Annotated in this window: 60 protein-coding genes and 1 pseudogene (2 of these 61 cut by a window edge); 36 read left to right on the top strand and 25 right to left on the bottom strand. The window is 68.5% G+C overall.

The window, feature by feature from the left end; genetic code table 11:
- Together hppD and ACFXMV_RS10460 are read left to right on the top strand one after the other, a co-directional pair.
- Positions 1-625 carry the 3' portion of a 4-hydroxyphenylpyruvate dioxygenase gene (gene hppD, locus ACFXMV_RS10465; protein ID WP_378502955.1) on the top strand. The gene continues 584 nt to the left of window position 1, outside the view, so only the last 625 of its 1,209 coding nucleotides appear in the window; its start codon lies beyond the left edge, outside the window; it ends in the stop codon at positions 623-625.
- A gap of 78 nt (positions 626-703) precedes the next feature.
- A complete protein-coding gene (locus ACFXMV_RS10460) occupies positions 704-1,063 on the top strand; it encodes a hypothetical protein (protein WP_378502954.1) in 360 nt (119 codons plus the stop codon).
- 9 nt (positions 1,064-1,072) lie between these two features.
- Here the strand turns inward: ACFXMV_RS10460 and ACFXMV_RS10455 are convergent, their stop codons facing one another.
- The gene (locus tag ACFXMV_RS10455) at positions 1,073-2,611 is read right to left on the bottom strand and encodes an ATP-binding protein (protein WP_378500562.1); all 1,539 of its coding nucleotides are present in this window, start codon (positions 2,609-2,611) and stop codon (positions 1,073-1,075) included.
- A 154-nt stretch (positions 2,612-2,765) separates the two neighbouring features.
- Between ACFXMV_RS10455 and hemL the strand changes: the two genes are divergently transcribed.
- The 8 genes from hemL (at position 2,766) to ACFXMV_RS10415 (ending at position 12,047) form a co-directional block, all read left to right on the top strand.
- Complete coding sequence (hemL, locus tag ACFXMV_RS10450; RefSeq protein ID WP_378500561.1) at positions 2,766-4,112, top strand: glutamate-1-semialdehyde 2,1-aminomutase; 1,347 nt, start codon at positions 2,766-2,768, stop codon at positions 4,110-4,112.
- Between the two features lie 33 nt (positions 4,113-4,145).
- Complete coding sequence (locus ACFXMV_RS10445; protein ID WP_378500560.1) at positions 4,146-4,811, top strand: histidine phosphatase family protein; 666 nt, start codon at positions 4,146-4,148, stop codon at positions 4,809-4,811.
- Positions 4,808-5,467 carry a TlpA disulfide reductase family protein gene (locus ACFXMV_RS10440; protein ID WP_378500559.1) on the top strand — a complete coding sequence of 220 codons (660 nt, stop codon included), beginning with the start codon at positions 4,808-4,810 and terminating at the stop codon, positions 5,465-5,467. The genes ACFXMV_RS10445 and ACFXMV_RS10440 overlap by 4 nt, the downstream gene beginning before the upstream one ends.
- Positions 5,468-5,502: 35 nt before the next feature.
- Positions 5,503-6,336 carry a cytochrome c biogenesis CcdA family protein gene (locus tag ACFXMV_RS10435; RefSeq protein WP_378500558.1) on the top strand — a complete coding sequence of 278 codons (834 nt, stop codon included), beginning with the start codon at positions 5,503-5,505 and terminating at the stop codon, positions 6,334-6,336.
- Entirely contained in the window at positions 6,333-8,021 is a 1,689-nt protein-coding gene (locus ACFXMV_RS10430) for a cytochrome c biogenesis protein ResB (protein ID WP_378500557.1), read from the top strand. Before ACFXMV_RS10435 ends, ACFXMV_RS10430 begins: the two co-directional genes overlap by 4 nt.
- 16 nt (positions 8,022-8,037) lie before the next feature.
- On the top strand, positions 8,038-9,024 hold the full coding sequence (ccsB, locus tag ACFXMV_RS10425; protein WP_378502953.1) for a c-type cytochrome biogenesis protein CcsB: 987 nt from the start codon (positions 8,038-8,040) through the stop codon (positions 9,022-9,024).
- A gap of 28 nt (positions 9,025-9,052) precedes the next feature.
- Positions 9,053-10,252, top strand: a complete 1,200-nt coding sequence (locus tag ACFXMV_RS10420; protein WP_378501543.1) for a MinD/ParA family protein — start codon at positions 9,053-9,055, stop codon at positions 10,250-10,252.
- A 148-nt stretch (positions 10,253-10,400) separates the two neighbouring features.
- The gene (locus ACFXMV_RS10415; protein WP_378501541.1) at positions 10,401-12,047 is read left to right on the top strand and encodes an NTF2-like N-terminal transpeptidase domain-containing protein; all 1,647 of its coding nucleotides are present in this window, start codon (positions 10,401-10,403) and stop codon (positions 12,045-12,047) included.
- A gap of 60 nt (positions 12,048-12,107) precedes the next feature.
- Here the strand turns inward: ACFXMV_RS10415 and ACFXMV_RS10410 are convergent, their stop codons facing one another.
- The 3 genes from ACFXMV_RS10410 to ACFXMV_RS10400 all read right to left on the bottom strand — a co-directional run bounded on the left by ACFXMV_RS10410 (position 12,108) and on the right by ACFXMV_RS10400 (position 14,140).
- Positions 12,108-12,320 (bottom strand): hypothetical protein, encoded by a 213-nt coding sequence (locus ACFXMV_RS10410; RefSeq protein WP_378501542.1) that lies wholly within the window; start codon positions 12,318-12,320, stop codon positions 12,108-12,110.
- A 135-nt stretch (positions 12,321-12,455) separates the two neighbouring features.
- A complete protein-coding gene (locus ACFXMV_RS10405) occupies positions 12,456-13,661 on the bottom strand; it encodes a lipid-transfer protein (protein WP_378501324.1) in 1,206 nt (401 codons plus the stop codon).
- On the bottom strand, positions 13,658-14,140 hold the full coding sequence (locus tag ACFXMV_RS10400; RefSeq protein ID WP_378501323.1) for a Zn-ribbon domain-containing OB-fold protein: 483 nt from the start codon (positions 14,138-14,140) through the stop codon (positions 13,658-13,660). The genes ACFXMV_RS10405 and ACFXMV_RS10400 overlap by 4 nt, the downstream gene beginning before the upstream one ends.
- 142 nt (positions 14,141-14,282) lie before the next feature.
- On the opposite strand from ACFXMV_RS10400, the gene ligD reads away from it, so the two are divergent.
- Positions 14,283-15,257, top strand: coding sequence for a non-homologous end-joining DNA ligase (ligD, locus tag ACFXMV_RS10395; RefSeq protein WP_378501322.1), 975 nt, complete (start codon positions 14,283-14,285; stop codon positions 15,255-15,257).
- A 70-nt stretch (positions 15,258-15,327) separates the two neighbouring features.
- Here the strand turns inward: ligD and ACFXMV_RS10390 are convergent, their stop codons facing one another.
- Positions 15,328-15,540, bottom strand: coding sequence for a BldC family transcriptional regulator (locus tag ACFXMV_RS10390; protein ID WP_378501321.1), 213 nt, complete (start codon positions 15,538-15,540; stop codon positions 15,328-15,330).
- 162 nt (positions 15,541-15,702) lie between these two features.
- Here ACFXMV_RS10390 and ACFXMV_RS10385 point away from each other — a divergent pair, with 162 nt between their 5' ends.
- Entirely contained in the window at positions 15,703-16,041 is a 339-nt protein-coding gene (locus tag ACFXMV_RS10385; protein ID WP_378501320.1) for a DUF4229 domain-containing protein, read from the top strand.
- Between the two features lie 8 nt (positions 16,042-16,049).
- The gene (locus ACFXMV_RS10380; RefSeq protein ID WP_378501319.1) at positions 16,050-17,135 is read left to right on the top strand and encodes a PLP-dependent cysteine synthase family protein; all 1,086 of its coding nucleotides are present in this window, start codon (positions 16,050-16,052) and stop codon (positions 17,133-17,135) included.
- A gap of 88 nt (positions 17,136-17,223) precedes the next feature.
- Here the strand turns inward: ACFXMV_RS10380 and ACFXMV_RS10375 are convergent, their stop codons facing one another.
- A complete protein-coding gene (locus ACFXMV_RS10375; RefSeq protein ID WP_378501712.1) occupies positions 17,224-19,113 on the bottom strand; it encodes an ABC transporter ATP-binding protein in 1,890 nt (629 codons plus the stop codon).
- 131 nt (positions 19,114-19,244) lie between these two features.
- On the bottom strand, positions 19,245-19,718 hold the full coding sequence (locus tag ACFXMV_RS10370; protein ID WP_378501711.1) for a cupin domain-containing protein: 474 nt from the start codon (positions 19,716-19,718) through the stop codon (positions 19,245-19,247).
- Between the two features lie 319 nt (positions 19,719-20,037).
- On the opposite strand from ACFXMV_RS10370, the gene ACFXMV_RS10365 reads away from it, so the two are divergent.
- Both ACFXMV_RS10365 and ACFXMV_RS10360 read left to right on the top strand, forming a co-directional pair.
- The gene (locus tag ACFXMV_RS10365) at positions 20,038-20,412 is read left to right on the top strand and encodes a hypothetical protein (RefSeq protein ID WP_378502952.1); all 375 of its coding nucleotides are present in this window, start codon (positions 20,038-20,040) and stop codon (positions 20,410-20,412) included.
- An 87-nt stretch (positions 20,413-20,499) separates the two neighbouring features.
- On the top strand, positions 20,500-20,976 hold the full coding sequence (locus ACFXMV_RS10360) for a hypothetical protein (RefSeq protein ID WP_378502951.1): 477 nt from the start codon (positions 20,500-20,502) through the stop codon (positions 20,974-20,976).
- 24 nt (positions 20,977-21,000) lie between these two features.
- Here the strand turns inward: ACFXMV_RS10360 and ACFXMV_RS10355 are convergent, their stop codons facing one another.
- Positions 21,001-21,303: a hypothetical protein gene (locus ACFXMV_RS10355; RefSeq protein ID WP_378499445.1), complete on the bottom strand. Its 303-nt coding sequence runs from the start codon at positions 21,301-21,303 to the stop codon at positions 21,001-21,003.
- Positions 21,304-21,308: 5 nt separating this feature from the next.
- On the opposite strand from ACFXMV_RS10355, the gene ACFXMV_RS10350 reads away from it, so the two are divergent.
- Together ACFXMV_RS10350 and ACFXMV_RS10345 are read left to right on the top strand one after the other, a co-directional pair.
- Positions 21,309-21,524, top strand: coding sequence for a helix-turn-helix domain-containing protein (locus ACFXMV_RS10350; protein WP_378499462.1), 216 nt, complete (start codon positions 21,309-21,311; stop codon positions 21,522-21,524).
- 5 nt (positions 21,525-21,529) lie between these two features.
- The gene (locus tag ACFXMV_RS10345; protein ID WP_378499446.1) at positions 21,530-21,778 is read left to right on the top strand and encodes a hypothetical protein; all 249 of its coding nucleotides are present in this window, start codon (positions 21,530-21,532) and stop codon (positions 21,776-21,778) included.
- A 27-nt stretch (positions 21,779-21,805) separates the two neighbouring features.
- Here ACFXMV_RS10345 and ACFXMV_RS10340 read toward each other — a convergent pair whose 3' ends face one another.
- Both ACFXMV_RS10340 and ACFXMV_RS10335 read right to left on the bottom strand, forming a co-directional pair.
- The gene (locus ACFXMV_RS10340; RefSeq protein WP_378499447.1) at positions 21,806-22,111 is read right to left on the bottom strand and encodes a hypothetical protein; all 306 of its coding nucleotides are present in this window, start codon (positions 22,109-22,111) and stop codon (positions 21,806-21,808) included.
- Positions 22,112-22,188: 77 nt separating this feature from the next.
- A complete protein-coding gene (locus ACFXMV_RS10335; protein ID WP_378499448.1) occupies positions 22,189-22,734 on the bottom strand; it encodes a GNAT family N-acetyltransferase in 546 nt (181 codons plus the stop codon).
- 67 nt (positions 22,735-22,801) lie between these two features.
- Here ACFXMV_RS10335 and ACFXMV_RS10330 point away from each other — a divergent pair, with 67 nt between their 5' ends.
- Together ACFXMV_RS10330 and ACFXMV_RS10325 are read left to right on the top strand one after the other, a co-directional pair.
- Positions 22,802-23,185: a phage holin family protein gene (locus tag ACFXMV_RS10330; protein ID WP_378499449.1), complete on the top strand. Its 384-nt coding sequence runs from the start codon at positions 22,802-22,804 to the stop codon at positions 23,183-23,185.
- A gap of 69 nt (positions 23,186-23,254) precedes the next feature.
- Positions 23,255-23,719 carry a hypothetical protein gene (locus ACFXMV_RS10325; protein ID WP_378499450.1) on the top strand — a complete coding sequence of 155 codons (465 nt, stop codon included), beginning with the start codon at positions 23,255-23,257 and terminating at the stop codon, positions 23,717-23,719.
- Between the two features lie 15 nt (positions 23,720-23,734).
- On the opposite strand, the gene ACFXMV_RS10320 is transcribed toward ACFXMV_RS10325, so the two are convergent.
- The 3 genes from ACFXMV_RS10320 to ACFXMV_RS10310 form a co-directional block, all read right to left on the bottom strand.
- A complete protein-coding gene (locus ACFXMV_RS10320; RefSeq protein WP_378499451.1) occupies positions 23,735-24,604 on the bottom strand; it encodes a 1,4-dihydroxy-2-naphthoate polyprenyltransferase in 870 nt (289 codons plus the stop codon).
- A 103-nt stretch (positions 24,605-24,707) separates the two neighbouring features.
- The gene (menE, locus tag ACFXMV_RS10315; RefSeq protein WP_378499463.1) at positions 24,708-25,847 is read right to left on the bottom strand and encodes an o-succinylbenzoate--CoA ligase; all 1,140 of its coding nucleotides are present in this window, start codon (positions 25,845-25,847) and stop codon (positions 24,708-24,710) included.
- Positions 25,848-25,885: 38 nt separating this feature from the next.
- On the bottom strand, positions 25,886-26,128 hold the full coding sequence (locus ACFXMV_RS10310) for a hypothetical protein (protein WP_378499452.1): 243 nt from the start codon (positions 26,126-26,128) through the stop codon (positions 25,886-25,888).
- 87 nt (positions 26,129-26,215) lie between these two features.
- Here ACFXMV_RS10310 and ACFXMV_RS10305 point away from each other — a divergent pair, with 87 nt between their 5' ends.
- On the top strand, positions 26,216-26,566 hold the full coding sequence (locus ACFXMV_RS10305) for a DoxX family protein (RefSeq protein WP_378499453.1): 351 nt from the start codon (positions 26,216-26,218) through the stop codon (positions 26,564-26,566).
- A gap of 21 nt (positions 26,567-26,587) precedes the next feature.
- On the opposite strand, the gene ACFXMV_RS10300 is transcribed toward ACFXMV_RS10305, so the two are convergent.
- Positions 26,588-27,556 (bottom strand): hypothetical protein, encoded by a 969-nt coding sequence (locus ACFXMV_RS10300; RefSeq protein ID WP_378499454.1) that lies wholly within the window; start codon positions 27,554-27,556, stop codon positions 26,588-26,590.
- A gap of 324 nt (positions 27,557-27,880) precedes the next feature.
- Here ACFXMV_RS10300 and ACFXMV_RS10295 point away from each other — a divergent pair, with 324 nt between their 5' ends.
- Together ACFXMV_RS10295 and ACFXMV_RS10290 are read left to right on the top strand one after the other, a co-directional pair.
- Complete coding sequence (locus ACFXMV_RS10295) at positions 27,881-29,083, top strand: DUF222 domain-containing protein (RefSeq protein WP_378502950.1); 1,203 nt, start codon at positions 27,881-27,883, stop codon at positions 29,081-29,083.
- Complete coding sequence (locus tag ACFXMV_RS10290; RefSeq protein WP_378502949.1) at positions 29,080-29,442, top strand: HNH endonuclease; 363 nt, start codon at positions 29,080-29,082, stop codon at positions 29,440-29,442. Before ACFXMV_RS10295 ends, ACFXMV_RS10290 begins: the two co-directional genes overlap by 4 nt.
- A gap of 302 nt (positions 29,443-29,744) precedes the next feature.
- On the opposite strand, the gene ACFXMV_RS10285 is transcribed toward ACFXMV_RS10290, so the two are convergent.
- Positions 29,745-30,425, bottom strand: a complete 681-nt coding sequence (locus ACFXMV_RS10285; RefSeq protein ID WP_378499457.1) for an SGNH/GDSL hydrolase family protein — start codon at positions 30,423-30,425, stop codon at positions 29,745-29,747.
- Between the two features lie 407 nt (positions 30,426-30,832).
- Between ACFXMV_RS10285 and ACFXMV_RS10280 the strand changes: the two genes are divergently transcribed.
- A complete protein-coding gene (locus tag ACFXMV_RS10280; protein WP_378499458.1) occupies positions 30,833-31,438 on the top strand; it encodes a TetR/AcrR family transcriptional regulator in 606 nt (201 codons plus the stop codon).
- A 158-nt stretch (positions 31,439-31,596) separates the two neighbouring features.
- On the opposite strand, the pseudogene ACFXMV_RS10275 reads toward ACFXMV_RS10280, so the two are convergent.
- The 4 genes and pseudogenes from ACFXMV_RS10275 to ACFXMV_RS10260 all read right to left on the bottom strand — a co-directional run.
- A pseudogene (locus ACFXMV_RS10275) lies at positions 31,597-31,881 on the bottom strand (DUF3349 domain-containing protein); the annotation flags it as partial.
- Positions 31,882-31,893: 12 nt separating this feature from the next.
- Positions 31,894-32,190, bottom strand: coding sequence for a DUF3349 domain-containing protein (locus ACFXMV_RS10270; RefSeq protein ID WP_378499459.1), 297 nt, complete (start codon positions 32,188-32,190; stop codon positions 31,894-31,896).
- 57 nt (positions 32,191-32,247) lie between these two features.
- Entirely contained in the window at positions 32,248-32,520 is a 273-nt protein-coding gene (locus ACFXMV_RS10265) for a hypothetical protein (RefSeq protein WP_378499460.1), read from the bottom strand.
- Positions 32,521-32,533: 13 nt separating this feature from the next.
- Positions 32,534-33,760, bottom strand: coding sequence for an anion permease (locus ACFXMV_RS10260; RefSeq protein ID WP_378502948.1), 1,227 nt, complete (start codon positions 33,758-33,760; stop codon positions 32,534-32,536).
- A gap of 407 nt (positions 33,761-34,167) precedes the next feature.
- Between ACFXMV_RS10260 and ACFXMV_RS10255 the strand changes: the two genes are divergently transcribed.
- From ACFXMV_RS10255 to ACFXMV_RS10235, 5 genes are all read left to right on the top strand, one after another.
- Positions 34,168-35,547 carry an ABC transporter substrate-binding protein gene (locus tag ACFXMV_RS10255; RefSeq protein WP_378501184.1) on the top strand — a complete coding sequence of 460 codons (1,380 nt, stop codon included), beginning with the start codon at positions 34,168-34,170 and terminating at the stop codon, positions 35,545-35,547.
- 97 nt (positions 35,548-35,644) lie between these two features.
- Complete coding sequence (locus tag ACFXMV_RS10250; protein WP_378501182.1) at positions 35,645-38,002, top strand: ABC transporter permease; 2,358 nt, start codon at positions 35,645-35,647, stop codon at positions 38,000-38,002.
- Positions 37,989-38,738 (top strand): ABC transporter ATP-binding protein, encoded by a 750-nt coding sequence (locus tag ACFXMV_RS10245; protein WP_378502947.1) that lies wholly within the window; start codon positions 37,989-37,991, stop codon positions 38,736-38,738. The genes ACFXMV_RS10250 and ACFXMV_RS10245 overlap by 14 nt, the downstream gene beginning before the upstream one ends.
- Complete coding sequence (locus tag ACFXMV_RS10240; RefSeq protein ID WP_378502946.1) at positions 38,735-39,493, top strand: ABC transporter ATP-binding protein; 759 nt, start codon at positions 38,735-38,737, stop codon at positions 39,491-39,493. The genes ACFXMV_RS10245 and ACFXMV_RS10240 overlap by 4 nt, the downstream gene beginning before the upstream one ends.
- Before the next feature lie 2 nt (positions 39,494-39,495).
- The gene (locus tag ACFXMV_RS10235) at positions 39,496-39,852 is read left to right on the top strand and encodes a hypothetical protein (protein WP_378502110.1); all 357 of its coding nucleotides are present in this window, start codon (positions 39,496-39,498) and stop codon (positions 39,850-39,852) included.
- A 58-nt stretch (positions 39,853-39,910) separates the two neighbouring features.
- Here ACFXMV_RS10235 and ACFXMV_RS10230 read toward each other — a convergent pair whose 3' ends face one another.
- The 3 genes from ACFXMV_RS10230 to ACFXMV_RS10220 are packed head-to-tail and all read right to left on the bottom strand — an operon-like array spanning position 39,911 to position 42,409.
- Complete coding sequence (locus tag ACFXMV_RS10230; RefSeq protein WP_378502963.1) at positions 39,911-41,524, bottom strand: MFS transporter; 1,614 nt, start codon at positions 41,522-41,524, stop codon at positions 39,911-39,913.
- 43 nt (positions 41,525-41,567) lie between these two features.
- On the bottom strand, positions 41,568-41,957 hold the full coding sequence (locus ACFXMV_RS10225; RefSeq protein WP_378502103.1) for a VOC family protein: 390 nt from the start codon (positions 41,955-41,957) through the stop codon (positions 41,568-41,570).
- Between the two features lie 2 nt (positions 41,958-41,959).
- Entirely contained in the window at positions 41,960-42,409 is a 450-nt protein-coding gene (locus ACFXMV_RS10220) for a hypothetical protein (protein WP_378502102.1), read from the bottom strand.
- A gap of 103 nt (positions 42,410-42,512) precedes the next feature.
- Between ACFXMV_RS10220 and ACFXMV_RS10215 the strand changes: the two genes are divergently transcribed.
- Positions 42,513-44,840 carry an arylsulfatase gene (locus tag ACFXMV_RS10215; protein WP_378502945.1) on the top strand — a complete coding sequence of 776 codons (2,328 nt, stop codon included), beginning with the start codon at positions 42,513-42,515 and terminating at the stop codon, positions 44,838-44,840.
- 7 nt (positions 44,841-44,847) lie between these two features.
- Here ACFXMV_RS10215 and ACFXMV_RS10210 read toward each other — a convergent pair whose 3' ends face one another.
- A complete protein-coding gene (locus tag ACFXMV_RS10210) occupies positions 44,848-45,459 on the bottom strand; it encodes a TetR/AcrR family transcriptional regulator (RefSeq protein WP_378502033.1) in 612 nt (203 codons plus the stop codon).
- Positions 45,460-45,569: 110 nt separating this feature from the next.
- Between ACFXMV_RS10210 and ACFXMV_RS10205 the strand changes: the two genes are divergently transcribed.
- From ACFXMV_RS10205 to ACFXMV_RS10175, 7 genes are read left to right on the top strand one after another with little or no spacing between them, the layout of a single operon-like run.
- A complete protein-coding gene (locus ACFXMV_RS10205; RefSeq protein WP_378502944.1) occupies positions 45,570-46,361 on the top strand; it encodes a 3'(2'),5'-bisphosphate nucleotidase CysQ in 792 nt (263 codons plus the stop codon).
- Positions 46,358-47,278, top strand: coding sequence for a sulfate adenylyltransferase subunit CysD (cysD, locus tag ACFXMV_RS10200; protein ID WP_378502943.1), 921 nt, complete (start codon positions 46,358-46,360; stop codon positions 47,276-47,278). Before ACFXMV_RS10205 ends, cysD begins: the two co-directional genes overlap by 4 nt.
- Positions 47,278-49,179, top strand: a complete 1,902-nt coding sequence (gene cysN / locus ACFXMV_RS10195; protein WP_378499162.1) for a sulfate adenylyltransferase subunit CysN — start codon at positions 47,278-47,280, stop codon at positions 49,177-49,179. The genes cysD and cysN overlap by 1 nt, the downstream gene beginning before the upstream one ends.
- 49 nt (positions 49,180-49,228) lie before the next feature.
- Entirely contained in the window at positions 49,229-49,588 is a 360-nt protein-coding gene (locus tag ACFXMV_RS10190; protein ID WP_378499161.1) for a nuclear transport factor 2 family protein, read from the top strand.
- Positions 49,589-49,614: 26 nt separating this feature from the next.
- Entirely contained in the window at positions 49,615-50,397 is a 783-nt protein-coding gene (locus tag ACFXMV_RS10185) for an SDR family oxidoreductase (RefSeq protein WP_378499163.1), read from the top strand.
- A 23-nt stretch (positions 50,398-50,420) separates the two neighbouring features.
- On the top strand, positions 50,421-51,566 hold the full coding sequence (locus ACFXMV_RS10180; RefSeq protein ID WP_378502942.1) for a sulfotransferase family protein: 1,146 nt from the start codon (positions 50,421-50,423) through the stop codon (positions 51,564-51,566).
- Positions 51,567-51,601: 35 nt separating this feature from the next.
- On the top strand, positions 51,602-52,663 hold the full coding sequence (locus ACFXMV_RS10175) for a DUF1214 domain-containing protein (RefSeq protein ID WP_378499159.1): 1,062 nt from the start codon (positions 51,602-51,604) through the stop codon (positions 52,661-52,663).
- 321 nt (positions 52,664-52,984) lie between these two features.
- On the opposite strand, the gene ACFXMV_RS10170 is transcribed toward ACFXMV_RS10175, so the two are convergent.
- Together ACFXMV_RS10170 and ACFXMV_RS10165 are read right to left on the bottom strand one after the other, a co-directional pair.
- Positions 52,985-53,761 carry a hypothetical protein gene (locus tag ACFXMV_RS10170; protein WP_378499158.1) on the bottom strand — a complete coding sequence of 259 codons (777 nt, stop codon included), beginning with the start codon at positions 53,759-53,761 and terminating at the stop codon, positions 52,985-52,987.
- 251 nt (positions 53,762-54,012) lie between these two features.
- A protein-coding gene (locus ACFXMV_RS10165; RefSeq protein ID WP_378499157.1) for a 1,4-dihydroxy-2-naphthoyl-CoA synthase crosses the window boundary here: on the bottom strand, positions 54,013-54,430 show its 3' end. It continues 500 nt past the right edge of the window; 418 of the gene's 918 nt are visible here — the last part of the coding sequence; the start codon falls outside the window, past its right edge — the gene reads right to left on this strand; it ends in the stop codon at positions 54,013-54,015.

The raw sequence follows: 54,430 nt of genomic DNA, 5'->3' as shown, positions 1-54,430 counted from the left end.
TGCGCCGGAGCGGCTGTTCCAGGCGCTCGACCACGCCGTCGGCAACGTCGAGATGGGCCGGATGGATCACTGGGTTCGCTTCTACAACCGCGTCATGGGCTTCACCAACATGGCCGAGTTCGTCGGCGACGACATCGCCACCGAGTACTCGGCGCTGATGTCGAAGGTTGTCGCGAACGGCAACCACCGGGTGAAGTTCCCGCTCAACGAGCCGGCGCAGGGGAAGAGGAAGTCGCAGATTGACGAGTACCTCGAGTTCTACGGCGAGCCCGGCTGCCAGCACCTGGCCCTGGCCACCGGCGACATCCTGCGCGCCGTCGACGCCCTGCGCGCGGAGGGGGTCGAGTTCCTGGACACCCCCGACGCCTACTACGACGACCCCGAGCTGCGGGCCCGGATCGGCCGGGTCCGGGTGCCTGTCGCAGAACTCAAACGTCGCGGTGTCCTGGTGGATCGGGACGAGGACGGCTACCTGCTGCAGATCTTCACCAAGCCCCTCGGCGACCGGCCGACGGTGTTCTTCGAGCTGATCGAACGGCACGGCTCGCTCGGCTTCGGGAAGGGCAACTTCCGGGCGCTGTTCGAGTCGATCGAGCGGGAGCAGGCGGCGCGCGGAAATCTGTGAGCGGATTTCAGGCCCGTGACCGGATCGGTATTCGTTGCGCTGGCGAACTTTGCGCGAGTCGTGTTCTATCGACTACTTATGAGCTCAGTCACTCGAATCGTCGCCGGAACCCTCGGAGCAATCGCCGTCGCCGCCGGTTCGGCCGCGACGGCCGCGGCAGCGCCCTCGGCGGCCTCCGCGCCGTACACCCTGCTGGTCGACGGCAGCCACACCGAGTATCAGGTCAACCCGGTCCTCACCGAGGACGACGTCCTGAACACGAACAAGGACTTCACCACGGTTCCCGGGGTCCGCGCGCACAGCATCGACGGGCGGAACTTCTCCTTCTACCGGCTCGTCGACGGCGCCCGGATCGGAATGGTCCGGATCAACGAGGTCTGCCTGCCGAGCGGTGTCTGCCACGGCGTGATCGTGGACAGCCCGAGCCCGGTCTTCTGACGCGGGACCTCACCCCGCCCAGGTCGTCGGCACGTCGCCGCCGCCCTCGGGACTGACCCGGGTGCCCACCTGGGCGAGCAGAGGCACCGGCGCGATCGGCCCGGCGAACAGCGCCTGACCGAGCCCGAACCCGGTCGCGCGGTGCAGCATCGGGGCGGGCACATGCGAGAACAGGGCGCTCAGGTCCTTGATGTCGGCGGCGCCGTTCATCCGCATCAACACCAGGTTGTCGCATTGCGAGACCACATTGGGGTGGACCTTGCCCGGCCGCTGGGTTGCGACGAACAAGTGCAGGCCGAACTTACGGCCCTCCCCGGCGATCAGCGCGCCCAGTTCGGCGGTCGCCGCCAGCAGCGGATCGTCGGTGACGGCGGGCAACACGTTGTGCGCCTCGTCGATGACGAGCAGCACGGGGTCGCGGTCCCGGCGTCCGGCCCACCGCCTGCCGAGGATCGCCAGCGCGACCGCCGTGCGCTCGTCCGGCCGCGACAGGCTCCCGACGTCGACGACGACGCAACGGGCGCCCCGCATGTCGTACTCGACCGCCGATCGCTCGTCGCCGCGCCGCCACAGGTCCCACTCGCCGATCCGGAGGTTCCCAATCCGGGCGGCAAGCCGCTCGGTGTCGTGGTGAGCGGCGGCTGCGGCCTCCAGATCGTCGACGGAGTACGGCGCAGTCAACGTCGCGGTGACCTGGCGCAGAGCGCGGAACTCGTCGAGGTCGCGGATCGGGTCCATCCGCAGCAGCAGCGCCTGGGTGTCGAGGTCGAGGTCGCTGAAGTCCAGGCACAGGGTGTGCGCGGCGCCGTAGCCTCGCGCCCGCGCCACATGCACTCCCGCTGACACCTCCCGGTGACGCGCGGCGGCCGGGGAACAGTCCTCGGGATCGCAGGACCCGAGAAACACGTGATCGGAGTTCGGGTCGAGCACCACGATCGGCAGCTCGGTCGAAGCGAGCAGGCGTTCGAGGAGACCCCCGGTGGTGTAGGTCTTTCCCGAGCCGGACTGGCCGCACATGAAGGTGTGCCGCGCGAACCCGGTCGACCGCAGACGGGCCGGGACAGTCGAGGCCTGCTGCAACACCCCGATCTCAAAGGAGGAGGCCGTCCCGGCGAGCCCCTCGGCGATTGCAGCGACCTCGTCTTCACCCGCGGGGCGGATCGGGCGCTCACCGAAGGGTTCTACCTCGCGCCGCCCGACGAAACGGGCACCATCGAACTCGCCCAGCGTGGTCGCGGTGCCGCTGAGCGCGCGCATCAGTGGCCGCGCACGGGCCGAGACGACGCCGAGCTCGGCCATTCCGTCGCGCACCGTGAAGTCGAGCGCAGGGCCCTCACGTTCGACCATGTGGACCTCGCGGACCTGGACCACGACCCTGCGATCGCCCCGGAACTCGATCACCGCAAACCCACCGACCTCGACGCCGGTCTCGACCGGGCCCATGAAGGACACTTCGCGGCCGTCGGTGGACACCGCCACCTGCGCGGTGGCGAAGCGCTGGTAAAGCTCGTGTCGGTGGTCCTGGATTGCGTCCAGCGTCGGTTCCATGCCGAACAGCCTGGCATTGCGTCTCCGGATGTCCGATCCGGTGTGACCACGGTCGCTCCGCGGGCTCCGCTCCGCTGTGACCACGGTCGCTCCGCGGGCTCCGCTCCTACACCCTGTCGTTGGCAAATTCTCGCCAACTGGGACACTGGAGGCCGTGACCGTTCCCACCAGCGCCTCTTCTCAGCCCGCCAGCACCTCCGCACAGCTCTTCGAGCGGGCGAGCGCGGTCATCCCCGGGGGCGTCAATTCCCCGGTGCGGGCGTTCCACTCGGTCGGCGGCACCCCCCGATTCATCGCCAAGGCGTCGGGCTGCACGCTCACCGACGTGGACGGCAACGACTACGTCGACCTGATCTGCTCCTGGGGACCGATGATCCTCGGGCACGCGCACCCGGCGGTCGTCGAGGCCGTGCAGAAGGCCGCGACCACCGGGCTCTCGTTCGGAGCGCCCACCGAGGGTGAGATCGAGCTCGCCGAGGCGATCGTCGACCGGGTCGCGCCCGTCGAGCAGGTCCGGCTGGTCAACTCCGGCACCGAGGCAACCATGAGCGCGGTCCGGCTGGCCCGCGGGTTCACCGGCCGCACCAAGATCATCAAGTTCTCCGGCTGCTACCACGGCCACGTGGACGCGCTGCTCGCCGACGCGGGCTCCGGCGTCGCCACCCTCGGGCTGCCCACCTCGCCCGGCGTCACCGGCGCGCAGGCCTCCGACACCATCGTGCTGCCCTACAACGACCTGGACGCGGTCGCGCAGGCCTTCGCCGCGAACCCGCAGCAGATCGCGTGCGTCATCACCGAGGCCGCCGCGGGCAACATGGGTGCCGTCGCGCCCAAGCCCGGGTTCAACGAGGGCCTGCGCCGGCTCTGCACCGCGCACGACGCGCTGCTGATCATGGACGAGGTGATGACCGGCTTCCGGGTCAGCTCGGCCGGTTGGTACGGACTCGACGGTGTCGCGGGCGACCTGATGACCTTCGGCAAGGTGATGAGCGGGGGACTGCCCGCCGCCGCGTTCGGCGGCCGTGCCGACGTGATGGGCCACCTCGCGCCCGCAGGGCCGGTGTACCAGGCGGGCACCCTGTCCGGGAACCCCGTCGCCGTCGCGGCAGGCCTGGCCAGCCTCCGCGCCGCAGATCAGAGCGTGTACGACGCCCTCGAGCGCAACTCAGCCACCCTCGGCCGGCTGCTCGGCGAGGCCCTCACCGAGGCGGGCGTTCGGCACCAGGTGCAGTTTGCAGGCACCATGGTGAGCGTGTTCTTCGCCGACCGTCCGGTCACCAACTATGCGGAGGCGAAGGCAAGCGACACCTGGCGCTTTCCCGCCTTCTTCCATGCGCTGCTCTCCCGCGGCGTCTACGCACCGCCGAGCGCCTTCGAGGCCTGGTTCGTCTCCGCGGCCCTCGACGACGCCGCGTTCGACCGCATCGCCGCCGCGTTGCCTGCCGCGGCCAAGGCGGCCGCGGCAGCGAAGGCACCCACCAACCCGCTGACCCGGGCCTAGACCCCGCACCCATAGACCACGGAGCCAATCCACGTGAGCAGCCTGCAGCAGACGCCGTCCGACCCCGCCGAGTCGCGCACCATCGTGCACGTCCTTCGCCACGGCGAGGTGCACAACCCGAAGGGGATCCTGTACGGACGGCTGCCCGGCTACCGGCTGTCGGTGACGGGTCAGGCGCAGGCCCGCACGGTCGCGTCGGTGCTCGCGGGTCACGACATCACCCATGTGGTGGCGTCGCCCCTGCAGCGCGCGCAGGAGACCGCCGCCCCGATCGCCGGTGAGCACGGACTGTCCCTGGTGACCGACGACAACCTGATCGAGGCGGGCAACGACTTCGAGGGACTCAAGGTCTCGGTCGGAGACGGCGCCCTGCGCAGGCCTCGGCACTGGTGGAAGCTGCGCGACCCGTTCACCCCGTCGTGGGGCGAGCCGTACCTGCAGATCGCGCACCGGATGCTCGCCGCCGTCAACACCGCGCGCGTCGCCGCCGTCGGGCACGAGGCCGTCTGCGTCAGCCACCAGCTCCCGGTGTGGACGCTGCGCCGGTTCCTGCAGGGCGAGCGGCTCTGGCACGACCCGCGGCACCGCCAGTGCGGGCTGGCCTCGCTGACCTCGCTGGTCTACGAGGGCGACACCCTGGTCGACATCGTCTACTCGGAGCCCGCGGGCGCATCCGATCCGAGGGTGACCGGGGCATGAGGCGCTTCGCACCCGTGCGCGCCTACGGGGTCCAGGGACCCGCTAACCGCGCACGGGTGGCCACCGTTCTACGCACTCTCGTGACGGTCCTCGCGTTCGGCGCGGTGGCCGCCTCGGCCGCCTGTTCCACCGGCACCGACGCCGTCGCGCAGGGCGGCACCTTCGACTTCGTCTCGCCCGGCGGGCAGACGGAGATCTTCTACGACCCGCCGAGCGAGCGCGGCACCATCGGCAACATCTCCGGACCCGACCTGATGATCGACGGCAAGACCACCTCGCTGTCGGACTTCGAGGGACGGCCGGTGGTCATCAACCTGTGGGGCCAGTGGTGCGGGCCGTGCCGCGGCGAGGCCGACGATCTCGAGAAGGTGTACGAGAACACCAAGGGCCTCGGCGTCGCGTTCCTCGGCATCAATGTCCGAGACCTGCAGCAGGACAAGGCCCAGGACTTCGTCACCGACAACAAGGTCGGCTATCCGTCGGTCTATGACCCGTCGATGCGCACCCTGACGGCGCTCGGTGGACGGTTCCCGACCAGTGTCATCCCGTCGACCCTGGTGCTCGACAAGGAGCATCGGGTCGCCGCGGTGTTCCTCAAGGCGTTGCTGGCCGAAGACCTCCAGCCCGTGGTGGAGAGGGTCGCGCGGGAACAGTGAGCGCAGGAACAGTGCAGACAGGAACAGTGACGAGCGTGAACGACGCGGTCTTGGCCGCCGGGATCGGCGAGAGCTTCGGCAACGCCGCGGCCTCCGGCCCGCTGCTGCTCGCCCTCGGCGCCTGCATGCTGGCGGGGCTGGTGTCCTTCGCGTCGCCGTGCGTGGTGCCGCTGGTGCCGGGCTACCTGTCCTACCTCGCCGGGATCGTCGGCGCGGACGCCCCCGCGGTGACCGCTGCCGAGGCGGGCGCGCTCAAGAGCAGGACCGACACCAGGTCGGCGGCCCGCATGCGCGTCGCGGGCGCGGCCGGGCTGTTCGTGCTCGGCTTCACGGTGGTCTTCGTGCTGGCGACCGCGTCGGTGTTCGGCCTGATCTCCACGCTCACCGTCAACCGCGAGGTGCTGCAGCGGGTCGGCGGGGTGATCACCATCGCGATGGGCCTGGTCTTCATCGGGCTGGTCCCGGCCCTGCAGCGCGACGTGCGTTTCGAGCCGCGCCGGGTGTCCGGGCTGGTCGGCGCGCCGCTGCTCGGCGCGGTGTTCGGTCTCGGGTGGACGCCGTGCCTCGGCCCGACGCTGGCCGGGGTGCTGTCGGTGGCGGCGGGCACCGAGGGTGCGACCGCCGCGCGCGGGGTGGCCCTGATCGTGGCGTACTGCATCGGGCTCGGGTTGCCGTTCGTGATCCTGGCGTTCGGGTCCGTGAGCGCGCTGCGCGGGGTGGGTTGGCTGCGCCGCAACGCGCGCACCATTCAGATTTTCGGCGGCCTGATGCTGGTGGCGGTTGGCGTCGCCCTGGTCACCGGCGCCTGGGACGTTTTTGTTGGTTGGGTACGTGACGCGTTCATCTCGGAGGTGACGTTGCCGATATGACGGTGACAGAAGACAGGCAGGCCCCGACGCCGCCGCGGCGGCAGTCCCTGGCCGGACGGGGTGTCGCCCTGGTCCGCAACACCTGGCGCGGCCTCACCTCCATGCGGACCGCGCTGGTGCTGCTGTTCCTGCTGGCGTTCGCCGCCATCCCGGGCGCGCTGTTGCCTCAGCGCAGCCTGAACGCGGGCAAGGTCGACGAGTACATCGCGAACCGGCCGACCCTCGGCCCGCTGATGGACAAGCTGGAACTGTTCGACGTGTTCGGCAGCTTCTGGTTCACGGCCGTGTACGTGCTGCTGTTCATCTCGCTGGTCGGCTGCATCACCCCGCGCTGCTGGGAGCACTACAAGGCGCTGCGCACCAAGCCGGTCGCGGCGCCGCGCAACCTGGCGCGGCTCCCGCATCACGCCGAGGCCACCGCCGACGCGGAGCCGGAGGCCGTCGCGGCCCTGGTCCGCGGGCAGCTGCGGGGCTGGCGCACGGTCACCCGCACCGGCGACGAGCTGCGCGCGGGCAAGCCAGGCGAGGTCACCGTCTCGGCGGAGAAGGGCTACCTGCGTGAGGCAGGCAACCTGCTCTTCCACCTGTCGTTGGTCGGGCTGCTCGCGGCGATCGCGCTCGGCAAGCTGTTCGGCTACGAGGGCAACGTGGTGGTGATCGCCGACGGCGGCCCCGGCTTCTGCACCACCTCGCCCGCGGTGTTCGACTCGTTCCGGGCGGGCAACACCCAGGACGGCACCGGGATGACCCCGCTGTGCGTGAAGGTCAAGGACTTCACCGCCGACTACCTGGACAACGGCCAGGCGGAGATGTTCACCTCGAACATCGAGTACCAGGCAGGCGACGACCTGACGAAGAACGTCTGGCGCGAGGACCGGCTGCAGGTGAACCATCCGCTGCGGGTCGCGGGCGACCGGGTGTACCTGCAGGGCCACGGCTACGCGCCGACGTTCACCGTGACATTCCCGAACGGGGAGACCCGCACCGAGACTCTGCAGTGGCGTCCCGACGACGCGACCACCTTCCTCTCCAGCGGGGCGATGCGCTTCGACCCGCCGGGCGGGATGTATCCCGATCCCGCGGAGCGCCGCAAGAACCAGATCGGTATCGAGGGGCTGTTCGCGCCTACCGCGCTGTTCCACGGCAATCTGCTGGCGTCGAGCTACCCGGCGATGACCGACCCGGCCGTCGCGATCGACATCTACAAGGGCGATACCGGACTCGACACCGGCAACCCGCAGTCGCTGTTCTCGCTGAGCAAGGAACTCGTCAACCAGGGCCGGATGACCAAGCAGGACCGGGTCAATCTGCGTCCGGGCGAGAGCGCGACCCTGCCGGACGGCACCAAGGTGCAGTTCGACGGGGCCAAGGAGTTCGTCAACCTCCAGGTCTCGCACGACCCGGCCCAGCAGTGGGTGCTGGTGTTCGCGCTGTCGATGATGGCGGGCCTGCTGGTCTCGCTGCTGATCAAGCGGCGCCGGGTCTGGGTGCGGGTGTACCCGGCCGAACAGGATGCCGACACGGTGTCGGATACATTGGATCCGCGTCGACGACGTACCGTAGTAGAGCTGGGTGGGCTCGCCCGCACCGACCAGGCGGGTTGGGGCGACGAGTTCGACCGGCTCAGCAGCCGGCTGCTCGCGGACCTCGGCAGCGAAATGACCACCTCGAAGAACCGCGCCTGAGGCGCAGGAGAGAACCATGCCGATCAACGAGACCATTGCCCAGTACAGCGACTGGGCCTTCGAGTCTGCGTTCGCGATCTACGTCCTGGCGTTCGTGCTGCTGATCGCCCAGTATGCGACCGCGCGGGCGAACGAGGTCCAGGCCCGGGAGGCGCGCGAGCTGGTTGCCGCCGGCGGGGGTGCCGTCGCGACCGCGACGCCGTCCGTGCCGGGCAAGGTGATCGAGGCGCCGCGCAAGCCGTGGTCCGAGCGGCTCGGCAACATGGCGTTCGCGCTGCTGATCGTCGGCGTCGGACTGCAGATCGCCTCGATCGTGCTGCGCGGCTTCGCGACAGACCGGTTCCCGCTCGGCAACATGTACGAGTTCGTCACGATGGCCACGGCCGCGGCGATGCTCATCGGGTTGGTGCTGCTGCGCAAGCAGTCCTACCGCTCGCTGTGGGTATTCGTGCTCGTCGTGGTGATCCCGCTGATGTTCATGGCCGCGACCGTCCTTTACGCCGACGCCGCGCCCGTCGTGCCCGCGCTGCGGTCGTTCTGGCTGCCGATCCACGTCACCATCGTGGCCACCGGCAGCGGCATCTTCCTGGTCTCCGGTGTCGCGAGCCTGCTGTTCCTGCTGCGCATCCGGCAGCCGAAGGGCGAGGAGACCAGCGGCTTCTGGGGCAAGGTGGCCGAGCGGCTGCCCGACGCGCAGACCCTGGACCGGCTGGCCTACAAGACCACCATCATCGCCTTCCCGCTGTTCGGCGCCGGTGTGATCCTCGGCGCGATCTGGGCGGAAGCGGCGTGGGGCCGGTTCTGGGGCTGGGACCCCAAGGAGACGGTGTCCTTCATCGCCTGGGTCATCTACGCCGCGTACCTGCACGCGCGGGCGACCTCCGGCTGGCGCGACACCAGGGCCGCCTGGATCAACATCGCCGGTTTCGTCGCGATGCTGTTCAACCTGTTCATCATCAACATGGTGGTCTCCGGGCTGCACTCGTACGCCGGACTGAACTGAACTTGCGGTAGGAACTAGACCGCGCGGCCTGCTATTGTGCAGCGCGGACTCGGCGGGTTGCGCGGGTTCGGGGGAAGAAAGCATCACACACAGGGGGAGTGCCGCCGTGGCGGAGAACAACGTCGGTCAGTGGGAGTCCGTGAGCCCAGAGGCGGAGCCGTCCCTGCCCGCGGCGGTGGAGCCGTCCAGCGCCCAGGCCGCGCAGCCAGGGCCGAAGGGCAAGGCGCCATTTGCGCAGCCCGAATCCAAGCCCGCAGCCCAGGCGCCCGAGCGGCATCACGTCGTCTCGGCGCGGGACCTGTCCACGTCGCTGCTGCTCAAGCAGGTCAAGCCCGCCCCGACCTCGGGGTGGCGCAAGGCGCTCTACCAGCTCTCCGGCCGGTACATCAACGTCGGGAACAGCGCCAAGGAGCAGCGCAGGCTCGAGCTGACCAAACAGGTCAACCAGCCGCTCCAGGGCTGCTACAAGATCGCGCTGCTCAGCCTGAAGGGCGGCGTCGGCAAGACCACGACCACCGCGACGCTCGGCTCGACGTTCTCCTCGCTGCGCGGTGACCGGGTCATCGCGGTGGACGCGAACCCCGACCGCGGCACGCTGAGCCAGAAGATCCCGCTCGAGACGCCCGCGACCGTGCGCAACCTGCTGCGCGACGCCGACAGCATCGAGAAGTACAGCGATGTCCGCGGCTACACCTCGCAGAGCGGGCACCGCCTCGAGGTGCTCGCGTCGGACAGCGACCCCGCCGTCTCCGAGGCCTTCAGCGCCGAGGACTATTCGACCACCATCGAGATGCTCGAGAAGTTCTACTCGATCGTGCTGACCGACTGCGGCACCGGACTGATGCACTCGGCGATGCAGACCATCCTCGCGGAGGCCGACTCGCTGGTCGTGGTCAGCTCGGGGTCCGTCGACGGCGCCCGCAGCGCGTCGGCGACCCTGGACTGGCTCGACGCGCACGGTTACGCGGATCTGGTGAGCAAGTCGGTGGCCGTGGTCAATGCGGTGCGCCCGCGCTCGGGCAAGGTCGACCTCGCGAAGGTGGTCGAGCATTTCGAGCAGCGTTGCCGCGCGGTGCGCCTGATCCCGTTCGACCCGCACCTGGAGGAGGGCGCCGAGATCGACCTCGACCGGCTCCGCCCGAAGACCAGGAACGCTCTGCTCGAGCTCGCGGCGGCGGTCGCCTCGGACTTCCCGATGTCGAGCTTCGCGATGCAGGATCGGCTCTGACGCAAGAGATTTGATCTTGATCGGGCCGGTGGGCGGCGGGATCCGGACCTAAGGGTCAGGCTCAGCGTTCGCCCAATGTCACCCAACTGTGGCGGACTTGTGACCCGGTGTTCGCTGAGATAACGGGATGCGGGCGCATGATCGGAACATGCGCGCGGTCCGACACAAGCTACGGATGTGGAACGGCATTGCGCTGGCGACGGCGCTCTCGCTTGCGGTCGGGGTGGTGGGCGGATTCTTCGACAGTCCGAAGACCGACCCGGAATCGGTGGTCGAGCGCTTCGCCGCCGCGCTCACCGAGGGCGATGTGAGCGAGGCGGCCGAGCTGACCTCGTACCCGAACGCGGCCAAGGCGGCCATCGATCAGGCCTTCGACGGTCTGGACGCGGAGCGGGCGACGTTCGAGGTCAATCAGTTCATCCCGCTCGGGGACGACGCCGGGATCTTCAACGCGACCGCGGACTGGACCTTCGGGAACGGCAAGAACTGGCAGTACAACATCAACGGCCGTGTCCGGAAGCTCAGCGTCGGGTGGCGGGTGTCGTGGCAACCGCAGATCCTCGCGCCGGGGCTGGGGGGCGGGCGGACCCTCCGGTACGACCGCACCGATGCCGCGCCGCCGCGCGTGTTCGACATCGCCGGGAACCTGATGATGACCGAGCAGCGGATCAACACGGTCACCCTGGACCCGGGCGCCATGCCCGATCCCGTCTTCAGCACGAACAGGCTGGCCAAGGTCATCGAGCCCGTCGCGCCGCTGATCACCGGGGCGACGATGATGCAGGAACTGGCCGCGGCGCCAGGCCAGCGGATGACGGCGGTGAGCCTGCGTGACGACGACTTCGCGGTACTCGAGGACGACCTGCGGGCCATCCCCGGGGTCGTGATCGTCCAGACGCCCAAACTGATCTCCCACGACCGCCGGATCGCGGGTCCGCTCGCCGACGCGATGCGCGACGTGTGGCAGTTGAACCGGGACGCGACCGCGGGCTGGGCGGTGAACGCGGTGGCGCCCGACGGCTCCGTCGTCAAGCAGACCGGCTACCAGGGCCCGCCCGGACCGGACATCCGCTCCGCGCTCGACCCGCGGGTGCAGATGGCGGCCATGGAAGCGGCCGTCACCGTCGGCACCCCAGCCGCGGTCGTCGCGATCCAGCCGTCCACCGGCGCGGTGCTGGCGGCGGCACAGAATAACCAGGCCTCCGAGCAGGGACCGATCGCGTTCACCGGGCTGTACCCGGCGGGGTCGGCGTTGGCCGCGGTGGACGTCGCCGCCAACGCCCAGCACACCGACCAGCTCACCGCTGCGCGGCAACTGGGACTGGCGATGGACTACCAGATCCCCGGCCTCGACCAGCGGACGGACGACCTGGCCGGGGGACCGGACAGCGTGGCGCGCCTGACCGGGTCCCGAAACGATGAGGGGCCGCGGGTGAGCCCGTTCGGCATGGCCCTCGTGGCCGCCTCGGTGGCGCGCGGGTCGACGGCGGTCCCGGTCATCGCGGGCGGACAACCCGCCACCACCGACACCTCGGCGGGGCCGCTGCCGCAGCCGGTCACCGACCAGCTGCGGGGCATCATGCGCGACACGGTGGTGCGCGGGGAGGCGTCACTGTTGAACGGGTATCCCGACCTGATCGGGATGGCGGGTGCGCACGAGGACGATCGTTGGTTCTTCGGGTCAAGGGGAGACCTCGCGTTCGCGGTCTTCGTGCAGGACGCGGACGGGGCGGACCGCGCCGTCAAGATGGCCGACCGGATGCTCCGGGAACTGGCCAAGCCGCAGACCCCCTGAACCGCAGACCCCCTGAACCGCAGACCCTCTGAGCCGCGGACCCCCTGAACGATCCGCCGATCAGTCCTTCGGTTCGGCCGGTCCGGTCTCGGGGTTCTCGCCCGTTGCGGGCCGGGTCCGCCGGTTCATCCGCCACATGAATTCCGGGTCATCGTCCGGACCGAGCACGCGGCCCGAGCGTGCTGTGGGCGGCGCGGAGGTGTCGGGGCCGAAGGCCTTCCACAACAGCACCGCCAATATCACCAGCGCTATCAGCGTCACCAGATAGATCACGACGCACCTCCTTGATTCGAGGGTAGCCGCGCCGCGGCGCGACGGCACCATCGCTGAACGCACGAACGGGCGGTTATCGGGCTGGCCTCTCGGCCGACGCTCCGATAACCGCCCGTTCGTGACATGCGGGTGGGGTCAGGCCGACACGATCACCGAGGAGCCGTGGCCGAACAGGCCCTGGTTCGCGGTGATGCCGATGCGGGCACCCTCCACCTGACGGCCCTCGGCCTGTCCGCGAAGCTGCCAGGTGAGCTCGCAGACCTGGGCCAACGCCTGGGCGGGCACGGCCTCGCCGAAGCAGGCCAGGCCGCCGGACGGGTTGACCGGGATCCGGCCGCCGATCGTGGTCTCGCCCGCGCGCAGCAGGTGTTCGGCCTCGCCCCGCTTGCACAGCGCCAGGTCCTCGATCCAGTCCAGCTCGACCGAGGTCGCCAGGTCGTAGACCTCGGCGACGTCGACGTCCTCCGGCGAGATGCCCGCCTCCTCGTACGCCGCGTGGCCGATCGACTCCTTGAAGGTCAGCTCGGGCGCGGCCACGGCGGACGCCGAGTCGGTGGAGAAGTTCGGCATGTCCATGATGGTCTGCGGGAACGTCGGGGTGACGGTCGAGATCGCCTTGATCCGAACGGGTTCGGCGATGCCCATCTTGCGGGCGTACTCCATCGAGGTGAGGATGATCGCCGCGCCGCCGTCGGAGGTCGCGCAGATGTCGAGAAGGTGCAGCGGGTTGGACACCACGGGGGAGGCCAGCACGTTCTCCACCGTCACCTCCTTGCGGTACCGCGCATTCGGGTTGGTCAGGCCGTGCTTGGCGTTCTTGACCTTGACCGCTGCGAAGTCCTCGGGCGTCGCGCCGTACAGGTCGATGCGGCGGCGCGCGTTGAGCGCGAAGTACGCCGGGTTGGTCATGCCCATCAGGCGGAAGCGCAGCCAGTCCGGGTCGTCCCAGCGCTCGCCCGCGACCGGGGCGAGGAAGCCCTTCGGGGTGGTGTCGGCGCCGACGACCAGTGCGACATCGGACAGTCCGGCGAGGATCCGGGCGCGGGCGGTGTCGAGCGCCTGCGCGCCGGTCGCGCACGCGGCGTACGACGTCGCGACGCGGGCACCGTTCCAGCCGAGGGCCTGCGCGAAGGTGGCACCTGCGACGTAGCCGCCGTAACCCTGACGCACGGTCTCGCCGCCGACGATGAGGTCGACGTCCTTCCAGTCGATGCCGGAATCGGCCAGGGCGGCGCGGGCGGCCGCGACGCCGTACTTGACGAAGGAGTGGCCCCACTTGCCCCAGGGGTGCATGCCCACGCCGAGGATGGCGACGTCGTTGTTGGTTCCTGCGGCGCTCATGCCTGTGCTCCGTTCGCGTTCGTGTCGGTGGTGGTCGGCTTCCAGCGCCAGATGGTGCGCACGCCGGTCTCGTCGGTGTAGAGCGGCTCGACGACGAGTTCGACTTCGTTGCCCACCTTCAGGTCGTCGACGCCGTAGCCGTCGGCGACCTGGCCGAGCACGACGAGGCCCTCCGGCAGCTCGACCGCGGCAAGCGCGAACGGCACGTACGGGTCGGTGGCCGGGATGTAGGGCGCGGGCGGCTGGTACTGGGCGTCGGTGTACGACCACACCTTGCCGTGGCGGGAGAGTTCGACGTCCGCGAACTCCTCGCCGGAGCAGGCCGGGTTCTTGCAGAAGGTGATCTCCCGAGGGAACGAGATCGTGCCGCACGACTGGCACGAGGTGCCGATCAGGGCGGGTGCCGGGCCGGTGGTGAACCAGCCCTCTACCGCTGGTGTGACGCTGTCGCCGGCGGCCTGTGTGGCGGTGTCGCTCATGCAAACCTCATCTGCTGTCGAGCCTGATCGGACGGTCGGGACTGAACCCCGAAATAGAACGTGTTGCAGTATCGCACGGGAATCGCGTTGTCGAGGCCGAGATCCCGCCCAGCGGGCACTCGGTCCGGATACGTTGTGAACCATGGCCGCCGACAAGGGCAGGAGTCCAGCCGTCGAGATCGAGGTCGACGGCCGGGTGGTGCGCGTTTCGAACCCGGATCGCGTCTATTTTCCCGCAACCGGCGCGACCAAACTCGACCTCCTCGAGTACTACCTGTCCGTCGGCGACGGCATTGTCCGGGCACTTTTCGAGCGGCCGTGCATGCTGCACCGGTTCCCCGAGGGACTGGCGGGGGAGAAGGTGCACCAGAAGCGGATCCCGCGCGGTGCGCCGGACTGGTTGGAGACGGTCCGGCTGCATTTCCCGCGCTACGACAGGTACGCGGACGAGCTGTGTGTGACCGAACTGGCCGCCGTCGCCTGGGCGGTGCAGATGAGCACGATCGAGTTCCATCCCTGGAACAGTCGACGCGGGCGCACCGAGATGCCCGATGAGTGGCGGATCGACCTGGATCCGATGCCGGAGTGCGACTTCGGCCGGGTGCGTCGCGTTGCGGCCGTCGCGCACGAGGTTCTCGACGAGATCGGTGCGACCGGGTGGCCGAAGACGTCGGGCGGACGCGGCCTGCACGTGTACGTCCGGATCAAGCCGGAGCACGATTTCGCGGACGTCCGATTGGCGGCGCTCGCGTTCGCGAGGGAGGTCGAGCGGCGCGCGCCGAAGGAGGTGACGACCACCTGGTGGCGCAAGGATCGGGACCCGGCCGCGCTGTTCGTCGATTACAACCAGAATGCCCGGGACCACACGATGGCGGCGGCGTACTCGGTGCGCGGAGTTCCGGACGCGCGGGTGTCGGCGCCGCTGCGGTGGGACGAGGTCGGCGATGCGAGGCCCGCGGACTTCACGATCGGAACGATGCCCGCCAGGTTCGCGGACCTGGGCGATCTACATGAGGGGATCGACCAGTCGGCCTTCGACATCTCGCCGCTGCTCGAATGGGCCGAGCGCGATGCGCGCGACGGCGTCGCGGTGCCGCCCGAGCCCGAGCGGGCCTGACCGCTGCGCGCACGCTCGGTCGCCGGGCGGTGGAGGTCAGCGGACGGTGGAGGTCAGCGGACGGTGGAGGTCAGCGGACGGTGGCCTCGGTGGTCAGCGACTGCAGCAGCTCCATCACCTCGGACTCGCGGAAGCGGCGGTGACCGCCCGGGGTGCGCACCGAGCCGAGACGTCCGGCATGGGCCCATCGGGTGACCGTCTTCGGGTCGACGTGGAACAGGGCCGCAACCTGACCGGGGGTCAGCAGCGATTCCTGGGCGGCGCGGAACGGCGGGGCGCTCATCGAGGATCCTCCACGGGCTTGGCGATACGGACGGTGCGGACATCCTGGCACCCGGTGCCCCGGGTACACGAACGATCCCAATTTGGTAAAGCGGAGGTAATTCGCAAATCGGATAAGTCCGGCACCCGAGTCCGGTGGTCGAGGGGTCGGTAACCTGGGAGGGTGACTGATTCCTCGCAGAACCCCGCACCCTCGAACGCCAAACGCTCGCTGGTTCGGGATCTCGGTCTGTACACCGCGGCCCGGCTGGGCCTCGTCGTGCTGATCGCCGCGATCATCCTCGGCGTCAGCCAGTTGGTGAACGTGGACGTGCCGCTGCTGGTGGCGCTGATCTTCGCGGTGATCATCGCGCTGCCGCTCTCGCTCGTGCTGTTCGGCAAGCTGCGCTCCCGGGTCAACGAGGAGATCTCCGCGGTCGACGCCAAGCGCCGCGCGGACCGCGACGATCTGCGTGCCAAGCTGCGCGGCGACGGATCCGGTGACGCCGACGGCCGACGGTGACCGCCCCGATGGGCGTCGTGGACCACAGCGCGCCCAGGGACTGGGTGGACAACGCCGTCCGGCTGATCGATGCCGACTCCCAGCGCAGCGCGGACACCCACCTGCTGCGCTATCCCCTGCCCGGGGAGTGGAACATCCAGCTCTACCTCAAGGATGAGTCCACCCACATCACGGGAAGCCTCAAGCACCGGCTGGCGCGGTCGCTGTTCCTCTACGCCATCTGCAACGGTTGGGTGACCGAGGGCACCACGGTGATCGAGGCGTCGTCCGGGTCCACCGCCGTCAGCGAGGCCTACTTCGCGAAGCTGCTGGGCCTGGACTTCGTTGCCGTGATGCCGCGCAGCACCAGCCCCGCGAAGGTCGCGCTCATCGAGGCGCAGGGCGGCAGTTGTCATTTCATCGACCGCCCGGGGGAGATCTACGCCGAGGCGAGTCGGCTGGCGTCCCAGTGCAACGGCCACTACATGGACCAGTTCACCCACGCCGAACGGGCGACCGACTGGCGCGGGAACAACAACATCGCCGAGTCGATCTTCGAGCAGATGACCCTCGAGCAACACCCCATCCCGGACTGGGTGGTGGTCGGTGCGGGTACCGGCGGCACCAGCGCCACCATCGGCCGGTACATCCGGTACCGCAGGCACGCCACCCGGTTGCTCGTGGTCGACCCCGAGAACTCGGCCTTCATCGGCGGCTACGAGTCCGGTTCCGCGGCCTTCGAGACGGGGATGCCGTCGAGGATCGAGGGCATCGGCCGTCCCCGCGTCGAGCCGTCGTTCGTCGGGCAGGTCGTGGACCGGATGGTGCCGGTGCCGGACGCCGGATCGATCGCCGCCGCCCGTCACGTGAGCGAGGTGCTCGGTCGCCGGGTGGGCGGATCCACCGGGACCAATGTGTGGGGCGCGTTCGGCGTGATCGCGGAGATGCTCGCCGCCGGCCGCACGGGCAGCGTCGTCACCCTGCTCTGCGACGGCGGGGAACGGTACGCGGGAACGTACTTCGACGACGAGTGGGTGCGCGGCGAGGGGATCGACCTGGCCGAGTCGACAGCGGCGTTGGAGGCCTTCGCGGCCACCGGGCGCTGGTCGGCGTAGGGCCGCCTCACCCGCTGATCAACCCCACCCTGTGCGCCCGGCGTCGGGCAGGCCGCGATCGTCGACCGCGGCCTGCCCGAGGGCCTCATCAGTTGGCGGCGACCTTCGCGTCGGCGTCGGTGTCCGCGAACTGGGTGCGGTACAGCTCCTCGTACCGTCCGCCGCGGGCGAGCAGCTCGCCGTGCGTGCCGCGCTCGACGACCCGGCCGTCCTCGACGACCAGGATCAGGTCCGCGGCCCGAATGGTGGACAGCCGGTGCGCGATCACGACCGACGTCCGCCCGACCAATGCCTCGCCGAGCGCTGCCTGCACCGCCGCCTCCGAGGTGGAGTCCAGGTGCGCGGTGGCCTCGTCGAGGATCACCACCCGTGGGTGCGCGAGCAGCAGCCGGGCGATGGTCAGCCGCTGCCGCTCGCCGCCGGAGAGCCGGTAGCCGCGTTCGCCGACCACGGTGTCCAAGCCGTCGGGCAGCGACGCGATCAGTTCGGTCAGCCGGGCCCGGCCGAGCACCTCCCACAACTGTTCCTCGGTCGCCTCGGGCCGGGCGAGCAGCAGGTTCGCGCGGATCGACTCGTGGAACAGGTGGCCGTCCTGCGTGACCATCCCGACCGCCCCGCGGATCGACGCGGCCGACAGGTCGCGCACGTCCACCCCCGCCAATCGGACCGCGCCGGTGTCGGCATCGTAGAGCCGGGGAACGAGCTGGGCGACGGTGGACTTGCCCGCGCCCGACGAGCCGACGAGCGCGACCATCTGGCCCGGTTCCACGCGGAAGGAGACCTCGTGCAGCACCTCGACGCCGCCGCGGTTGTCGAGCTGCGCGACCTCCTCGAGCGAGGCCAGCGACACCTTGTCCGCGGACGGGTAGGCGAAGCGGACCTTGTCGAACTCCACCGACACCGGGCCGTCCGGCACCGGCTGCGGGTTCGGCTTCTCGGCGATCAGCGGCGCGAGGTCGAGCACCTCGAAGACCCGCTCGAAGCTGACCAGCGCGCTCATCACCTCGACGCGTGCGCTGGCGAGGGCGGTCAGCGGGGCGTACAGCCTGGTCAGCAGCAAGGCAAGGGCCACAACCGAACCCGCCTCGAGCTGGCCCTTGAGTGCATAGAAGCCGCCGAGCCCGTACACCAGGGCGAGGGCGAGCGCGGAGACGAGGGTGAGCGCGGTGACGAAGGCGGACTGCACCATGGCAGTGCGCACCCCGATGTCGCGCACCCGCCGGGCGCGGTTCGCGAACTCGGCGGATTCGTCCGCAGGCCGGCCGAACAGCTTGACCAGGGTTGCGCCGGGCGCCGAGAACCGCTCGGTCATCTGGGTGCTCATCGTGGCGTTGTGGTTCGCCGCCTCGCGCTGCAGGTGCGCCATCCGCGACCCGATCCGGCGTGCGGGCAGCACGAACACCGGCAGCAACAGCAGCGAGAGCAGGGTGATCTGCCAGGAGATGCCGAGCATCACGATCAGGGTCAGCGTGAGCGTCACCAGGTTCGCGACGACGCCGGAGAGGGTGTCGCTGAATGCCCGCTGGGCGCCGATCACGTCGTTGTTGAGGCGGCTGACCAGCGCCCCGGTGCGGGTTCGGGTGAAGAAGGCGATCGGCATCTTCTGCACGTGATCGAAGACCGCGGTGCGCAGGTCGAGGATCAGGCCCTCGCCGATGCTCGAGGACAGGAAGCGGTTGTAGAGCCCGAGGCCGGCCTCGACGATGGCGATCAGCGCGATCAACACCGCGAGCCGGATCACGACGCTGGTGTCCGAGCCCTTGACGATGGCGTCGACCACGCGCCCCGCCAGTACGGGGGTGGCGACCGCGAGGACCGCCGTGACGACGCTGACCAGGAGGAACTTGGCGAGCTTGCGGTGGTGCGGCTTGGCGAAGCCGAGGATTCGGCGCAGCGTGGCCATCGAGAACGGCCGCTTCTCGTCGTGGGCGTTCATCATGCGGTACATCGAGCTCCACGCGACGGATTCCATGCTCATGGTGGACCTCTCGGGGTTGTTGGTGACCGGTGCAACGCTACGGAGGGGGTCCGACATACCCGGAATCCCCGTCCGTCTGCTCCGACCGTAAAACCTCGAGTGAACTTCAGGTCAAGCGGGCCGTGGCGCGGTCACTCGCAGCGGGCCGGGGCGTCCCGCGAGAAGGGCTCGTCGTCAGGCATCACGTAGGTCACCAGCAGCACGACCGGTTCGGTCCCGAGATTGAGTCCGACGTGGTCGCCGCCCGGGTCTTCGGTGACCCAGGATCCTGCCGGGGTGACCGAGCGGGTGCAGTCGGCAAGCACCCGGGTCAGGGTTCCCGCCGCCACCAGTCCCTGGACGTGACCGCCGTGGTGGTGCCAGCCGGTGCTGCCGCCAGGGGCGATCACGATCCGGCGAAGGGTGCCCTCCACCTCGTCGGCGACGGGTGGGTGTCCGGGCGGCGGCGGGGGGAGCAGGATCGGATTGAGTTCGAGTTCGGCGAGGGTCTCGGCGGTGACGCCCGTCGGTTGCGTCGCTTGCGCCGGGGCGCTGACGCCCACCGCGCACAGCGCGGCGAGGGCGGTTGGTACGGCCAGTCGTGCGAACGTGGTCACGGTGCTCATGTCCGGGTCCGTTCGGTTCGGAGAACCGGGGAGGCGGCGGGGCGGGTTTGCCCGCGGCACGGCTCTCGCCTGTATTGATGGTGGCGCAGTCCGACCGATTCCGCGACCGAACGGGCGGTTTGGCGATTCGTTGACTTTCCCCAGGGTGCGGCGAAGACTCTTGAGTTGGAAGAGTTCCGCAAACCGTGCGGTTATCAGCTTCCCGCGGGCCTGTCAGCTGAGTAGCCGTCATTTATCGGAAATGGCTGTCGATCCCATGTGAAATGGACGGTCGGGCAGGGATCGAGACGTCGGTGACGTTCAAGGAAGTGTTTCGATCATGTCGATCTCTGTTGTCCGAACCGCGGCGATGGCGGCCGCGACCATGGCCGCGACGGCGGCGTTGGTCGGTGTCGGTGCCGGGACCGCGGAAGCCAGGGTGAATTCCTGGGTCTACTATTCCCCGGCCCCGTACACGGTGGTATTCGGGCTCTATCACAATGCGTCGTTCGAGACCCAGTGGTGCCAACTCAGAATCTTCAATTCCATACCCGCGGAAACTGCTCAGGTGCAGAGCCGATTCGACGGCATCTCGGTGACGAAGCCGTTCCCGGCCGTTCCGGCCGACATCCCGGTGACGATGTACTGCGCGAACAACCCCAACATGGCCGGTGCTTATTTTGTGCCGGGACCGCTGACCGTCAAGTCTCTGTAGCCGACTTTCGTGCCGCTGGTGCGGCCCGGATCGGTCAGGGTGAGAAGTCCCATCGCATCTGGAACAGGTTCTAGCTACGATCCGTCCATGCGCACCCGTCGAGTTCTCGCCCTGTCTGCCGCCGGAATCGCCACCGCGATGGCCGTCGCGGTGATCGCCGCCGGCCCCGCGACCGCAGGTCCGGCTGTGTCGGCCGATCCGGCACGGGTCGACACCGAGCGGGAGGCGGTGGCACGGGCCTACATCGACGCGCTGATCTCGCACGACGCGTCTGCCGTGAAGTTCGCCCCCGGCGCGACCCGTGTCGAGGCCGGACTCAAGACCGGCCGCTCCGGTCCGCAGATGACCCGGGATCTCGAGCACGGCCCGCAGTACCGGGTGATCCGGGGCATCAGGGACCTGCGGATGTCCGAGTCCGGAGACGTGGTCACCACCACCTACCTGCTGGACGCCGGCATGGGCGGAGTGCGCCTGATGACCGTCGAGATCACCGAGACGTTCGAGGTCACGGACGGAACCATCCACGCCATCGTCGCGCACATCAAGCCCAAGTCGATTTTCTAGCCGGGTAAGCGGATAGGCGGGGATTCAGCCCCTGCTGATCAGCTGCGAGGCAAGCGCGGTGCCCGCGGCCACCGCACCGACCGACGGCCATGCGCCGATCTTCTTCGCCAGCGGATGCGAGGCGCCGAACGCGCCGAGGTAGGTGCCGAGCAGCGCGGCGCCCCGCGCGGGCCCGGAGGCCTGTACCCAACTGGCCGTGCATGCGGCGCCGACCGCTGCCAGCACGGCGCCGCCGAGCGGGCGGTTCCCGGTCTGGCGGGCGACGGCGAAGCCGCCGACGAGTCCAGCTGCGGCGAGCGCGGATACGGCGGTCTTGGGCAGTGCCATCGGTGATGCTCCTCGGGTCGGCGTCAAGTCATGCCAACGGTAGCCCCGACCCCACGGTGGGCCTGCGGGCCGTCCTCGCGCTGCGCAGGCTGCTCGAACGACTGGAAACGATCCGGGTCCAGAACGCCCGACGACAGGGCTGGTCCTGGCAGGCCATCGCCGACTCGCTCGAGGTCAGCAGGCAGGCAGTCCACCAGAAGCACGGCAGGAAGGGCAGGTAAGCGGCATGTTCGATGCGGCGCAGGCGCGGGGTGGCCAGGCGCTCGGCGTGGAGGATGCCGAGGCGCTCAAGTCGATCGGCATCGATCTCGACGCGGTGCGCGAGAGCCTGGAAGCGAGCTTCGGTGACGATGTGCTCGAGCGCGCGGGACCGGGTGAGCGGCGCGGCTGGTTCGGGCGCCTGTCGGCGGGCACGCACCTCACCACGGACGAGTTGCGCCGCCGGATCGTCGAGTTGCTCGACCAAGCCGCCTAACGTGTGATTCGAGGGCGGCTCACCTGATCAGAATGTGCCGGCCGCCTCGACCGGTTCCAGGACCTCGACGACCGGTGGACCCTGGACGCCTGCCGTCGCCGTGACCTTGGCGATCTTGTCGTTGCCGTCGAAGAACCGCTGGAATCCCTCCGCGCTGTCCCACTCGTCGATCACCACCAGCCCGCCCGAGTTCTGCGTGAACCGGTGATGTTGCGCCCCCTGTGCTTTCGCGTCCTCGGTGATCTCCGCTAGCAACGCGGCGTTGTCGGCGAGCGACTGCTTGGCCGCGGCAAGATCCGCGACGTCAAAACGTACAATGACGACCACGCTCATGATGGGCTCCTCGTGCCCCCGGTCTCTCGTCCGCGCCGGGTAGGCGGCGTGCGCGAACTCCGGCAGGGGCGCTCCCCTCAGTCAGTATCGCGTCCGGCGGGCCGCGTTGGAAGAGTCGATCCCACGATGCGCCGCATCGTGACCCGCGGCCAGGAGTCGAGGCCGTGTTCGCGCTCGCGTCGGCGGATCGCGGTCAGTCCGGGGGTCATCTCGTCCGCGGGCACGACCCGGAACCCCAGCCGCTCGTAATAGGGCGCATTCCAGGGCACTTCGGCAAACGTGGTGAGGGTCAACCAGCGACACCGCTGCCCGGCAGCCCAGCGTTCGACCTCGTCGATCAGCGTCGCCCCGATCCGTCGGCCGGCGTGCGCGGGATCGACGGACACCTGCTCGAGGTGGGCGCAGCCGTCGACCACCAGCGCGAGCGCGTAGCCGACCGGGAGGTCGCCGTCAGTCGTGGCAACCCAGGCGCGGCTCGCGCGCTGATACCCGGCCAACTCGCCAGCCGAGAGTGGTGCGTCCTCCGCGATGGTGTCCATCCCGATCGAGCGGAACGGCCGGCCCGCGGCGATCTCGATGGCGGGCAGGTGAATCAGGTCTGCGGCTGTGGCCGAACGGATCACCCGCTATTTCTAGCCGGGGTAGGGCTTCCACGACGCCTCCGACTCGCGGGTGTGCCAGCATTCACCCATGACTTTCCTGATTCGTCTGGTGATCAACGCGATCGCGATCTGGCTGGCCGCCGCGTGGGTGACCGGCATCGACATCGCCGGCTCCGACAAGGGGACGGGCTACGACATCCTGGTGATCCTCTTCATCGCGCTGGTGTTCACCGTGGTGAACGCGTTCATCAAGCCGCTGGTGCAGCTGCTGTCGCTGCCCCTGCTGATCCTCACGCTGGGACTGTTCACGCTGGTGATCAACGCCCTGATGCTCATGCTCACCTCCTGGATCACCGAGACGACGGAGTTCGGGATCTCGGTGGATGGCTTCTGGACGGCGGTGTGGGGCGCGCTGATCATCTCGATCGTGAACTTCGTGCTGACCGCCGTGGTGCCCTCGGCGAAACGCTGAGGCCGCTGAGGTCGATGGGGTATACGGCAGGCGTGTACAACGACGGTCGTCCTTCAATCGGGAGTCCCCGTGAACCTTCGACGTGTAGCAGTATCGGCCGCCGCGACGGCGGCGGTCGTGACCGTCACCGTGGGCGCGGGCGCGGGCCCGGCGGCCGCGGCGTCGGACGCAGGTAGCGCGGGTAGCGCGGGCGTTGCGGACCTCCGGATCAACGTCGGTTACGGCTGCCGCACGTCGGGCACCGGCCCCGCCGACTGGCGCACGACCGCGCACGTCTTCACGACGGTGACCAATGCAGGTTCGGCGCCTGTTCGCGGCGTCGGCACCTCGGTGTGGATTCCGCTGACGTACTCGGGGACGAACTACGCAGCCGAGATCGCGCCGGGCCAGACGGTGGTCTACGACCACGACACCCGCTCCAACGCGTTGGTCCTCAACCCGGTGGGTGCGTCGGCCTTCGGGGTCGGGCTCGACGCGAACCCGTTCGACAATCTGTACGCGGGTGTCGCGCCGTTCGTCTGCTCGGCGCTGTAGCCGAGCAGTCTCCGCTCAGCCCAGGCCGAGCGCCAACGCGGTGCTCGCGCCCCACACCAGCATCGCCAGCCCGGTCCCGGCCAGCGCCGGGATCAGGGCCAGCCCTTGCCCACCGGAGCGGACCGGGGCATTGGCCTTGACCGCCAACGGAAGTGCGAGCATCCCGACCAGCGCCCACGGGGTGCGGGCCACGAGGATCAGCGTCACCACGAACGGCACCACCAGCAGCACCAGGTGCAGCGTGCGGGTGCCCCGGTCGCCGAGTCGCACCGCGAGCGTGTTCTTGCCGGACTCGGTGTCGGTCGGGATGTCGCGCAGGTTGTTCGCCACCAGTACCGCGCTGGAGAACGACCCGACCGCGACGGCCGCGACCGCGCCTGCCCAGTCGATCCGCTCGGCCTGCACGAACTGGGTGCCGAGCACGGCGATCAGGCCGAAGAAGACGAACACCGCGACCTCACCGAACCCGCTGTAGCCGTACGGATTCCTGCCGCCGGTGTAGTACCAGGCCCCCGCGATGCACAGCGCGCCGACCAGGATCAGCCACCAGGCGGAGGTCAGCGCGAGCACCACCCCGACGACGCCTGCCAGCCCGAAACACGCGAAGGCCGCGCGCTTCACGGCGGTGGGCGAGGCCAGCTTCGATCCGACCAGCCGCAGTGGCCCGACCCGGACGTCGTCGGTGCCCCGGATCCCGTCTGAGTAGTCGTTGGCGTAGTTCACGCCGACGATGAGCGCCACCGAGACGACCAGCGCCAGCAGCGCCTTCCACCACACCGCGCCGTCGAGGGAGGCCGCCGCGCCGGTACCGACCAGCACCGGGGCGACCGCGTTCGGCAGGGTGCGCGGTCGGGCACCCTCGATCCACTGCGAGACAGAAGCCATGAAGCGATCCTTGCACCTACCCGCAATCCGCATGTGGCCCACCGCCCCCATCGACAGGTCCGCTTCCGCGGGTTCGGTGCGCCCGACCTTGGACGTATTGCCGCTATGTCGTTGCGCGGCGAGTGAACTGCGCAGCCAGCGCCCGGCGGTCCACCTTGCCTGGCCCGCGTAGCGGCAGTGCGTCGACCAGGTGCAGTTCCCGTGGCGCGGCCGTCGCGTCCAACGCGGACCCGACGTGTAGGCGCAGTTCATCGAGGGTGGGCCGGGTGCCCGCGGCGGGTACCACCGCAGCGGCGACCCGCTGACCGAGTCGCGTGTCGGGCAATCCGAACACCGCGCACTCGGCCACTGCGGGATGGGACGCCAGCGCTGCCTCCACCACCTGCGGGACGACCGTCAGCCCGCCGGTCGAGATCGCCTCGTCGAGCCGGCCGCTGATCGACAGCACGCCGTCCGACAGGAGGCCGGCGTCGTCGGTGCGGAACCAGCCCGTCTCGGCGAACGCCGGATGGTCGGGCAGTCCGCGGTAGCCCGAGGCCAGCACGGGTCCGCCCAGCAGCACGCGGGAATCCTCGATCCGCACCCGCACCCCGTCGAGCGGTACCCCGTCATACACGCAGCCGCCGCAGGTCTCGCTCATCCCGTAGGTGCGGACGACGGTGATGCCCGCCGTGCGTGCCCGCTCGAGCACCGGCGCCGGGGTGGCCGCGCCGCCGAGCAGTACCGCGTCGAGTTCGGCGAGCGCGGTGGTCGCGGCGGGGTGATCGAGCGCCTTGATCAGCTGGGTCGGCACCAGCGACGTGTAGCGGCGCGGCCCGGTCATCGCCGCGACGGCGACGGGCAGCAGAGCGGGGTCGAATCCCGTTGCGACATCGACTATCACGGGTTCGGTGCCGGCGAGCAGCCCGCGCAGCAGCACCTGGATTCCCGCGATGTGGTGTGCGGGGAGCGCCAGCAGCCACGACCCCGGACCGCCCAGTCGGGCATGTGTGGCCTCGCCGCTGGCGCGCAGGGCAGCGGCAGTCAGCATGGCGCCCTTGGGGATCCCGGTGGTTCCCGACGTCGCCACGACAAGGGCGATCGATTCGTCGATGGGTTCGCCAGGGCGCAGAGCCTCGGTCAGTCGACGGATCTCGCGGTCGTCGGCGGCGGGCACCGGGAGCAGGGCCGGGCCGTCGCCGGCTAGCGCGCCTTCGAGATGGCGGAGCGCCTCGGCGGCGCCGGCTCCGGACGGGATGGACAGGGTCTGCAGTACCCCGGTCACGGACTCTGCCCTTCGCGTCACTTGCGTTGCCCGGACGTCGCCTCGACCCGCTCGAGCATGGTCCTCAGTGAGGAGAGGTCGCGTTCGGAGAATGTCGAGAACATCTCGCGTTCCGCCTCGTTCAGTGCGGCGTCGACCTTCTGCAGTGCCGTCGCGCCCGCCTCGGTGATCTCCACGATGTGACGCCGACGATCGGCCGGGTCGCGGCGGCGTTCGGCCAGGCCCTCGCCCTCCAGGCTGTTGACCTGTGCCGCTGCCATCCCGTCACCGTAGCAGCGGCCTGATTATCCAGCGATGGATATGATTGGTGCAGGTAAATGATCGTTCGATTTTGATCATTGGAGTTGATGATGTTCGCTGCCTACGCGGTCGTGGCCGTCGTCCTCGCTCTGGCGCTGGCGGGTTCGGCCTACCTTGCGTTCACCCGCGATGAGCGCTTGGTCGGCACCCTGGCCAAACTGGGGGTGCCGGACTCCTGGCTGACCCGCCTCGCTCTGGCCAAGTTCGCGGGCGCGGTGGGATTGGTTGTCGGGCTTGCGATCCCGACGATCGGAATCGCGGCCGCGCTCGGGGTGGTCCTGTACTTCGTCGGTGCCGTCGTCATGCACCTGCGCGCGCGTGACTTCGCGATCGTGCCGCCGGTCGTGCTGTGCCTGGCCGGGGTCGCCGCGTTGGTGCTCCGCGTCGCCTCCATGTGACCAGACAGGTGCCCCGCCGGATCACTCGTCGTCGAGGAAGGGTTCTTCCAGCTCGAGTAGCGCGGCATCGTCCGGGTGCAGGTTCTCATTCGGCTGCACCGATCGGGTCAGCGACTCGTCCTGATCGAACTCGTCGGGGGTCTGGACGAATCGCAGTCCCCGTTCCAGTACCTCGATCCGCACGCGATCGTCGCCGACCGAATCCGCGAAGAACGCAGCGGCCACCGCGTCACGGACCAACGCCTCCGCAAGATCCCACTCCTGGCCGTATTCACCGACAGGAACCTCGGACTCACGCCGGATCGCCGCATCGGTGGTGCACTGCTGAAAATAGACGCCGACCAGTTCCTGGGATCGGTCCCATTGCGCGTGAAGGCCGGACGCGATGGCGTCTTCCCGTAACTGTGAACGTATGTCGAGGGCATTGGCGGCCCTCATCGGCGGGGACATACGAACCTGGGCGACGTACTCGTCGAACCCGGTGGCCGCGACGTTTGCGACCTCATCGATTATTGCCTGCCAGTTCGGACCCAGATGTTCGCGGAGGTCGGCGTCAGTGATCGTGGTCGTCTCGATGTGCTGAACCACCGTCTCGAGTGACCGATTCGGATCGTTGTACACGCCGTCCCGCTGTGCCTGACGAAGCCATTCCGTCTCCACGACCGTCGCGTCACCCGGAACCAACCCGGCTTGCGCGAAGGCCTCACTGACGGACAGTTCGGTACCGATAGCCACCTGCGGTCCCCACGCGGCTCCGTGGATTCGCAGCAACTCCGCCGCCTTCTGCACGACGTACGTCAAACGCTCCGATGTGCCGGTGAGTTCGCGCGCATCCCCATGGGTGGAGCCAGGGGCACATGCCTCGCCGGGTTGAGCGCCCGCCGCGGGATGGTTCATCTCGTCGCCGGCGGCGGAGGAAGTGTCCCTGGACCCGATCATCCACACTCCGATCGCCGCAGCGGCGAGAACGACGATTACCGATACTGCCACAAGGACTCTCGGACCCCGACCTCGTCGTGCCTGCACGCTTCGCTGTCCCTTCAACCCGGGGTTGTCCGAGGCTCGGAACCCGACCGAACGCTACCGGGCGTGGCGCAGGGAGTTGGCGGACAGTATCGGGGTCCGAGCTGGGGCGGCCCCAGCTCGGCCAGATGGCGCGGTCTGTATGCACCCATGCCCGGTGAGGCCAGCCACTGAGCGCAGCGCCCGCGGCATCGGCGGTACGTAGCGCCGTCAAAACCCCGCCACCTCGGACTGAAGAGTCGCACGTGTCAGGCCGGACTACTTGTCGGACCCCGGCGGTAGACTTCGAACATGAGTTCGACCGATGGTTTCGGGGTCGCGGGGCAGGTGCAAGGACACCTGGCCGCGATCGCCGACGCCGTCGAGGGACTGTGCGATGCGGACCTGACCGGACTCGCCGACGCCGACCTGACCGACACGATGCGCCGGTTGGAGACATCGCTGCGTCAGGCCTCGGCGGTCGGGCACAAGTTGATCGTGGAAACGGTCGAACGTTCCTTGCCGGGCAAGCTGGGCCACAAGACGGTCAACAAGCTGCTGATCGGGGTGCTGCGGATCTCCGCGGCCGACGCGTCCGCGCGGGTGACCGCGGCGAAATCGTTGGGCACCTGGCATGCCCTGTCCGGGCAGCCGCTGCCCGCGGATCTGCCCGAAACCGCCGCGGCGCAACGCGACGGCGACATCGGTCGGGATCATTGCCGGGCGGTGCGCGATGTGATCCGGAAGATCCCGCATTCGGTGCCCTCCGCTGACGTCGAGGCGGCGGAACAGATCCTGGCGGAACTCGCACGTTCGGCCACCCCCGAGGATGTTGAGAACGCAGGCCAAAATCTGCTCGCGTATCTGAATCCGGACGGCAACCTGACCGACGCCAAGGACCGCAGACGCCTGCGCGGGATCCGGTTCGGCCGCCAGGACAAGGACCTCATGACGCCGATCTCCGGGCATCTCGACCCGGAGACGCGGGCGTTGTTCGAGCCGATCTTGGCGAAGTGGGCGCGGCCGGGGATGAACAATCCCGACGACCCGCAGTCCCCGACCGGTGATGCCGAGCATCCCAGCGTCGACAGGGAGGCGTTGGCTGCGGCGGCGGGCCGTGACACCCGCCCCGCCGCGCAACGCAACCACGACGCGTTCAAGGAAGCGCTGCGTGCGCTTCTCGGCTCCGGGGTGCTCGGGTCCCACCGCGGGTTGCCGGTGACGGCGATCATCACCATGACCCTCGACCAGCTCGAACACGCGACGGGGGTCGCGACGACCGCGTCCGGTGGGATCCTCCCGATTCGCGACGCGCTGAAGCTGGCCGAGAAGTCGCACCCGGTGCTTGTGCTTGGGGGCACCTCCCTGCACGAAGTGCTTGGGGGATCGATCACAACGGCCGACCGCTGCACCTCGGACGGACGAAGCGCCTCGCGACCGCCGATCAGCGTCTCGCGCTCATCGCCGCGGAGGGCGGCTGCACCGGACCGGGCTGCAGCGCGCCGGCCACGATGACCGCGGGCCACCATAAGCGGGACTATTCCAAAGGCGGCAAGACCGATATCGACGAGCTCACCTTGGCCTGCGACTGCTGCCACGCGATGGTCAAGGACGGGCCCGGCGGCTGGAAGACCCGCACCGCCCCCGACGGCACCGAGTACGCCGGCCGCACCGAGTGGATCCCCCCGCCGCACATCGACCCCGAGCAGAAACCCCGCATCAACCACCGACACCACCCGAAAGAACTCCTCGACCGCGCCCGCCGAAAAGCCCACGCCCGCAGGGAAGCCGACGCACAAGCGCGCCGCGAACAAACGAAGCGGCACGACGGGCGAGGGTCGGAAGGAGTCGACGGAAACGACGAGGTGCCGTAGGTTTCAAGTCCGAAGCACGAAACCGCCAAGGTGGCAGGACCACACACGCCCGCCGCAGTCGTGCGCGAGGCCCTCATGTGCGCACAGAAACTGCCGGGGCGGATGAGTCCCCTTACGAGCCGGTCAGGATCCCCCGCGGCTACCTGGTCGTTTGTCGTGGATGGCCGGTTTGCCCACAGATCCCGGACGAGTGGGCATGGAGCAGCGCGTGCGCGTGGTGCCCCTGCGGCACGCATCGGCGGCGCTCGGGCGAGCGGTCGGGTGGCCGCCTACTCGTTTCGGCAACCCGGACCGCTCGCACCTCAGGCGCGCACCGTTCGCGCCGCGCGGTCGTGTAGCGCCCGGATCATCTCCGTGGCCAGCACTGCGTGCCCGGTCATCGCGAAATGGATCCGGTCCGCGCTCATCAGGTCCGGACGCAACCTGAGCGGGTGCTCCCACATGTCCACCAGAATCGCGTCATACCTGGCGGCGAGCGTTCGCGTGACGTCGTTGAGGTGCGTGATTCGTTCGCGCATCGGCTGCATCCGTCTGCCGACGAACACATCCGCAAGCGCCAGCGTCGAGATCTGTGCGCCACTTCGGTGTACCGCGGCGAATGCGGTCTCGAGGTTGCGGGCCATCGCGTCGGTGTCGGCGTTCGGCATCCACAGGTCGTTGGCGCCGAAGGTGATGTGCACCAGGTCCGGTCCAAAATCGAGCACGGTCTGCAGTTGCTCGTCGAGCACCTGCGCACTGGTGGCGCCCATCCGCCCGGTGTTCAGGTAGGCAGGATCCGGTTGTGTTGACTTCATCACGGCCGCAACGCGATCCGCCCATGGGGTGTTCGCATAGCCGGGGCTGGGATCGCCGATGCCTTCCGCTATCGAGTCGCCCATGACGGCGTATCGCGACCAGGGTACGTCGATCAGCAGGCTGCGAGCCTCGGTGGGGTCGAGGCACATCGGGTCCGTGGCCTCGCTCCGAATGTCGTTGTGATTCATCGTTACTTCCCCTTGGTCTCGGTGGATTGACGGCTCATCGGTGGGTTGACGGCTCTCGGTGGGTTGAAGGTTGGCGGAGGGTTGAAGGTTGGCGGAGGGTGGACGCCTTGTGAGCGCAGGGTGGCCGACCGCAGTGTCGCGATCGTGGGGAAGACGATGTTGACGACGGAGAGGCCGAGGAAGGCGACAAACGTTGCGCTGCAAGCGATCAGGAGCGGAAGTCGGGAGAAATGCGGACCCGGAGGGTGCTGCGTCTGCTCGGAGACCTCAGTCATGCTGGATTCCCTTTCGGAGCCGTCGACCGGTGCGGTGGTGACCAATCGAAAGAAGACGTACGATCGTTCGTGTAGATAGTCAACGTACGACCGTTCGTTCAATTTGGCAAGATCTCGTGGGAGGATGGACCGGTGGTGGATACGGCACAGACCTCAGACCAGCGGCTGATCAAGGGGGCGCTGGCACGCGCGTCGATCGCCCGGCACGCGGCGGATGTCGCATCGGTCGAGGGGCTGACCGGTCTGACCATCGGCAGGCTCGCCACCGATCTCGGGCTGAGCAAGAGTGGCGTCGCGACGCTGTTCGGCACCAAGGAGAACCTGCAGGTGGCCGCAGTGCAGGCCGCTCGCGAGGTGTTCATCGAGCACGTCGTCCAGCCGAGTTTGAAGGTGCCGCGTGGCCTGCCGCGGCTACGGAAACTGATCGACCGCTGGTTCGACTTCGTGTCCGCGCCGGTGTTCCCGGGAGGTTGCTTCCGAGGTGCGACGGTATCGGAGTTCGACAGCAGGCCCGGACCGGTCCGCGACGCGATCGCGGCCGATCAGCGCGACTGGCGCGACCTGCTCACCCGCGAACTCCGTCGCGCCCAGGAGCAGGGCGCTGCGCAGGGGAGGGACGCTGCAGCGCTGGCGTTCGAGATCGACGCGCTGCTCAGTTCGGTCAACACGGCGCTGCGGATGGGGGAGTCGGAGGCGGTCCCGATGGCCCGCGCGATCATCGACGGGCTGCTCGGTTAGTCGGACTCCGGCGGTGTGTCATCGTCCGCCCGCGCCCCGACGTCCCCGGCGGTCCGGTCTTCTCCTGCGGCCCGGTCTTCGCCCGCGACCTCGCCCGCGGCCTCCCGGTCGAGCGTGCGCAGGATCGCCGTGCCGTCCTGCCCGGCACCGGGCTCGTCGGCGAGCGGCCAGCCACCGGCGGCGAGGTGTGCACGCACCCGTTCCACGTCGGACTCGATCGGCATCTCGTCGGTGACCTTGGTGATGAGCACCTGGATGTCGATCTTGTCGATCGGCGGCGGGAACTGCTCGACCAGCGCGTCGGTGACCGCGTGGACTTCCTCGTCGGACAGACGCCTGCGAAGCAGCGCGATCAACGGGATGTAGTCCTGTTCGGGCACGCCATTGGGATACCCGGCGCGTAGCCATCCGAGTATCGAGGTGAGGAACGGTGGAAGGGCCACGGACGTGATCCTTTACGGCTCGTCGCCGGGATCCGCAAGCGGCCAACCGGCCGCGGCGAGCACCGACCTGACCCGGGCGATGTCGTCATCCGACGGCGCCTCGTGGGTGATGTGTTCGATCAGCTCGCCGATCTCGGTGCGGGTGACGGTCGGGTCATGGTTCTCGTCCCGCGATTCGGCGAATGCGACGGCCACGTCCTTGATCTGCTCGGCGGTCAGCTTGCGGTGCAGCAAGGCCACCAGCGGGATGCGGTCCTTCGGCGGGATGCCCTGCGGGTACCCGGCCCGCAGCCACTTCAGGACGGACATCGGGAATGACGGTTTGGATGAGGTCACGAATGTTGCCTCTCGACTCGTGGGCCGACGCTAGAAGATTTCGATGTTGAATGTGTGGCTGAGGAAACCCTGCATGACGAACAGGATCCCCGCGATGATCGCGACGACCACCACGGCGAAACACGTCGCCGCCGCAATCATGGCAAGTGGCTTACGGGTGGCGGTGGTCGTCGAGTCGGTGGTGCCGCCGGAGTCGAGTGCCCGCAGGCCCAGCGCGAAAATCGCGGGTAGACCGGCGCCGAGCAGCAGCCCGACCGCGATGACCTGCCACAGCGAATCGACGGTTTTCGAAAGAAGATCCATGTCCGCGATTTCCTCAGGCCTTCACGTTGTTGCTCGGGGTGGGCGCCGGAGCAGGCGCAGGCGCGGCGGTCGGCGGCGCGGGCGGTCCCGGAATGTGCTCGGCGGGAATCAGTCCGCCGTCCCAGTCCGCGTTGACGTTGCTCGGGTCGATCGGCTGCCTGCGCGAGCGGGCGTACATCCAGCCCGCCATCATGAGCAGGATCGCGAACACCACCAGCACGCCGGGCAGCCCACCGATCAGGTGCGCGATGGCCCAGCAGGCGGCGCCGACCAGGCCCGCCGACGGGAGGGTGATCAGCCAGGCGACCGCCATCCGGCCCGCGACACCCCAGCGCACGTCGGCGCCGCGGCGACCGACGCCGGTGCCCAGGATCGAGCCGGTGGCCACATGCGTGGTGGACAGGGGGAGCCCCAGGTGACTGGAGGTGAGGATGATCGCAGCCGAGGACGCCTCGGCGGCCATGCCCTGCGGCGCCGCGATCTCCACCAGGCCCTTGCCAAGGGTCCGGATGACGCGCCAGCCGCCGAGATAGGTGCCGAGCGCGATCGCCAGCGCACATGTCAGCTTCACCCAGAACGGCATGTCGGCGTCGGCGTTGATCGTGCCGTGCGCGACCAGGGCCAGAAAGATCACGCCCATCGTCTTCTGCGCGTCGTTGGTGCCGTGCGCCAGGGACACCAGCGACGCGGAGCCGACCTGGCCGAGCCGGAAGCCGGACTCCTTGGTCTTGTCGCGCACGCCACTGGTGATCCGGTAGATCAGCCAGGTGCCGGTGGCGGCGACGAGTCCCGCGACGACCGGCGCCAGGAGGGCCGGAATGATCACCTTGCTCAGCACGCCGGACCACTCCACGCCGTTCATTCCGAGCCCGGCGATGGCCGCACCGATGAGGCCGCCGAATAGGGCGTGCGAGGAGCTCGAGGGAATGCCGAGCAACCACGTCGCCAGGTTCCAGATGATGCCACCGACGAGTCCTGCGAACACGATGATGAGCAGCGCCTCGCCGCTCACTTCGCCCAGATTGACGATGCCCTTGGCGACGGTGGCCGCGACCTCCACTGAGAGGAACGCGCCCACCAGGTTGAGGATTGCGGAAAGCGCAACCGCGACTTTGGGTTTGAGTGCCCCGGTCGCAATCGACGTCGCCATCGCGTTGCCGGTGTCATGGAAGCCGTTGGTGAAGTCGAACCCGAGGGCTGTGACAACTACGACAAGAAGAACGATGAGTTCCGCGTTCACGGCCTTGATCCTCCGTTACGAACGCGTAAAAGTCGAGTCTGTACCCGCTGTTCGCGCGTGCTTTCCAGCACACCGCCTCGGAGCCGGTCCGGCCAGGTCCCGGTGGTTCGCGGCCATTCCGGGGCACTGCCCGCATCGAGGCGACCGGCGTGTGAATCGTCTCAGAAGCGAACGAAATGTGGCGAAGCTCACCGGCCGGTCTCACTGACCGGGACACAGCAAATTGCGGCCCGCGCGGCTGATTACCGTCCCGGCATCGAGTGACGCAGATCGCACACCCCCGGCCGGGTGGGAGGAAAGCGCGCTCGCAGTTCGACCCCACGGAATCTGCCCGGTCCCGGGTAGCCGAGAAGGAGACACCGATCGTGAAACGAAAGAACACAGCCCGCCTCGTGGCAGCGTTGGCCATGTCGGCCGCACTGGTGTCCGCGTGTGCCACCGACCGCGCCGGAGAAGCGGTCGGCGGATCGACTGGCGGAAGCGGGTCCGGCGATTCGCAGGCTGCCACGTCGGAGGGGTCGTTCGGCACCCTGGACTCGCCGTGCGGGGACGGCGACGCGAAGGGCGCGACCGATCAGGGCGTCAGCGACACCGAGATCAAGATCGGCTACGGCGACGACCGCGGCTACGCGCAGAGCCCGGGCCTGAACAAGGAGATGTCCGACGCCGTCTCCGCGATGATCGACTGGTGTAACGAGCAGGGCGGCATCAACGGCCGAAAGATCGTCGGCACCGACTACGACGCGGCGATGACGCAGGCCAACACGGTCATGCAGGAGGCGTGCGCGTCCCAGTTCATGATGGTCGGCCACGGCTTCGCGATGGACCAGACCGCTGAGCAGACCCGCGTGGCCTGCAACATGGCTGCCGTCCCCGGCTTCACGGTCTCGCCCGACGCGGCCAGCGGCCCGATGACCTACCAGGGCGTGCCCTTCCCCGTGGACTACGCCAACGGCGCCGCCTGGTTCCAGATGGCGGAGATGCATCCCGACCTGCTGAACGACTTCGATCTGGTCGGGTCGACGATGCCGACGATCATCACCTCGCTGGCGAAGACTCGTTCGATGGCCGAGGCGGCAGGCTTCAAGCTCAAGGACTGCGGCGTCACCCTGAACTACCAGGGCGAGCCCAGCTACGTCGCGTTCGCGGAGAAGTACAAGGAGTGCGGCGTCAAGGGTCTGTGGACCTCGCGCTCGCCGGTGCCGAACGAGTTCAACTTCTTCAAGGCGGTCGACCAGGTCGGTATCGACCCGATCATCTTCGGTGAGGCCACCTGGTACGGAAACTCCGCGCAGCAGTTCAACAAGGACTCCGGGATTCTCGACAACCTGAACGCCGACATGACCTTCCAGATGCTCGAGAACGCCGACAAGGTCCCGGCAGTCCAGAAGTACGTGGACCTGGTCGCGGAGCAGGGCGGCAAGACCGCGCTGCTCGGCATGCAGTCCACCTCCTCGTTCCTGCTGTGGGCGACCGCGGCCAAGGAGTGCGGTTCGGACCTGACCCGTCAGTGCATGATCGACGAGCTCTCCCAGATCCACGAGTGGGACGGCGGCGGACTGCACGCGGTCACCGACCCGGGCAAGAACATGCCGGCCAAGTGCGGCCTGATGGTCTCGCTCAAGGGCGCCGAGTACACGCAGGCGTTCCCCAGCACCTCCGGTGAGTTCGAGTGCAATGACAGCTACCTGATCAAGACGGACCCGTCGACCTGGGGCACCGAGCTCGGACCCGACCGGGTCTCGACCAAGTACCTCAACCCGAACGTGATCAAGCCCAAGGCCTAAGGCCGCTGCGCCGCGGTGGTGCGCCCACCGAGTCCCCGGACTCCACGGGCGCACCACCGCGGCACCGCCGCATCTCTCAAGACAGAGGGTTTCTCACATGGACACTTTCGTGACGTTCACGATCCTGGGCCTGGTGCTCGGTGCCGTGTACGCGATCGCAGCCTCCGGGCTGGTGCTCACCTACAACACCTCGGGGATCTTCAACTTCGCCCACGGCGCGCAGGCCATGCTCGGCGCGTTCTTCTACTGGCAGCTCCGCTACGGCTGGAACCTGCCCGCCCCGATCGCGCTGCTGTTGGCGCTCGGCGTGTTCGGCCCGCTGATGGGCCTGGCTCTGTACTTCCTGATCATGCGGGGTCTGCGGGACACCGCGGAGGTGACCAAGATCGTCGTCACCGTCTCGATCATGCTCGGGATGCTGTTCCTGTCGCAGTGGTTCTGGCACCCGGAGGACCCCCGCACCCTGCGGATGTTCTTCGGTGACGACGCCAAGTTCTCCTTCCTCGGCGCGACCGTGCACCTGCACGAGATCATCTGTCTCGTCGCGGCGATCGCCATCGCCGTCGGACTGCGCCTGCTGTTCACCCGCACCCGGATGGGCGCGACAATGCGCGGCGTCGTCGACGACCCGGATCTGCTGCGCCTGAACGGGCACAACCCGGAGCGCATCGCCGGCTTCTCGTGGGCGCTGAGCTCCATGCTCGCGGTGCTCGCCGGCATCCTGGTCACCCCGATCAGCGGCGGCACCCTCGAGGCGAACCTGTTGACGCTGTTGGTGATCGACGCGTTCGCGGCCGCGATGTTCGGCCGGCTGCGCAGCATCCCGCGCACCTTCGTCGGCGCGATCGTGCTCGGTCTGGCCGGCACCTACCTGCTCGGGTACGGACCGTCGACCTGGACGTGGACCTCGAACCTGCGGGTCTCGCTGCCGATGATCGCGCTGTTCGTGGTGCTGATCGTGCTGCCGCAGGACCGCCTGCGCGGCGCCGCCGTCCGCACCCGTGAGCGTTACCACGTGCCCAGCGTCCGCAAGGCGGTCGCGTGGGGAGCGGCCCTTGTCGTGATCGTCTACCTGATCCGGTTGCTGATGGTCGAGTCCGCGATCACCACCCTCACCATCGGCATGTGCTTCGCCATCGTCGCGCTGTCGCTGACCGTGCTCACCGGCTACGCAGGCGAGATGAACCTGGCCCCACTGTCATTCGGTGCGGTCGCGACGATCGTGGTCTATCACTTCGGTATCTCTGGCTCCGGACTCGCACAGCGCCTGACGATCGTCGGAGTGGTGCTCGGCGTGCTGGTGGCCGCGCTGGTCGGTGGCCTGGTCGCTCTGCCCGCGCTGCGTCTGCGGGGGCTGTATCTCGCGCTGGCGACGATGGCGTTCGGCGTGTTCCTGAGCAACATGGTGCTGCGCGACACGACCGAGCACGAGCTGTTCGGTGTGAAGTTCTCCCTGTTCACCGGCGGTTCGCTGGTGATCCCGCCGCTGCAGATCGGCCCGCTGGACCTGGGCAACGAGACCACCTTCCTGATGACGGCGACCGTGCTGTTCTCGATCCTCGGCGTCGCCGTCGTGGCCCTGCGCAACAGCGGATACGGCCGACGGCTGGCGGCGATGAAGGACAGCCCGGCAGCCTCGGCGATGCTCGGCCAGAACCTCGTCAAACTGAAGCTGAGCGTGTTCATGATCTCGGCGGGTATCGCAGGCCTCGGCGGCATCCTGATGTCGAGCGCGTTGGGCGCGGTCTCCGGCGACAGCTTCACCATCATCATCAGCCTGTCGCTGCTGATGCTGACGGTGGTCGCGGGCATCGGCTACGTCAGCGGCGCCCTCTTCGGCGGCGTGATGGCAGGCGTCGGCTTCTCGATCATCATGGTCTCGTTCACCAACCTGGCGAAGGCGCAGCCGGAGCTAGAGGGCCTGTACCTGCTGTTGGGCAACATCGCCGCGGTGAGCCCGGCGCTGATCGGTATCGGTGTCGGCCACAACCCCAGCGGCAGCGTGCATCAGGTGATCGAGGGCTACCGCAAGCTGCGCGACGCCAAGCCGGTGCTGATCGGGGGCGCGGCGTTCGTCGCGGTCCTCTACGTGCTGGCGCTGACCGGGGTCCTGGGCAACTGGTGGTTCGCCTCGCTGACCATCGTCACGGTGTTCGCGCTGCCGGTCGTCGGCGAAATGCTCATGCCGACGGCGGTACTCGGGGCCGAGGAGGTCGCCCGACGGCGCACCACGCCGCCCGAGCTGGTCGGCATCGACGAGCCGTACACCGAGGAGGGCCGCGATCGTCTCGACCGCGAGCTCGGTCTGCCGAGCGGGCCGGTGGTGCCCGCTGCGGGTCACCCGGTCACGGGTAACGCAGCCACGGCGCAGGCGCAGTCGGGCACCGAGTCCGAGTCCGAGTCCCAGTCCGAGACCGAATCGGTGAAGGAGTTGACCGTCAATGCAGTCTCCTGAGGCAACCCCGCTGCTCGAAACGCGTGGTGTCACTGTGCGATTCGGTGGCCACGTCGCAGTCAGCGACGTCAGCATCGCGGTCGGGCGAGGCGCGGTCACCGGGCTGATCGGCCCCAACGGTGCCGGCAAGACCACGCTGTTCAACACGGTCACCGGGCTGCAGAAGCCCACCGCCGGACAGGTGCTGATCGACGGCGTCGACGTCACCAAGAAGGCGCCGTACAAGCGCGCACATCTGGGGTTGGCCCGCACCTTCCAGCGACTGGAGCTGTTCCTGTCGCTGTCGGTGCGGGACAACCTGCGGGTGGCGGGCGACATCCACCGCGCGGGCACCCGCGGCAAGGTGGACGTGAAGGCGGAGACCGACCGACTGCTCGAACTGACCGGCCTGACGGACGTCGCAGACAAAGACGTCTCCGACATTCCGACCGGCCGGGCCCGGGTCGTGGAGGTGGCGCGCGCGCTGATGACCTCCCCGCGGGTCCTGCTGCTCGACGAGCCCGCCTCCGGGCAGACCGAGCAGGAGACCGAGGATTTCGCCGCGATGCTGATCCGGCTGGCGGGGGAGGGTCTCGGCATCTGTCTCGTCGAGCACGATCTGCCGCTGGTGATGAAGGTGTGCTCGCGGATCCACGTGCTGGACTACGGCGCGCTGATCGCGTCCGGCACCCCGGAAGAGATTCGGAACGATCCCGCGGTGATCGCGGCCTACATCGGAACGGAGGAGGTGGCATGAACGCACCGGTCACCACTCCTCGGCACGCCGCGGCGCCGGATGCCGCCCAGTCGCAGCAGGAACCGCTGCTCGAACTGGTCGGTGTGCGGGCCGGCTACGGCGCCATCGAGGTACTGCACGGGGTGGACCTGGCCCTGTACCCCGGTACGGTCGTCGCGCTGCTCGGACCCAACGGCGGCGGCAAGACCTCGACGCTGAAGATCTGCTCCGGCATTCTGCCCGTCGAATCCGGCGAATTCCGGCTCGCGGGCCGGGTCGTCAACGGCGTCGACGCGGCCGACCTCGCGCGGCTGGGTATCTGCACCGTTCCCGAGGGCCGGGGCATCTTCCCGAACCTCACCGTCCGCGAGAACCTGTGGGTGGCGACCGGCACCGGGGCCACCCTCAAGGCGCTCGAAGAGGTCGCGTACCAACGCTTCCCGATCCTCGGGAAGCGGCGCGGCCAGCTCGCCGGCTCGATGTCCGGAGGCGAGCAGCAGATGCTCGCGCTGTCCCGTGCACTCGGCACCGAACCCACCGTGTTGCTGCTCGACGAGCTCTCGATGGGTCTCGCGCCCAGGGTGGTGACCGAGATGTACGACATCGTCGCCCAGCTCGCGGGGGAGGGGCTCTCGATCCTGGTCGCCGAGCAGTTCGCCCGAGCGGTGCTGCCGATCGCGACGTCGGCGGCGCTGATGCTGCAGGGCCGCGTGGTCCGGACCGGGGACCCGAACGAAATCGACCGTGAACTATCCACAAGCTATCTAGGAGGATGACGATGACCGCACTCGCGGAAGAGCGTCGCGCACAGTTCAAGAACGACGTTGCCGAGCTCAAGCTCAAGACCGGTCAGTCGCGCGGCGACGGCGCGGCCCGGGTACTCGGCCTGGTGCTGATGATCGGCGGGGCGGTGGCGACGTTCATCGTCTACCTGTCCTCGCTCACCCAGTCCGACCTGCGCAACATCACCTCGTACCAGATCCTGGCGACGGCGCTGCTCGCCGTCACGGTGATCGGGGCTGCGCTGTATCTCGCCGGAGCCATCGCCAAGGTGCTGCGGCTCTGGCTGCTGCGTCAGCTGTACGAGGGCCAGGCGCAGGCCGATCAGATCGCCGAGGCCGTGCGCAAGGTCTAGGACCTGGGCCGACAGGCGTTCCCGCGGGCGTGAGTTCGCGGGAACGCCTGACCGCGCGTCAGGGCGCGGGCCGCCCCTCCGACCCGACAGGTTCGCGGGGAATGCGCGCGGTGAAGAACAACGCGCCGACCGCGAGGAGCGCGGCGAGGGCGCACGACACCCGCAGCGCCTCCAGCCGCGCATCAGCGTTGACCGCGAGAACGGCCTCGGCGGAGGACCCGGTGACGCCGGCCTCGTCCAGCGCCTCGCGCAGTTCGGTGTCGGACAGGAACGGGACCCCGGCGGCCAGTTCGGTGGTGGCCTGCTGTTGCACCGAGGTGGGCACGTCGGGGTTGTCCTGGATCCCGGCGAGGGCAGCGGTGCTCAACGTCGTGATCAGTACCGCGCCGATCAGTGCGGTGCCAAGCGAGGCGCCGAGGTTGGTCGCCGTGTTCTGCAGCCCCCCGACCTCGGCGCTCTGCGAATCCGGCACCGACGAGACGGTGACGGCGCCGAGCTGAGAGGCCAACGCGCCCAGCCCGAACCCCATCAGCAGCATCGGGACCGCGACGATCGCGGCGTTCGCGCCCGGGTCCAGCCCGGCGACGAGTATCAGGATGCCGACGATCATCGAACCAAGGCCGCAGCGAACCACCCGACGGGGAGCGGCGCGCGGCCAGAGCTTGGGAATGCCCGCGGCGGCGAGCAGGAGTGCGACCGACAGGGGAAGCAGTCGCAGCCCGGTCTGCAGCGCGTCGAGCTCGAGGACGACGGAGAGGAACAGCGGGACCGCGAAGAAGATCCCGGCCTGCACCATGAACTGCGCGAAGAACATCGTCAGGCCGCCGCTGAGCCTGCGGTTCTGCAGCAGTCGGGGATCGAGCAGCGGCTCGCCGCCGGTATCGGCCAGGTGGGTTTCCCAGCGCAGGAACGCGTAGACGACCAGCAGCCCGCCGAGGATCAGCCACAGGGTTGCCGACACGCCCAGCAGCGCGGTGCCGCCGGGTGTGGGCCTGATCCAGCCCCATTCGCTCGAGCGCAACACCCCGAACACCAGCATGCCCAACCCCAGCACCGACAGCGCCGAGCCCACCAGGTCGAGGTGCACCCTCGTCGGCGCCGAATCCTCGACTCTCCTGAGCACCAACAGGATTGCCGCAACGATGACGACCTCGCCGAGGAAGACGTAGCGCCAGGACGCGAACGTGGTGACCGCGCCGCCGATCAGGGGCCCGGCCGCGACGGCCATCGCACCCGCGGCGGCCACCAGTCCGTACGCCGCGGCGCGACGAGCAGGCGGAAAATTCGCCGCGACCAGGGCGACGATCGCGGGCATGATCAACGCGGCTCCGACCCCCTCCAGCAGCGACCAGCCGATCAGCAGCACACCCAGGTTGGGCGCCAGGGCCGTGGTGAGGGACCCCGCCCCGTAGACGACCAGACCGATGCCGAACGCTCGGCGCCTGCCCAGGATGGTGCCCACCTTGCCGCCGGTGATCATCAGGGTGGCCATGACGAGGGTGTACAGCGTGATGGCGGTCTGGATCCCGGTGATCGTGGTGCCGAGGTCGGCGGCCACCGCGGCCATCGAGACGTTCATGACGGAGCTGTCCAGCGTCATCAGGAACTGACCGGAGGCCAGCACGGCGAGCACGAGGCCGCTCCCCTTCTCGGCGGAGGACTTGTTCCGCATGTCAGCGTTCATCGTCAGACCTCGCTGTCGAGGGGGGGATTTGCTACGGCGCGGGGCGGCCGTCCCTGCGAATCGGGTGATCCGCGGGGATCTGCACCAGCACGATCGGGACGCCGTCGGGGTCGGCGATCCACATCTCGTGCAGACCCCACGGTTCCTGCCGCGCCTCCCGAATGATCTGCACTCCCTTGAGCACCAGCTCCGTCTGGGTGGCGGTCAGGTCGCGGACCTGGAACCAGAGGGCGCCGTCGAAGCGGGTGCTCACGCCGGACCCACCGTGGGCGGCGACCTCGATCAACCCCTGCCCGGCGAAGAACACGGTGCCGCCCGGGTATTCGCGCGCGACCGCCAGCTCGAGGGTCTCCGCATAGAACGCAAGCGTTGTCGGGTAGTCGGCCGGTCGCAGGATCGTTCGACTGCTGAGAATTTCCATGCTCACTCCTGCTCTGCGGGCCGTGCCTCGTGGCCGGGTCTGCCCGCCGTTCGCCTGTGCTGTTTCATTTCTGCCTCGTAGAGGTGCCTGCGTCCGCCGAGCACGCCGTCGCGCACCGCCCGCTCTTGCTCGCGGAACTCCGACCAGTAGTCGTCGTCGAACTCCTCCACCACCTGGAAGGTCCAGCGGCCTGCCAGGACGTTGCGCCCGACCAGTTCTTCCTGCAACCGGTCGGCCAGCCCGCCGTGGCCTGCCTCGCGGAGCATCTCGACGGCCTCCACGAGCTGTAGGTGCGCGTGTCCGATCAACTGGTGGAATCCGTACAGGTGCCCGCGGGCCCGCTCGACCGTCTCGAGGGCCTCGGAAACGCGCCCGGCTGCGGCGACCTCGGCGTCGGTGACACCGGCCGGTCGGCGGTGCTCGGGTGCAGGCTGTTCGCGGTCGACGCCCATCCGTTCAGTGTGCCCGAACGGCTGCGGCGCCGCGGGTCGACGTGTTGAAGTAGAGGGGTCGGATGCTCGACCGTTCGCTCCGGGGGGCGAGAGGACAGAGCTCATGAGTTCGACCGTGACCGCAGATCCGATTCCGGGCGGCGACGCCCTGCCGTTTCCGCCGACGCCGTCGGGCAGCGTGGCAGGCCGGACGATGCAGGAGTCGGTGTACAGCCCGCGCGAGAAGCCGAAGCGGCTGCACGAGGACGCGCCGAACATCATCATCGTGCTCATCGACGACGCCGGGCCCGGGCTGCCCAGTGCCCTCGGCGGCGAGGTGAACACCCCGACCCTCGAGAAGGTGCTGCGCGAGGGCGTGGGCTACAACCGCTTTCACACCACCGCGATGTGCTCGCCGACGCGAGCGTCGCTGCTCACCGGTCGCAACCACCACCGCGTCGGCAACGGCCAGATCGCCGAGCTGGCGAACGACTGGGACGGCTACTCCGGCCACATCCCCCGCTCCAGCGCCACCGTCGCCGAGGTGCTGCGGAACTACGGCTACAACACCGCGGCCTTCGGCAAGTGGCACAACACCCCTGCCGAGGAGACCACCGCCGCCGGTCCGTTCGACAACTGGCCGACCGGCCTGGGTTTCGAGTACTTCTACGGGTTCCTGGCGGGGGAGGCCTCGCAGTACGAGCCGAACCTGGTCCGCAACACGACGGTGGTGCTGCCGCCGAAGACGCCCGAGCAGGGCTACCACCTCAGCGAGGACCTGGCCGACGACGCGATCGGCTGGCTGCGCAGGCACCAGGCGTTCGAGGCCGACAAGCCCTTCCTCATGTACTGGGCGAGCGGTTGCCTGCACGGGCCGCATCACGTGATGAAGCCGTGGGCGGACCGGTACGCGGGCAAGTTCGACGACGGCTGGGACGCCTACCGGGAGCGGGCCTTCGTCGGTGCCAAGGAGAAGGGCTGGATCCCGCCGGAGGCGGAGCTGACCGAGCGTGACGAGACGATGGCGGCGTGGGACGACATCCCGGACGAGGAGAAGCCCTTCCAGCGGCGGTTGATGGAGGTGGCCGCCGGCTACGCCGAGCACTGCGACGTCCAGGTGGGCAGGCTGCTCGACGAGGTGGATCGGCTCGGCTACGGCGAGAACACCATCGTCATGTACATCTGGGGCGACAACGGTTCGTCGGGCGAGGGGCAGAACGGCACCATCAGCGAACTCCTCGCGCAGAACGGCATCCCGACCACCCCGGCCCAGCACATCGCGGCGCTCGAGGAGCTCGGCGGTCTCGACGCGCTCGGGTCCCCCAAGACGGACAACATGTATCACGCGGGGTGGGGGTGGGCGGGCAGCTCGCCGTACAAGGGCATGAAGCTGCTCGCCTCGCACCTCGGCGGCACCCGCAACCCGATGGTGGTGCGATGGCCCGCGAAGGTGGCATCGGACCCGGTGCCGCGCAGTCACTTCCTGCACTGCAACGACGTGGTTCCCACGCTGTACGAGATCGTCGGGATCACGCCGCCGCGAACGGTGAACGGTTTCCCCCAGGACCCGATGGACGGGGCCGGGTTCGCCGAATCATTGACGGACCCGAATGCGAAGGCGGGCAAGCTTACCCAGTACTTCGAGATCATGGGCAGCCGGGCGATTTATCACAATGGCTGGATGGCGTCGGCGTTCGGGCCGCGGGCGCCGTGGGCGGTGGGACTGCCGCCGGGGATCCGGGAATGGAGCCCGGACGACGACGCCTGGGAGCTCTACAACCTGGACGAGGACTGGACCCAGAACCACGACCTCGCCGCCGAGCATCCCGAGAAGCTGGCGCAGCTGCGCGAGCTGTTCGCCATCGAGGCGGCGAAGAACGAGGTGCTTCCGGTCGGCGGCGGGCTATGGGTGCCTGCCATACATCCCGAGATGCGGATCGCGACGCCGTACCGGAAGTGGGAGTTCTCCGGAGACATCACCCGGATGCCCGAATTCTGTGCTCCCGCACTGGGAAACAAGGACAACCGGGTGACGATCGAGCTGGAGACACGTGAGGATCCGAGTGGCGTCCTGTACGCGCTCGGGGCCAACTCGGGCGGGCTCACCTGCTTCGTCGACGACGGGTACCTCTGCTACGAGTACAACCTGTTCATCCTGATGCGCACCAAGATCCGGTCCGCCGACCGGCTGCCGCCCGGTACCCACAAGGTCACCGTCGACACCACCTACACCGAAGCGCGCATGGGCGGACCGCTGCGGGTGGTGCTGGCCGTCGACGGGGCGACGGTCGCCGAGGGCACGGTTCCGATCAGCGCGCCGCTGCTGTTCACCGCGAACGACTGCCTCGACATCGGGACCTGTCTCGGGTCGCCGGTCTCCCTGGACTACCGCGACCGGGCGCCGTTCCAATTCAACGGCCACATCGAGAGGGTGTCCGTGGAGTACACGTAGACCGGGCTCAGGCTGTGATCGCCCGCGTCATCGCGGCGCCGGTGAACTCGGCGAACTCTGTCGCGTCGAGATCCGGCGCCCACTTGTTGACGATGGTGTCGGAAACGCCCATCAGTCCCGACAGGACGAACCGGATGAGCCCGGGATCGTCGAGCAGCGTCCGCCCCTCCGCCTCCGCGGCCTCGAGCAGCGCCCGGTGGAGTTCCTCGTTGTACTGCTCCGCGGTCACGCGCAGTTCGCGGACGGAGTCGCGTTCCGACCGGGCGGCGCCCTCGATGTCGCGCCAGGTCGCCGTCATGCGCCCGACGCGCGCCCACTGCCGCACCGAGTTCGGGATGACCGCCGCGATCAGCGACGCGACGCCGCCGTCGCGGGGCAGTGCGGCCACGAAGGCGGCGGACTCGATCTGGCTCTCGTTGAGCAGCGCGATGAAGATCTCCTGCTTGTCCGTGAAGTACTGGTAGATCAGGCCCGTGCTGGTGCCGGAACGCTGCGCGACCGACCTGATCGTGAGCGCGGAGTAGCCCCCCTCGTCCAGCAGGGCGGCCGCCGCGTCAAGTGTCCGGCGTCGCCGAGCCTCCGCGTCGCCGTAGATCGACTTCCCGTTCGATTCGCCCATCGGCACACCGTAGCCGCGGAGCAAGCGAAGGTCCAAGTGGTCCAGCCGTAGAATGAACAATGTTCGATCCGGTATTGAACATTGTTCATTCTGTGTCTACAGTCACATGCATGACCACTGATGCCGTCACATCGACACCTCTCCGCCCTGCCGCGCAGGGCGACGCCGACGGCCGGGCCGCGGCGGAAATTGCGACTGCGGCAGGCGAACTGCTCCTGGCGCATCTAATGGAACTCGAGCGCGAGGGCGTCGATCCCGCCGATGTGCGCAAGGCGGGGGACCGGCTCTCCCACGAGTTCCTCGTCGCCACGCTGGGTGAGCGGTTCCCTGGCGACGCGGTGCTCTCCGAGGAGGGCGCCGACGACCTCGATCGGCTCGGCGCCGACCGGGTCTGGATCGTCGACCCGCTCGACGGCACCCGTGAGTTCGGCGAGCCGGGCCGCACCGACTGGGCCGTCCACGTCGCGCTCGTCGAGGGTGGGGAACTGGTGGCGGGAGCGGTCGCGATGCCCGCGCTGGGTGTCACCTTCTCGACCGCGGACGCGGCAGCCCCGCATCCCCCGCTGCCCGCCGCGCCGCGGGTGGTCGTTAGCCGGACGCGCAGGCCCGAGCCGGTGATGACGATGGCGACCGCGCTCGGTGCCGAACTGATCGAGATGGGATCGGCAGGCGCCAAGGCGATGGCCGTTGTGCGCGGCGAGGCGGACGTCTACGCACACGCAGGCGGGCAGTACGAGTGGGATTCGGCGGCCCCGGTCGCGGTGGCTCGCGCTGCCGAACTTCATGTTTCGCGGATCGACGGATCCGAACTGCACTACAACCAGCGCAGCCCCTGGCTGCCCGACCTACTGATCTGCCGCCCCGAGCTGGCAGGCACCGTACTGGAGGAACTTCGGCGATGAGCAGTCCCACTACCAGCAAGACCCTGACACACCTCGAACGGCTCGAGGCCGAGAGCATCCACATCATGAGGGAGGCCGTCGCCGAGAGCGAGAACCCCGTCATGCTGTACTCGGTCGGCAAGGACAGCGCGGTGATGCTGCACCTGGCGCGCAAGGCCTTCTACCCGTCCAAGCTGCCGTTCCCGCTGCTCCATGTGGACACCACGTGGAAGTTCCGCGAGATGTACAAGCTGCGCGAGGAGACCGCTGCGGCGGGCGACCTCGATCTGCTCGTGTACAAGAACCCCGAATGTGTGGAGAAGGGGATCAACCCCTTCACGCACGGCTCCGCGACGCACACCGACATGTGGAAGACCGAGGGGCTCAAGCAGGCGCTCGACCACTACAAGTTCGACGCCGCGTTCGGTGGGGCCAGGCGCGACGAGGAGAAGTCCCGCGCCAAGGAACGAGTCTTCTCGATCCGCTCGGCCGAGCACCGCTGGGACCCTAAGCAGCAGCGTCCGGAGCTGTGGCGGATGTACAACGTCCGCAAGTCGCCCGGCGAGAGCCTGCGCGTGTTCCCGCTGTCCAATTGGACCGAGCTCGATGTCTGGGAGTACATCCGGCAGGAGAACATCCCGATCGTCCCGCTCTACTTCGCCGCGAAGCGACCCGTCGTCGAGCGCGACGGGGCGCTGATCATGGTCGACGACGACCGGATGCCGCTGCTGCCGGGCGAGGAGCCCGAGCTCAAGAGCGTGCGGTTCCGGACCCTCGGCTGCTACCCGCTGACCGGTGCGGTCGAATCCACCGCCGAGTCGCTGACCGACATCATCCAGGAAATGTTGCTGACCACCACATCCGAGCGCCAGGGTCGCGTCATCGACCACGACAGCAGCGCCTCGATGGAGAAGAAGAAGCAGGAGGGGTACTTCTGATGTCCCACTCATCCGAACTGATCGCCGACGACATCGAGCGTTACCTCGAGCGGCACGCGAACAAATCCATGCTCCGCTTCATCACCTGCGGCAGCGTCGACGACGGCAAGTCCACCCTCATCGGCCGGCTGCTCTACGAGTCGAAGCTGGTCTTCGAGGACCAGCTGACCGCGCTCGAGGCCGACTCGCGCAAGAGCGGCACCCAGGGCGAGGGGCTCGACTTCGCGCTGCTGGTCGACGGATTGGCCGCCGAGCGCGAGCAGGGCATCACCATCGACGTCGCCTACCGCTACTTCTCCACGGAGCAGCGCAAGTTCGTCGTCGCCGACACCCCCGGCCACGAGCAGTACACCCGGAACATGGTCACCGGTGCCTCCACCGCGGACCTCGCGGTGATCCTGATCGACGCCCGCAAGGGTGTGCTCACCCAGACCCGCAGGCACTCGTACCTGGTCTCGCTGCTGGGCATCCGCAACGTGGTGCTCGCGGTGAACAAGCTCGACCTGGTGGACTACTCCCAGCAGGTGTTCGACGAGATCGTCGAGGAGTACGCGGGATTCGCGGCCGAGATCGGTCTCGGCAATGTCGTCGCCATCCCGATGTCGGCGTACATGGGCGACAACCTCACCGACCGGAGCCCGAACACGCCCTGGTACCAGGGCCCGACGCTGATCGAGCACCTCGAGACCGTCGAGATCTCCGAGGAACTCGCGGGTGGCCCCTTCCGGATGCCCGTGCAGTGGGTGAACCGGCCGGACCTGGACTTCCGCGGGTTCTCCGGGCAGATCGTCGGCGGCGTCGTGCGGCCGGGCGACCGGGTGCGGGTGCTGCCGAGCGGCAAGGAATCCACCGTCGCGCGGATCGTCACGATGGACGGCGACCTGGACGAGGCGCCCGCGGGCCGCTCCGTCACGATCACGCTCGCCGACGAGATCGACGTCAGCCGCGGCGATGTGCTCGCGGCGGCGGACGCGCTCCCCGGGGTCGCGGACCAGTTCGAGGCGCACGTGGTGTGGATGGGCGAGAACGAGATGCTGCCCGAGCGGCCGTACCTCTGCCAGATCGGCACGATGACCGTGCAGGCCCGGATCACCAAGCCCAAGCACAAGATCAACGTCAACACCCTCGAGAAGACCGCGACGAACACCCTCGCGCTCAACGAGATCGGCGTCTGCAACATCAGCTTCGACCGGCCGGTGCCGTTCGACGCGTACGCCGCCAACCGGGACACCGGTGGGTTCATCCTGATCGACCGGCTGACCAACACCACCGTCGGTGCAGGCATGATCGCGCACTCGCTGCGGCGCTCCGACAACATCCACTGGCAGGCGGTGGACGTGAACGAGCAGGCACGCCAGACGCTGAACGGCCATCGCCCGCAGGTGCTCTGGTTCACCGGGCTCTCCGGCTCGGGTAAGTCCACGATCGCCAATGCGCTCGAGCGGCAGCTCTACGCGCTGGGCTGCCACACCTATCTGCTCGACGGCGACAACGTCCGCCACGGGCTCAATCGCGACCTGGGGTTCACCGAGGCGGACCGGGTGGAGAACATCCGCCGGGTCACCGAGGTCGCCCGGCTGATGGCCGACGCCGGCCTGATCGTTCTCGCGTCGTTCATCTCGCCGTTCCGCGCCGAGCGTGAGGCCGCCCGTGAGCTGGTCGGGTCCGATCAGTTCTGCGAGGTGTTCGTCGACACCCCGATCGCCGTCGCCGAGCAGCGGGATCCGAAGGGCCTCTATAAGAAGGCACGTCGCGGAGAGCTGGCCAACTTCACCGGCGTCGACTCCCCGTACGAGTCGCCGGAGCATCCCGACCTGCGGATCGACACGACCACGACGTCTCCCGAAGAGGCCGGTCGGTTGATCGTCGAGCACCTGCGCAGCCGCGGCGCGATCGCCTGACTGCGTTTCCCGAGTACCAACCACCCACCCATCACGGAAGGGGCGTTCCTTGCCCACGAGAGACGAAATCTGTTCGGTAGTCGAGTCGTACGTGAAGCACCTCGGCAACCACGATGTCGACCAACTGGTCGCCCTGTTCGCGGATGACGCCGTGCAGCACGAGCCGCTCGGCGTGCGGACCTACCGCGGCATCGACGAGATCCGCGGGTTCGACACCGAGAACGCGAAGGTGGACTTCACGGTGAGCCGGTACTCGCCGATCATCGTCACCGGCCGATACGCGTCGATGCAGCTTCGGATCCAGCGTGAGGGCATGCCGGACTTCCTCGCCGCCGACCTCTTCGAGTTCGACGACGACGGCCGGATCGTCTCGCTCAGTGTCGTGCTCGATCCGCAGGCCCGGGTGTGACGGCCGCCGAGTTGGCGGCGCCCACGATGCCCGCGATGCTCGAGGGCAAGGTCGTGGTCGTCTCCGGTGTCGGGACGGGGCTGGGGCGCTCGGTGGCCGTCCGCAGTGCGCTTGCCGGCGCCCGGGTCGTCCTGGCCGCACGGACCGAGTCGCGGCTGATCGACGTCGCCGACGAGATTCGCGGCCTGGGCGGTACCGCGTTGACGGTGCCGACCGACCTCACCGACGACGCGTCGGTGACGAACCTCGCCGAGTCGGCACTCGAGGAGTTCGGCGTCGTCGACGCGGTGGTGCACAACGCGTTCGTGCAGCCACCGCACGAGCGGGTGCTCGACGCCTCCTTCGAGACGATCCGGCAGGGCCTGGACATCAACCTGCTGGCCGCGCTCAACCTGACGCGGAAGCTGACGCCCGCGCTGGAGCGGTCGCAGGGGTCGGTCGTGATGATCAACTCGATGGTGCTGCGCAACCAGTTGCCGAACTTCGGTGCCTACCGCGTGATGAAGGCCGGGCTGCTCGCCCTCGCCCGCAGTCTCTCGGTCGAGATGGGACCGATGGGTGTCCGGGTGAACTCCGTTGCCCCCGGCTACATTTGGGCGGACCGGGTCAAGCGGATGGTCGAGAGGCAGGCCGCCGAGCGGGGCGTCGACCCGGCCGTCGTGTACGCCGAGATCGCGGCTGGCACCGATCTGCGCCGGTTGCCCGAACCCGACGACATCGCGAATGCCGTGCTGTTCCTCGCGTCCGACCTCGCCCGCGCGATCACCGGGCAGTGCCTGGACGTCAACTGCGGCCACGCCCACCACTGATCCACTCTCACAAGGACTTGACGATGACACACGACTACGACGGCATCGGTTCCATCGAGGACCTGCAGCAGGAAGCGCGCGAGCGGGCGGGGTACGACGACTTCGGCGGTGACGGCTACCTCGAGGGGTTGAGGGTTCTGCTCGACTCGTTCGAGCGGGAGGCCGACCTCACGCCGCATGGGAAGGTGATCGCGCGCAAGATGATCACCGGTGCTCTCGCGGGGCGGTTGACCAGTGAGGCCGGGTTCGCGAAATACCCCGAGCACGTCGACGTTCCGGTCGAGCGTCCGATCTTCGTGGTCGGGTTGACGCGGACCGGTAGCACCGCGCTGCACCGTCTGCTCGGCGCTGACCCGGCGCACCAGGGTGCCGAGATGTGGCTGGCCGAGACGCCGCAGCCGCGTCCCGCTCGAGACAAGTGGTCGGAGAACGCGGACTACCGGCGCTCCGACGCCTTCTATCGAGCCCGGCAGGCGAACGAGGCGGACCTGATGAAGGTGCACTTCATGGGAGCGGAGGAGGTCGAGGAGTGTTGGCGTCTGCTGCAGCAGACCATGCTCTCGACCGCGTTCGAGACCATCGCGTACGTGCCGAGCTACACCAGGTGGCTGGCGGAGCAGGACTGGACCGAGACGTACGCGCGACACAAGAAGAACCTGCAGTTGATCGGGCTGCACGACTCGGACCGGCGGTGGGTGCTCAAGAGTCCCAGCCACGTCTTCGCGCTCGACGAGATCATGTCGGTCTACCCGGACGCGTTGTTCGTTCGCACCTTCCGCGACCCGCTGACGTCGATGGCCTCCACCTTCAGCCTGGCGGAGCAGGGCGGGCACGACATGTCGAAGGCCTTCGACCGGCCGGCCATCGGGCGCACCCAGCTCGACCTGTGGGCGCGCGGCAACGCGCACTTCAACAGTGCGCGTGTCCGTTACAACCCGGATCAGTTCATCGACGTCGACTACAAGGACTTCATCTCCGATGCGGTCGGCACTGTCGAGAAGATCTACTCGCAGTTCGCCCTGCCCTTCACGGACGCGGCTCGTGCCGCGGTGGAGGAGTCGCACCAGGCCAGCCTCGCCGAGCACCGCCGTCCGTCGCACCGTTACTCGCTCGAGGAGTTCGGCGTGACGGCCGCCGACGTCGAGGCGAAGTTCGCCGCCACCGTCTGAACGTTCGAAACATCTACGAGCACAGGGATACTGATATGAACGCTACTTGGGAAAAGTTCTGCACAGATCTGCTCGAGGTCGGGAAGGTGCTGGAGGACGAGATCGTCCCCCAGGATCCGCTGACGCAGGCCGAGGGCGTCCGCTACCTGAGCCGACTGCTCCGCTACGCCACGATCAACTGCGTCGAGTACACCGACCCGCGGTGGCCGCAGTTCACGTCGGCGCCGAACCCCAACATGATGACCAAGGTCGGCGCCGACAATCCGGACAACATCTACATGCGCGCCAACATCTCCGGGAAGTACAGCTACCGGATCATCGGCAGTCGGGGCACGGTCCCGCTGATCACCTTCGGTTCACGCGTCAATCGGTACCACATCGACGGCACCATGCTGCAGACCGGCGACCTGCACATCCACGATCTCGAGGTGGACGAGAACGGCCGCTTCGAGTTCATCGCGAGCGTGGACAAGCCCGCGGAGGGTGCCTGGCTGCCGTTGGCGCCGGATAGCAACCTCATCTCCGTCCGGCAGACCCACGAGGACCGCCGCAACGAGGTCGTCGGTGATCTGTCGATCGAGTGCCTCGACCCGGAAGGGGATTTCGAGCCGCTGAGCCCGGAGGAGCTGGGCGTGCGCCTCGCCAAGTCCGTCGGGATCGTGAAGGGCATGGCGGACACCTTCCTCGAGTGGTCCCGCGACTTCATGCCGCAGCCCAACGAGATCTTCGACCGCGGCCAGGAGCAGTTCCAGAAGGCCGGCGGCGATCCGACGATCTTCTACCTGCACGGGTACTGGAAGCTCGCCGAGGACGAGGCGTGGGTCATCGAGACCGAGGTCCCGAACTGTGAGTACTTCAACTTCGTGCTGCAGAACTTCTGGGTGGAGTCGCTCGACTACAACCGGACCAACATCTACATCAACAACCACACCGCGAAGCGCAATGACGACGGCACCCTGACGATCGTGGTGGCGGCGAAGGATCCGGGCTACGGCAACTGGATCAACACCGATTCGCACACCCAGGGGACGTGGGCGATGCGCTGGATCAAGGCGGACTCGCACCCGATTCCGACGGCGAAGGTCGTGAAACTGTGAGTTCGCCCCGATGAAGTGGTCGCTGCCTGCGGCGAGGATCGACGCTATGGCATCGACTTCACCAATGCGCGTGACCGTCTGGCGGCGATCCGGCGTTTCTCGGACGAGGTTTTTCCGGTACGAGGCGCCAGCGAAGGGTGTTCGCTGTCGAAACTCCGGAAGTTTCACATGGGTTCACCGATTAGTCATCTATTCGATGGGGGTCGGGTGTGTCCGATTGTGATCCGGGGGTGAAATTCCGCACCGACCGGCGAATGCGAAAAGGTGCCTGCCCTGGGCGACCAGGGCAGGCACCTGGAGAATTCGGCGTGTGCGCGATTCCTAGGAGGAGCTGCCGAACAGGTCGCCGAGCGATCCGCCGAGTGAACCGGCGGGTTCGGGGTCGTTCAGGGCGAAGTCCGTGGTGCAGCCGTTGAAGGTCACCGCGTCGACCAGGGTGGACGTCGCCGCAGTGCCGGTGCCGATGCTGACGCCATAGTGCTCGACGGTGGCGTTCGGGTTTGCCTCGGAGATCACGTCGAGCTCGACCGGCACCCGGCCCGGGGCACCGTCGATGTTCTGGGTGCTCCACCACTTGCCGTTCTGCAGGCCCGTGTGCATGCCGCCCGCGGCGGTGTCCACGGCATCATTGCCCGCGGCTACCCAGACCAGGGTGGTGAAGCCGTTCTCGAATTTGCCGCCGGTGGTGCCCAGCAATCGGACCTGGACCGACGCCCTCGAGGTCGGAGCCTTCTCGGCGAAGCTGATCTCCTGGTTCAGGATGTCGGCGAGCTTGACGCCGCCCGCCGCGTGGTACCACGCGGAGCGGTCGGCAGTGTCCGTGACTTCGAGCTTCAATGACCCGTTCTCGTCCAGCACGTTGTCGGCCGTGTAGGCGGCCTCCTGCCCCTTCTCGTCGTCGAAGGGGATGCCCCAACCGGCGGGGGTGGCCTCGGTGGAGAGGGGTGCACAGGCTGGTGCGTCGGAGGACCCGGCAGACCCGGACGAGCTCCCGGCAGATCCGGTTGGGAACGCGTTGGCGAATGTCGGGGTGATCAGCGCGGCGGCGCCGACGAGGGCGGCCGCACTGGCGGCGCGACGGAATGCAGACTTCGACATATACAAGACCTTTCGGAATCGACTGGAGAAGTGCAGACCAACAGGTTGCTTTTGCACGCTAGCATTGGTCGGCCGATTCAGTAGGGAGTCGATCGGGTCGAAATATCAACGATGCACGACCCCGCGGGGTGAATTGGTGACCTCGAATTCCCGCACAGCATTTGCTGAATCATTGCGGGAGCCTCGAAAAGCGGCGCCCGGCCACCCGTTCAAGGTGGGCCGGGCGCGACCATCCGCCAGAACGGGAGGCCTCAGAAATACCACGGGTAGGGCGACCAGTCCGGTTCGCGCTTCTCCAGGAACGAGTCCCGGCCCTCGACTGCCTCGTCGGTCATGTATGCCATCCGGGTCGCCTCGCCCGCGAACAGCTGCTGGCCGACCAGGCCGTCGTCCTGAAGGTTGAACGCGTACTTGAGCATCCGCTGGGCCTGCGGGGACTTGCCGTTGATCTTCGCAGCCCACTCGATCGCGACGTCCTCGAGTTCGGCGTGGTCGACGACCTTGTTCACCGCGCCCATCTGGTGCATCTGCTCGGCGGTGTACGTGTCGCCGAGGAAGAAGATCTCGCGGGCGAACTTCTGCCCGACCATCTTGGCGAGGTAGGCGCTGCCGTAGCCGCCGTCGAAGCTGCCGACGTCGGCGTCGGTCTGCTTGAACCGCGCGTGCTCG

Origin of the sequence: Rhodococcus sp. NPDC059179 (assembly GCF_042754885.1) — a bacterium.
Taxonomy (GTDB): Bacteria; Actinomycetota; Actinomycetes; order Mycobacteriales; family Mycobacteriaceae; genus Rhodococcus_G.
This window is presented reverse-complemented; position numbering and strand designations above follow the sequence as displayed.

Bases quoted from the DNA above. Each gene is read 5' to 3' on its own strand.
- ACFXMV_RS10415 (WP_378501541.1), top strand. From the start codon at position 10,401: ATGCGCGCGGTCCGACACAAGCTACGGATGTGGAACGGCATTGCGCTG.
- cysN (WP_378499162.1), top strand. From the start codon at position 47,278: ATGTCCCACTCATCCGAACTGATCGCCGACGACATCGAGCGTTACCTC.
- ACFXMV_RS10340 (WP_378499447.1), bottom strand. From the start codon at position 22,111: ATGAGCGTGGTCGTCATTGTACGTTTTGACGTCGCGGATCTTGCCGCG.
- ACFXMV_RS10360 (WP_378502951.1), top strand. From the start codon at position 20,500: ATGCGCACCCGTCGAGTTCTCGCCCTGTCTGCCGCCGGAATCGCCACC.
- ligD (WP_378501322.1), top strand. From the start codon at position 14,283: ATGGCCGCCGACAAGGGCAGGAGTCCAGCCGTCGAGATCGAGGTCGAC.
- ACFXMV_RS10245 (WP_378502947.1), top strand. From the start codon at position 37,989: ATGCAGTCTCCTGAGGCAACCCCGCTGCTCGAAACGCGTGGTGTCACT.
- ACFXMV_RS10290 (WP_378502949.1), top strand. From the start codon at position 29,080: ATGACCGCGGGCCACCATAAGCGGGACTATTCCAAAGGCGGCAAGACC.
- ACFXMV_RS10255 (WP_378501184.1), top strand. From the start codon at position 34,168: ATGTCGGCCGCACTGGTGTCCGCGTGTGCCACCGACCGCGCCGGAGAA.
- ACFXMV_RS10430 (WP_378500557.1), top strand. From the start codon at position 6,333: ATGACGGTGACAGAAGACAGGCAGGCCCCGACGCCGCCGCGGCGGCAG.
- ACFXMV_RS10175 (WP_378499159.1), top strand. From the start codon at position 51,602: ATGAACGCTACTTGGGAAAAGTTCTGCACAGATCTGCTCGAGGTCGGG.
- ACFXMV_RS10220 (WP_378502102.1), bottom strand. From the start codon at position 42,409: ATGGGCGTCGACCGCGAACAGCCTGCACCCGAGCACCGCCGACCGGCC.
- ACFXMV_RS10365 (WP_378502952.1), top strand. From the start codon at position 20,038: ATGTCGATCTCTGTTGTCCGAACCGCGGCGATGGCGGCCGCGACCATG.
- ACFXMV_RS10305 (WP_378499453.1), top strand. From the start codon at position 26,216: ATGATGTTCGCTGCCTACGCGGTCGTGGCCGTCGTCCTCGCTCTGGCG.
- ACFXMV_RS10400 (WP_378501323.1), bottom strand. From the start codon at position 14,140: ATGAGCGACACCGCCACACAGGCCGCCGGCGACAGCGTCACACCAGCG.
- ACFXMV_RS10185 (WP_378499163.1), top strand. From the start codon at position 49,615: ATGCCCGCGATGCTCGAGGGCAAGGTCGTGGTCGTCTCCGGTGTCGGG.
- ACFXMV_RS10250 (WP_378501182.1), top strand. From the start codon at position 35,645: ATGGACACTTTCGTGACGTTCACGATCCTGGGCCTGGTGCTCGGTGCC.
- ACFXMV_RS10355 (WP_378499445.1), bottom strand. From the start codon at position 21,303: ATGGCACTGCCCAAGACCGCCGTATCCGCGCTCGCCGCAGCTGGACTC.
- ACFXMV_RS10180 (WP_378502942.1), top strand. From the start codon at position 50,421: ATGACACACGACTACGACGGCATCGGTTCCATCGAGGACCTGCAGCAG.
- ACFXMV_RS10370 (WP_378501711.1), bottom strand. From the start codon at position 19,718: ATGAGCACCGTGACCACGTTCGCACGACTGGCCGTACCAACCGCCCTC.
- ACFXMV_RS10345 (WP_378499446.1), top strand. From the start codon at position 21,530: ATGTTCGATGCGGCGCAGGCGCGGGGTGGCCAGGCGCTCGGCGTGGAG.
- ACFXMV_RS10380 (WP_378501319.1), top strand. From the start codon at position 16,050: ATGGGCGTCGTGGACCACAGCGCGCCCAGGGACTGGGTGGACAACGCC.
- ACFXMV_RS10230 (WP_378502963.1), bottom strand. From the start codon at position 41,524: ATGCGGAACAAGTCCTCCGCCGAGAAGGGGAGCGGCCTCGTGCTCGCC.
- ACFXMV_RS10320 (WP_378499451.1), bottom strand. From the start codon at position 24,604: ATGGCTTCTGTCTCGCAGTGGATCGAGGGTGCCCGACCGCGCACCCTG.
- ACFXMV_RS10240 (WP_378502946.1), top strand. From the start codon at position 38,735: ATGAACGCACCGGTCACCACTCCTCGGCACGCCGCGGCGCCGGATGCC.
- ACFXMV_RS10210 (WP_378502033.1), bottom strand. From the start codon at position 45,459: ATGGGCGAATCGAACGGGAAGTCGATCTACGGCGACGCGGAGGCTCGG.
- ACFXMV_RS10455 (WP_378500562.1), bottom strand. From the start codon at position 2,611: ATGGAACCGACGCTGGACGCAATCCAGGACCACCGACACGAGCTTTAC.
- ACFXMV_RS10225 (WP_378502103.1), bottom strand. From the start codon at position 41,957: ATGGAAATTCTCAGCAGTCGAACGATCCTGCGACCGGCCGACTACCCG.
- ACFXMV_RS10460 (WP_378502954.1), top strand. From the start codon at position 704: ATGAGCTCAGTCACTCGAATCGTCGCCGGAACCCTCGGAGCAATCGCC.
- ACFXMV_RS10440 (WP_378500559.1), top strand. From the start codon at position 4,808: ATGAGGCGCTTCGCACCCGTGCGCGCCTACGGGGTCCAGGGACCCGCT.
- ACFXMV_RS10265 (WP_378499460.1), bottom strand. From the start codon at position 32,520: ATGGATCTTCTTTCGAAAACCGTCGATTCGCTGTGGCAGGTCATCGCG.
- ACFXMV_RS10235 (WP_378502110.1), top strand. From the start codon at position 39,496: ATGACCGCACTCGCGGAAGAGCGTCGCGCACAGTTCAAGAACGACGTT.
- ACFXMV_RS10350 (WP_378499462.1), top strand. From the start codon at position 21,309: ATGCTCCTCGGGTCGGCGTCAAGTCATGCCAACGGTAGCCCCGACCCC.
- cysD (WP_378502943.1), top strand. From the start codon at position 46,358: ATGAGCAGTCCCACTACCAGCAAGACCCTGACACACCTCGAACGGCTC.
- ACFXMV_RS10285 (WP_378499457.1), bottom strand. From the start codon at position 30,425: ATGAATCACAACGACATTCGGAGCGAGGCCACGGACCCGATGTGCCTC.
- ACFXMV_RS10310 (WP_378499452.1), bottom strand. From the start codon at position 26,128: ATGGCAGCGGCACAGGTCAACAGCCTGGAGGGCGAGGGCCTGGCCGAA.
- ACFXMV_RS10170 (WP_378499158.1), bottom strand. From the start codon at position 53,761: ATGTCGAAGTCTGCATTCCGTCGCGCCGCCAGTGCGGCCGCCCTCGTC.
- ACFXMV_RS10330 (WP_378499449.1), top strand. From the start codon at position 22,802: ATGACTTTCCTGATTCGTCTGGTGATCAACGCGATCGCGATCTGGCTG.
- ACFXMV_RS10405 (WP_378501324.1), bottom strand. From the start codon at position 13,661: ATGAGCGCCGCAGGAACCAACAACGACGTCGCCATCCTCGGCGTGGGC.
- ccsB (WP_378502953.1), top strand. From the start codon at position 8,038: ATGCCGATCAACGAGACCATTGCCCAGTACAGCGACTGGGCCTTCGAG.
- ACFXMV_RS10270 (WP_378499459.1), bottom strand. From the start codon at position 32,190: ATGTCCGTCCTGAAGTGGCTGCGGGCCGGGTACCCGCAGGGCATCCCG.
- ACFXMV_RS10390 (WP_378501321.1), bottom strand. From the start codon at position 15,540: ATGAGCGCCCCGCCGTTCCGCGCCGCCCAGGAATCGCTGCTGACCCCC.
- ACFXMV_RS10375 (WP_378501712.1), bottom strand. From the start codon at position 19,113: ATGAGCATGGAATCCGTCGCGTGGAGCTCGATGTACCGCATGATGAAC.
- ACFXMV_RS10205 (WP_378502944.1), top strand. From the start codon at position 45,570: ATGACCACTGATGCCGTCACATCGACACCTCTCCGCCCTGCCGCGCAG.
- ACFXMV_RS10215 (WP_378502945.1), top strand. From the start codon at position 42,513: ATGAGTTCGACCGTGACCGCAGATCCGATTCCGGGCGGCGACGCCCTG.
- ACFXMV_RS10295 (WP_378502950.1), top strand. From the start codon at position 27,881: ATGAGTTCGACCGATGGTTTCGGGGTCGCGGGGCAGGTGCAAGGACAC.